The 56,823-nt window shown below is 64.0% G+C and carries 51 protein-coding genes (2 of these 51 running past the window's edge); 22 read left to right on the forward strand and 29 right to left on the reverse strand.

Going from position 1 to position 56,823, the window contains the following annotated elements; translation table 11 throughout:
• The 3 genes in view from OKA05_RS06610 to OKA05_RS06620 are tightly spaced (at most 46 nt apart) and all read right to left on the reverse strand, a layout consistent with a single transcriptional unit that may run on beyond the window.
• On the reverse strand, positions 1–571 hold the start of the coding sequence (locus OKA05_RS06610) for an FdhF/YdeP family oxidoreductase (RefSeq protein WP_264486326.1). It extends 1,661 nt beyond the left edge of the window; 571 of the gene's 2,232 nt are visible here — the first part of the coding sequence; its start codon is at positions 569–571; its stop codon lies off the left edge, out of view.
• A gap of 46 nt (positions 572–617) precedes the next feature.
• Positions 618–1,148: a HEAT repeat domain-containing protein gene (locus OKA05_RS06615; RefSeq protein WP_264486327.1), complete on the reverse strand. Its 531-nt coding sequence runs from the start codon at positions 1,146–1,148 to the stop codon at positions 618–620.
• Between the two features lie 31 nt (positions 1,149–1,179).
• A complete protein-coding gene (locus OKA05_RS06620) occupies positions 1,180–1,845 on the reverse strand; it encodes a hypothetical protein (protein WP_264486328.1) in 666 nt (221 codons plus the stop codon).
• 374 nt (positions 1,846–2,219) lie between these two features.
• On the opposite strand from OKA05_RS06620, the gene OKA05_RS06625 reads away from it, so the two are divergent.
• The 3 genes from OKA05_RS06625 to OKA05_RS06635 all read left to right on the forward strand — a co-directional run bounded on the left by OKA05_RS06625 (position 2,220) and on the right by OKA05_RS06635 (position 6,613).
• A complete protein-coding gene (locus OKA05_RS06625) occupies positions 2,220–4,283 on the forward strand; it encodes a prolyl oligopeptidase family serine peptidase (protein WP_264486329.1) in 2,064 nt (687 codons plus the stop codon).
• A gap of 109 nt (positions 4,284–4,392) precedes the next feature.
• Positions 4,393–5,646, forward strand: coding sequence for a hypothetical protein (locus OKA05_RS06630; RefSeq protein WP_264486330.1), 1,254 nt, complete (start codon positions 4,393–4,395; stop codon positions 5,644–5,646).
• A 1-nt stretch (position 5,647) separates the two neighbouring features.
• Positions 5,648–6,613 (forward strand): hypothetical protein, encoded by a 966-nt coding sequence (locus OKA05_RS06635; protein ID WP_264486331.1) that lies wholly within the window; start codon positions 5,648–5,650, stop codon positions 6,611–6,613.
• A gap of 35 nt (positions 6,614–6,648) precedes the next feature.
• Here OKA05_RS06635 and OKA05_RS06640 read toward each other — a convergent pair whose 3' ends face one another.
• Together OKA05_RS06640 and OKA05_RS06645 are read right to left on the reverse strand one after the other, a co-directional pair.
• Complete coding sequence (locus OKA05_RS06640; RefSeq protein ID WP_264486332.1) at positions 6,649–8,901, reverse strand: InlB B-repeat-containing protein; 2,253 nt, start codon at positions 8,899–8,901, stop codon at positions 6,649–6,651.
• 381 nt (positions 8,902–9,282) lie between these two features.
• Complete coding sequence (locus tag OKA05_RS06645) at positions 9,283–10,143, reverse strand: hypothetical protein (protein ID WP_264486333.1); 861 nt, start codon at positions 10,141–10,143, stop codon at positions 9,283–9,285.
• 200 nt (positions 10,144–10,343) lie between these two features.
• On the opposite strand from OKA05_RS06645, the gene OKA05_RS06650 reads away from it, so the two are divergent.
• Positions 10,344–11,441, forward strand: coding sequence for a glycoside hydrolase family 76 protein (locus OKA05_RS06650; protein WP_264486334.1), 1,098 nt, complete (start codon positions 10,344–10,346; stop codon positions 11,439–11,441).
• A gap of 6 nt (positions 11,442–11,447) precedes the next feature.
• On the opposite strand, the gene OKA05_RS06655 is transcribed toward OKA05_RS06650, so the two are convergent.
• From OKA05_RS06655 to OKA05_RS06670, 4 genes are all read right to left on the reverse strand, one after another.
• Positions 11,448–12,263, reverse strand: coding sequence for a trypsin-like serine peptidase (locus OKA05_RS06655; RefSeq protein WP_264486335.1), 816 nt, complete (start codon positions 12,261–12,263; stop codon positions 11,448–11,450).
• Positions 12,263–13,462: a hypothetical protein gene (locus OKA05_RS06660; RefSeq protein WP_264486336.1), complete on the reverse strand. Its 1,200-nt coding sequence runs from the start codon at positions 13,460–13,462 to the stop codon at positions 12,263–12,265. Before OKA05_RS06660 ends, OKA05_RS06655 begins: the two co-directional genes overlap by 1 nt.
• 160 nt (positions 13,463–13,622) lie before the next feature.
• On the reverse strand, positions 13,623–14,933 hold the full coding sequence (locus OKA05_RS06665) for a B12-binding domain-containing radical SAM protein (protein ID WP_264486337.1): 1,311 nt from the start codon (positions 14,931–14,933) through the stop codon (positions 13,623–13,625).
• On the reverse strand, positions 14,930–15,313 hold the full coding sequence (locus OKA05_RS06670; protein ID WP_264486338.1) for a hypothetical protein: 384 nt from the start codon (positions 15,311–15,313) through the stop codon (positions 14,930–14,932). The genes OKA05_RS06665 and OKA05_RS06670 overlap by 4 nt, the downstream gene beginning before the upstream one ends.
• Before the next feature lie 171 nt (positions 15,314–15,484).
• Here OKA05_RS06670 and OKA05_RS06675 point away from each other — a divergent pair, with 171 nt between their 5' ends.
• The 3 genes from OKA05_RS06675 to OKA05_RS06685 all read left to right on the forward strand — a co-directional run bounded on the left by OKA05_RS06675 (position 15,485) and on the right by OKA05_RS06685 (position 22,023).
• Entirely contained in the window at positions 15,485–18,535 is a 3,051-nt protein-coding gene (locus OKA05_RS06675) for a WGR domain-containing protein (protein WP_264486339.1), read from the forward strand.
• Positions 18,532–20,178, forward strand: a complete 1,647-nt coding sequence (locus OKA05_RS06680; RefSeq protein ID WP_264486340.1) for an SWIM zinc finger family protein — start codon at positions 18,532–18,534, stop codon at positions 20,176–20,178. Before OKA05_RS06675 ends, OKA05_RS06680 begins: the two co-directional genes overlap by 4 nt.
• 312 nt (positions 20,179–20,490) lie before the next feature.
• A complete protein-coding gene (locus tag OKA05_RS06685) occupies positions 20,491–22,023 on the forward strand; it encodes a reverse transcriptase family protein (protein WP_264486341.1) in 1,533 nt (510 codons plus the stop codon).
• A 27-nt stretch (positions 22,024–22,050) separates the two neighbouring features.
• On the opposite strand, the gene OKA05_RS06690 is transcribed toward OKA05_RS06685, so the two are convergent.
• Complete coding sequence (locus tag OKA05_RS06690; RefSeq protein WP_264486342.1) at positions 22,051–22,893, reverse strand: hypothetical protein; 843 nt, start codon at positions 22,891–22,893, stop codon at positions 22,051–22,053.
• Positions 22,894–23,172: 279 nt separating this feature from the next.
• On the opposite strand from OKA05_RS06690, the gene ileS reads away from it, so the two are divergent.
• The 3 genes from ileS to OKA05_RS06705 all read left to right on the forward strand — a co-directional run bounded on the left by ileS (position 23,173) and on the right by OKA05_RS06705 (position 27,128).
• Positions 23,173–25,920, forward strand: coding sequence for an isoleucine--tRNA ligase (ileS, locus tag OKA05_RS06695; RefSeq protein WP_264486343.1), 2,748 nt, complete (start codon positions 23,173–23,175; stop codon positions 25,918–25,920).
• A 2-nt stretch (positions 25,921–25,922) separates the two neighbouring features.
• Entirely contained in the window at positions 25,923–26,519 is a 597-nt protein-coding gene (locus tag OKA05_RS06700) for a signal peptidase II (protein WP_264486344.1), read from the forward strand.
• A gap of 75 nt (positions 26,520–26,594) precedes the next feature.
• Positions 26,595–27,128 (forward strand): hypothetical protein, encoded by a 534-nt coding sequence (locus OKA05_RS06705; protein WP_264486345.1) that lies wholly within the window; start codon positions 26,595–26,597, stop codon positions 27,126–27,128.
• On the opposite strand, the gene OKA05_RS06710 is transcribed toward OKA05_RS06705, so the two are convergent.
• From OKA05_RS06710 to leuA, 5 genes are all read right to left on the reverse strand, one after another.
• Positions 27,076–27,867 (reverse strand): TerC family protein, encoded by a 792-nt coding sequence (locus tag OKA05_RS06710; RefSeq protein WP_264486346.1) that lies wholly within the window; start codon positions 27,865–27,867, stop codon positions 27,076–27,078. The two genes, OKA05_RS06705 and OKA05_RS06710, sit on opposite strands and share 53 nt — an antisense overlap.
• Positions 27,868–27,902: 35 nt before the next feature.
• Positions 27,903–28,778: an alpha/beta fold hydrolase gene (locus OKA05_RS06715; RefSeq protein WP_264486347.1), complete on the reverse strand. Its 876-nt coding sequence runs from the start codon at positions 28,776–28,778 to the stop codon at positions 27,903–27,905.
• A gap of 266 nt (positions 28,779–29,044) precedes the next feature.
• Entirely contained in the window at positions 29,045–29,752 is a 708-nt protein-coding gene (locus OKA05_RS06720) for a type II secretion system protein (RefSeq protein ID WP_264486348.1), read from the reverse strand.
• A gap of 145 nt (positions 29,753–29,897) precedes the next feature.
• Positions 29,898–30,683, reverse strand: a complete 786-nt coding sequence (gene rph / locus OKA05_RS06725) for a ribonuclease PH (protein WP_264486349.1) — start codon at positions 30,681–30,683, stop codon at positions 29,898–29,900.
• Positions 30,684–30,763: 80 nt separating this feature from the next.
• Positions 30,764–32,449 carry a 2-isopropylmalate synthase gene (gene leuA, locus OKA05_RS06730; protein ID WP_264486350.1) on the reverse strand — a complete coding sequence of 562 codons (1,686 nt, stop codon included), beginning with the start codon at positions 32,447–32,449 and terminating at the stop codon, positions 30,764–30,766.
• 244 nt (positions 32,450–32,693) lie between these two features.
• Between leuA and OKA05_RS06735 the strand changes: the two genes are divergently transcribed.
• On the forward strand, positions 32,694–33,461 hold the full coding sequence (locus OKA05_RS06735) for a TPM domain-containing protein (protein WP_264486351.1): 768 nt from the start codon (positions 32,694–32,696) through the stop codon (positions 33,459–33,461).
• On the opposite strand, the gene OKA05_RS06740 is transcribed toward OKA05_RS06735, so the two are convergent.
• Positions 33,421–33,996: a DUF2062 domain-containing protein gene (locus OKA05_RS06740; RefSeq protein WP_264486352.1), complete on the reverse strand. Its 576-nt coding sequence runs from the start codon at positions 33,994–33,996 to the stop codon at positions 33,421–33,423. The genes OKA05_RS06735 and OKA05_RS06740 overlap by 41 nt on opposite strands.
• 125 nt (positions 33,997–34,121) lie before the next feature.
• On the opposite strand from OKA05_RS06740, the gene OKA05_RS06745 reads away from it, so the two are divergent.
• From OKA05_RS06745 to OKA05_RS06760, 4 genes are all read left to right on the forward strand, one after another.
• Positions 34,122–35,009: an undecaprenyl-diphosphate phosphatase gene (locus tag OKA05_RS06745; protein ID WP_264486353.1), complete on the forward strand. Its 888-nt coding sequence runs from the start codon at positions 34,122–34,124 to the stop codon at positions 35,007–35,009.
• Positions 35,010–35,084: 75 nt separating this feature from the next.
• Positions 35,085–35,978 carry a hypothetical protein gene (locus OKA05_RS06750; RefSeq protein ID WP_264486354.1) on the forward strand — a complete coding sequence of 298 codons (894 nt, stop codon included), beginning with the start codon at positions 35,085–35,087 and terminating at the stop codon, positions 35,976–35,978.
• 79 nt (positions 35,979–36,057) lie between these two features.
• Positions 36,058–36,711, forward strand: coding sequence for a murein hydrolase activator EnvC family protein (locus OKA05_RS06755; protein ID WP_264486355.1), 654 nt, complete (start codon positions 36,058–36,060; stop codon positions 36,709–36,711).
• A gap of 3 nt (positions 36,712–36,714) precedes the next feature.
• On the forward strand, positions 36,715–37,356 hold the full coding sequence (locus tag OKA05_RS06760) for a thermonuclease family protein (protein ID WP_264486356.1): 642 nt from the start codon (positions 36,715–36,717) through the stop codon (positions 37,354–37,356).
• Positions 37,357–37,443: 87 nt separating this feature from the next.
• Here OKA05_RS06760 and OKA05_RS06765 read toward each other — a convergent pair whose 3' ends face one another.
• From OKA05_RS06765 to OKA05_RS06790, 6 genes are all read right to left on the reverse strand, one after another.
• A complete protein-coding gene (locus tag OKA05_RS06765; protein WP_264486357.1) occupies positions 37,444–38,139 on the reverse strand; it encodes a hypothetical protein in 696 nt (231 codons plus the stop codon).
• Positions 38,140–38,210: 71 nt separating this feature from the next.
• Positions 38,211–38,597 (reverse strand): (deoxy)nucleoside triphosphate pyrophosphohydrolase, encoded by a 387-nt coding sequence (locus OKA05_RS06770; protein WP_264486358.1) that lies wholly within the window; start codon positions 38,595–38,597, stop codon positions 38,211–38,213.
• The gene (locus OKA05_RS06775) at positions 38,594–39,316 is read right to left on the reverse strand and encodes a metallophosphoesterase family protein (RefSeq protein ID WP_264486359.1); all 723 of its coding nucleotides are present in this window, start codon (positions 39,314–39,316) and stop codon (positions 38,594–38,596) included. Before OKA05_RS06775 ends, OKA05_RS06770 begins: the two co-directional genes overlap by 4 nt.
• A gap of 63 nt (positions 39,317–39,379) precedes the next feature.
• The gene (locus OKA05_RS06780) at positions 39,380–40,336 is read right to left on the reverse strand and encodes a hypothetical protein (RefSeq protein ID WP_264486360.1); all 957 of its coding nucleotides are present in this window, start codon (positions 40,334–40,336) and stop codon (positions 39,380–39,382) included.
• Position 40,337: 1 nt separating this feature from the next.
• Entirely contained in the window at positions 40,338–41,252 is a 915-nt protein-coding gene (locus OKA05_RS06785; protein WP_264486361.1) for an ABC transporter permease, read from the reverse strand.
• A 7-nt stretch (positions 41,253–41,259) separates the two neighbouring features.
• Positions 41,260–42,111 carry an ABC transporter ATP-binding protein gene (locus tag OKA05_RS06790; RefSeq protein ID WP_264486362.1) on the reverse strand — a complete coding sequence of 284 codons (852 nt, stop codon included), beginning with the start codon at positions 42,109–42,111 and terminating at the stop codon, positions 41,260–41,262.
• 123 nt (positions 42,112–42,234) lie between these two features.
• On the opposite strand from OKA05_RS06790, the gene OKA05_RS06795 reads away from it, so the two are divergent.
• Positions 42,235–43,059, forward strand: coding sequence for a hypothetical protein (locus OKA05_RS06795; protein WP_264486363.1), 825 nt, complete (start codon positions 42,235–42,237; stop codon positions 43,057–43,059).
• Positions 43,060–43,335: 276 nt separating this feature from the next.
• Here OKA05_RS06795 and OKA05_RS06800 read toward each other — a convergent pair whose 3' ends face one another.
• The 4 genes from OKA05_RS06800 to OKA05_RS06815 form a co-directional block, all read right to left on the reverse strand.
• Positions 43,336–44,046 carry a Bax inhibitor-1/YccA family protein gene (locus tag OKA05_RS06800; protein WP_264486364.1) on the reverse strand — a complete coding sequence of 237 codons (711 nt, stop codon included), beginning with the start codon at positions 44,044–44,046 and terminating at the stop codon, positions 43,336–43,338.
• Between the two features lie 62 nt (positions 44,047–44,108).
• Complete coding sequence (gene fdhD / locus OKA05_RS06805; protein ID WP_264486365.1) at positions 44,109–44,876, reverse strand: formate dehydrogenase accessory sulfurtransferase FdhD; 768 nt, start codon at positions 44,874–44,876, stop codon at positions 44,109–44,111.
• Between the two features lie 59 nt (positions 44,877–44,935).
• Positions 44,936–46,360, reverse strand: a complete 1,425-nt coding sequence (locus tag OKA05_RS06810; RefSeq protein ID WP_264486366.1) for a Gfo/Idh/MocA family protein — start codon at positions 46,358–46,360, stop codon at positions 44,936–44,938.
• 2 nt (positions 46,361–46,362) lie between these two features.
• Positions 46,363–47,292, reverse strand: coding sequence for a DUF6807 domain-containing protein (locus tag OKA05_RS06815; RefSeq protein WP_264486367.1), 930 nt, complete (start codon positions 47,290–47,292; stop codon positions 46,363–46,365).
• Positions 47,293–47,376: 84 nt separating this feature from the next.
• Between OKA05_RS06815 and OKA05_RS06820 the strand changes: the two genes are divergently transcribed.
• Positions 47,377–47,925 carry an RNA polymerase sigma factor gene (locus OKA05_RS06820; protein ID WP_264486368.1) on the forward strand — a complete coding sequence of 183 codons (549 nt, stop codon included), beginning with the start codon at positions 47,377–47,379 and terminating at the stop codon, positions 47,923–47,925.
• The gene (locus OKA05_RS06825) at positions 47,918–48,907 is read left to right on the forward strand and encodes a hypothetical protein (RefSeq protein ID WP_264486369.1); all 990 of its coding nucleotides are present in this window, start codon (positions 47,918–47,920) and stop codon (positions 48,905–48,907) included. Before OKA05_RS06820 ends, OKA05_RS06825 begins: the two co-directional genes overlap by 8 nt.
• Before the next feature lie 15 nt (positions 48,908–48,922).
• Here the strand turns inward: OKA05_RS06825 and OKA05_RS06830 are convergent, their stop codons facing one another.
• Both OKA05_RS06830 and OKA05_RS06835 read right to left on the reverse strand, forming a co-directional pair.
• A complete protein-coding gene (locus tag OKA05_RS06830) occupies positions 48,923–49,354 on the reverse strand; it encodes a TA system VapC family ribonuclease toxin (RefSeq protein ID WP_264486370.1) in 432 nt (143 codons plus the stop codon).
• A gap of 3 nt (positions 49,355–49,357) precedes the next feature.
• Positions 49,358–49,624 carry a hypothetical protein gene (locus OKA05_RS06835; RefSeq protein ID WP_264486371.1) on the reverse strand — a complete coding sequence of 89 codons (267 nt, stop codon included), beginning with the start codon at positions 49,622–49,624 and terminating at the stop codon, positions 49,358–49,360.
• Positions 49,625–49,787: 163 nt separating this feature from the next.
• Here OKA05_RS06835 and OKA05_RS06840 point away from each other — a divergent pair, with 163 nt between their 5' ends.
• Positions 49,788–49,991 carry a PEP-CTERM sorting domain-containing protein gene (locus OKA05_RS06840; protein ID WP_264486372.1) on the forward strand — a complete coding sequence of 68 codons (204 nt, stop codon included), beginning with the start codon at positions 49,788–49,790 and terminating at the stop codon, positions 49,989–49,991.
• A 46-nt stretch (positions 49,992–50,037) separates the two neighbouring features.
• On the opposite strand, the gene OKA05_RS06845 is transcribed toward OKA05_RS06840, so the two are convergent.
• A complete protein-coding gene (locus tag OKA05_RS06845; protein ID WP_264486373.1) occupies positions 50,038–50,955 on the reverse strand; it encodes a helix-turn-helix domain-containing protein in 918 nt (305 codons plus the stop codon).
• 188 nt (positions 50,956–51,143) lie between these two features.
• Here OKA05_RS06845 and OKA05_RS06850 point away from each other — a divergent pair, with 188 nt between their 5' ends.
• The 3 genes from OKA05_RS06850 to OKA05_RS06860 all read left to right on the forward strand — a co-directional run.
• Positions 51,144–51,698 (forward strand): sigma-70 family RNA polymerase sigma factor, encoded by a 555-nt coding sequence (locus tag OKA05_RS06850; RefSeq protein ID WP_264486374.1) that lies wholly within the window; start codon positions 51,144–51,146, stop codon positions 51,696–51,698.
• The gene (locus tag OKA05_RS06855; protein WP_264486375.1) at positions 51,695–53,224 is read left to right on the forward strand and encodes a FecR domain-containing protein; all 1,530 of its coding nucleotides are present in this window, start codon (positions 51,695–51,697) and stop codon (positions 53,222–53,224) included. Before OKA05_RS06850 ends, OKA05_RS06855 begins: the two co-directional genes overlap by 4 nt.
• A 187-nt stretch (positions 53,225–53,411) precedes the next feature.
• On the forward strand, positions 53,412–56,823 hold the 5' portion of the coding sequence (locus tag OKA05_RS06860; RefSeq protein ID WP_264486376.1) for a beta strand repeat-containing protein. The gene runs 773 nt beyond the window's last position; only the first 3,412 of its 4,185 coding nucleotides appear in the window; its start codon is at positions 53,412–53,414; its stop codon lies off the right edge, out of view.

Here is a 56,823-nt window from a genome sequence, read left to right on the forward strand (position 1 = left end):
CAAGCCCGCTCGACTCGTGGCACATGTTCGAGCAGTCGGGCAGGTTGTTGGTGCCGTAGGCGCGGACGAAGAGCTGATAGAGAAAGGCCGCCTCATTGCTGGCGCGGCCGGAGGTGTAGAAGACGGCTTCATCCGGCGAATCGAGTCCGCGCAATTCCCCCGCGATCAGCGAGAAGGCATCCTCCCACGAGACCGGCTCATAGTGCGTGGCACCTTCCCGCAAGAGCATCGGCTCGGCGAGCCGGCCTTGCAGGTCATGCCACGCATCGCCCTGTGCCATCAGCTCCGCGACCGAATGGGCCGCAAAGAACTCGCGGTCTATCGTTTTGGCCATCGCCTCCGATGCGATCGCCTTCGCCCCGTTCTCGCAGAACTCGGCATGCGAGCGATCCCGGTCCGGATCGGGCCACGCACAGCTCGGGCAGTCGAAGCCGCCGGCCTGGTTCAGGTCGAGCAACGCCTTGGTCCCTCGCACCACGCCGGCCTTGCCGAAGACGTGCCGCAGCGATGACGCCACGGCAGGAAGGCCGCCGGCCTGCTCTTTCGGGCTGGAGAAGTGCTCGTTGCTCACCCGGTCAACCTAGCGGTCGTTGTGGCTCCCGCAAGGCGAGCGCCACTCACTCGGCGCGCTTTGTCTTGTTCCGCTGTTTCGCGAGGTGCTCGGTCAGCGTCGGCAGTTTCAGGAACTCCGCGGCCTCCTCGAGTTGCTTCCTCTCCGCAGGATCGTCGGCGCGCAGGGCCGCAGCCTGCAAGCGCGGGATGGCGTCACGGCTGCTGAAGTTCATCGTCGCCTTGAGCGCGGCTTCGCGGATCTCGGCATCGGGATTCCAGAGTTCGGTGAGTATGGCATCGAGCGACGCCTTGTCGTCCATCCACGACAGGTCCATCAGGGCTTCCCTGCGCTCGTGGAGCCACTCGCGATGCTCCGTCGAGGTTCCAGCGAAGGGGGAAAGCTGCGGGGCCGGCAGGTCGGCCGGAGCAGCCGGCCGGACGGGCCGCGCTTCGGTGGTTCGGGGGGAATCAGTAAGACTGCTCCGGCCATCCGCCCGGGGGGAAGGGGATGGCCGGAAGCTGGCCCACGTCGCCAAACCGGTGGCGAGCAGAAGCAGGAGCGCTCCTGCACCAAGGGTCATTCGTGAAATGTTCATGACGAACAGGGCCAAGGGGTTCAGGGGCGAGTTATTCGTCCTCTACGGTCTCTTTCCCGTTCAACGTGACGCTTCCTTCGACCACGGCATCCGCGCCATCGACGGATCCCGTTCCGGAGAGGCCGGCATTGACGGTGCCGTGGAATGTCTGCGAGCCATCGGGCTTCGGTTTGCCCCCGGTGAAGTTCTCCTTGGCGATGCCGGAGAGTGCGATCTCGATGCCGTTCCCGACTCCCATGACTCCCCGCGCGGGGACCTTGATGTCGTCGGGGATGTTGATCAGGAAGCCGATCACGAAGTGGATCACCGACTTTTCCTCTTCCGTCTCGACGTTGAAGGTCCCTTTGAAAACCTCGATCGTGAAATCCAAGTCGGCGGAGACAAACTCGGAGATGTCGTCCAGAAACTCGCCTTTCTTATTCACGATCCAAACGTCGCCATCGACGGTGATGAAGAGCTTGGAACCTGCCGGGTAGTCTTCTTCAAAGAGATCGCCGAGGAGTTCGATGATCTGTTTGGCACCGAGGCGGACGACCTCCACCTTGCCTGTCTGGACATCGCCGTTTTCAGTGAAGGCTCCTTGGACACGGAGGGTCAGATTCAGGCCGGTGACCGTTGAGTCGACCGTGGCGTGGACCGGCATTGCCGGGAACATGGCTGCTGCAAGCAGTGTGAGGAGGGAGTGCTTGAGTTTCATGGTTTTTGCTTTTGGAGCATTTCACTTCAAACACCCCGCAATCGGCGGGTCAATTTGTGACCTGCACTTTAAATCGAGTAAGGATCGAGCGGCGTAAAAACGCAGGAAAGCGGTGCTAAAAATATGATCGACCACCAAAGTCTACAAAGACGACTTGCATTGAATATCCGGCAATATTCCCCCCTTCCTAATCATGATGAACCCACCTCGGCCGTCCGCAGCCGCTAATAGAGTCACGGCGGAGGCCCTATCCCCGGAAGGGATCTCCGTCCTCAAAACGTAGTAATTTAGGGAAAAAGGATGGCCTCTGCATCGCTTTTGGGGCAACGCCTTTCCAGTCAATGACCGCTCATATTCCCTCTCTGCTATCCCTTATGATCCCATCGATCAGCCTCGCTGCGGCGATTGACTATCCCTCGACCCGCAAGGCGGAGGTGACCGAGGAACTGCACGGGACCCAAGTGCCGGACCCCTACCGCTGGCTCGAGGATGACAATGCCGCGGAAACGAAATCGTGGGTCGCGGCGCAGAATGGGGTCACCGAATCGTTTCTCGCGACGATTCCGCAGCGCGGAGAGATCCGCAAGCGGCTGGCCGACCTGTGGAACTTCGAGCGCACCGGCGCGCCCCAAGAGTTCGGCGGCAAATGGTTCTTCACGCACAATACCGGCCTGCAGAACCAGTCGGTGCTGAAGGTCGCCGATTCGCTCGATGGCGAGGGCAAGCTGCTGCTCGATCCGAACTCGCTGTCGGACGATGGCACCGTGTCGCTCGCCAATTTCACACCGAGCGAGGACGGCAAGCTGCTCGGCTACTCGATCTCGCGCGGCGGCAGCGATTGGAATGAGATCCTCGTTCGCGACGTGGCCACCGGCAAGGACACCGGCGATCACCTCAAGTGGGTGAAGTTCAGCGGGATCTCCTGGGCCAAGGATGGCAGCGGCTTCTACTACAGCCGCTATGAGGCACCGCTGGAGGGTGCCGCGCTCACGCAGAAGAACGAGTTCCAGAATTTGTGCTTCCACAAGATCGGCACGCCGCAATCGGAAGACCCCGTGATATACGAGCGGAAGGACCAGCCGCGCTGGGGTCTCGGCGGCGGACTGACCGAGGACGGGAAATTCCTCGTGATCCATGTATCCGAGGGCACCGATCCGAAGAACCGCTTTTTCTACCGGCCCGTCGATGGCGAGAAGGTCATCGAGTTGCTGGCGGATGCCGATGCGAGCTACGACTTCATCGGCAACAAGGACGGCTTGTTCTATTTCCGCACCGATCTCGAGGCACCGCGGCACCGGATCATCGCCATCGATGTGGCGAAGCCGGAGCGCTCCGCGTGGAAAGAGATCATTCCGCAGTCGAAGGACTTGCTCCAGGAAGCCAGCATGGTCGGTGGCAAGCTGGTGGTGGAATACTTGAAGGACGCGAAGAGCGCGGTGGCCGTCTATGATTCCGACGGCAAGAAAGTGCGCGATGTCGATCTGCCGGGTATCGGCAGCGCCAGCGGCTTCGGCGGTCGCGAGAAGGACAAGCAGACCTTCTACTCCTTCACCGGCTTCACCGATCCCGGAGCGATCTATCGCTATGATCTGGAGAGTGGCACCAGCACGCTGTGGAAGCGGCCGAAGGTCGGCTTTGATGGCTCGGCCTACGAGACCAAGCAGGTCTTCGCCACCAGCAAGGATGGCACCAAGGTGCCGGTCTTCCTCGTCCACAAGAAGGGCATCGCGCTCGATGGCTCGCATCGCACGCTTCTCACCGGCTACGGCGGCTTCAATATCAGCATCACGCCCGGCTTCTCCATCGGCCGCGCGGTGTGGCTGGAGCGGGGCGGGATCCTCGCGGTGGCCAATCTGCGTGGCGGTGGCGAATACGGCAGCGACTGGCACCTCGCTGGCACGCGCCTTCAAAAGCAAAACGTCTTCGATGACTTCATCGCCGCTGCCGAGTGGCTGGTGAACGAGAAATACACCTCTTCCAAGAAGCTCGCCATCCAGGGCGGCAGCAATGGCGGCCTGCTGGTCGGCGCTTGCATGACCCAGCGGCCGGATCTCTTCGGCGCTGCGCTGCCGGCCGTCGGCGTGATGGACATGCTGCGCTTCCACAAGTTCACCATTGGCTGGGCTTGGGAAAAGGACTACGGCAGCGCCGAAAATGCCGAGGAGTTCAAGGCCCTGCTACGATACTCACCGTACCACGTGCTCAAGAACGGCACCCGCTACCCGGCGACGATGGTGACCACTGCCGATCACGACGACCGCGTGGTGCCTGCCCACAGCTTCAAGTTCGCCGCGCGCTTGCAAGAGTGCCAGGCGAAGGACGGCCCGCCGGTGCTGATCCGCATCGACACCAGCGCCGGCCACGGTGCGGGCACGGCGCTGTCGAAGATGATCGACAAGACCGCCGACGAGTGGGCGTTCCTGGAATCCGTGCTCTAGGCGCGGTCGGGACCGGGGCTGTTTTCGGTGTCACACAATCTTCGGATTTTGCGGCTTGTCATTCGATCATCTCGCCCTGAGTTTCCGACGTAACTTCCCCCTTGGGCGCATGACGATTTTCCCCCGAAATCCGCATCGAGCCGTCGTCGTGGCGGCCTCCTGCTGCTGCTTGCAGGCGATGGCCGCCCCGACCGATCCCGGTGGCTTCATTGCCCACGTCATTCCCGCGGGATCACAGCGATTGGTCGGAGTTTCGCTAGGGAGCTTTAAGAGTTTCGGCGGCACGGTGTCCGGGGTATCCGTCACCGGGCTGACCGCATCGAGCGCCCTCCCCCCAGGCTTTTTCGGTGCTTCGGACTCGGGGTTTCTCACCGTAAGGGCCGGTGCCTTTGCCGGGCTTGCGATGACAGTCACTTCCGTGTCCGGAAACGAGCTGACGCTTCAGCGCTCGCCGGTGGGGTTGATTTCCCCGGGTGACACCCTTGAGCTGTTCGTGAACCACACGATCGGTGATCTATTCGGTGCCCAGAACTCCGTCGGCCTGCTGGCGGGCACGGATGCGTCACAAGCCGATACCATCGGCCTGTGGAATGCGGAGACCCAAAGCTCCCGGGTTTTCTACTACCGGACGGGCGATGGATGGCGGGAGTCGGGCAACGAGGCGGCTGGCGATCAAAGTAGGATGCCCATGCCTTTTCCGGCGGCGTTGGTGATCAACCGCCGCGGCTCCACACCCCTGCAAGTGACCATAATGGGAGCAGTGCCGATGCCGATGACACCGCGGTATTTCGAGGTGTCTTCCGGGAGAAATCTGGTTTCGGCACCTTTTACCTGGGCAAACAAGATCGCGGATTATGGCCTCTACCTGGAGGGTTCTCCGTATTCGGTCATTGGTGCCGATGCCGCTCCGGATGCAGACACGATCCGCTTCAGCAATTTTTCGTCAGCGACCAATTCCGAGGTCATCTACTATCGCCTCGGCCAAGGTTGGCGCACGGCAGGTGCGGAGGGCGACGCGGGCAACACGCCGGTCGAACTCGGTCAGTCGATGGACTTCCAGCGGCGCGGTCCGGCAGGATTCATCAAGGCACACGGATTCCCGCTGCAAGCCGGGGCGGCTCTAGGTGCCCGGTCCGCCTCAGCTCCTGTAACAACCGTGCCGATTCAAGGCACCAAGCCCGGTGCCGGAGGCGTGCAAGTCGAGTGGACCGCGGAAGCCGGCGCCACCTATCAAGTGCAGACCCAACTCGCGGGCGATGACGCGTGGGTTGACCTTGGCGAGTCGGTGACGACCGAGGGGACGGATGGCAGCGCCTTTTGCCGTCCATCGGGACAAGGACTCCTGCGAATCGTGAAGCACTGACATGAAACCGATTCCACAATCCTTTCTCAGCCGTGCCACGGTGTTGTTGCTGGTGGCGCTATCGGCCATGGCGTGCCCGGCATCGAACGTCGTGATGTCGAATCTTTTCTCGGCCGAAGGCTCCTCCACCACGCTGACCGATTCGTCGGGGGCGCTGTTGGCATCGGGCTCACTGGTCCAATTGGGAACTTTTCCGGGACTTGGCGAGGCGGGAGTTGCGGCCTTGGCCCTCCACGGTCCGGTCACGCTCATGTCCGGGATCGACGGCTTCGGGTCTGCTTTCGGGGTCGGAGCCGGAGCGGGAAATGCCGAGGGCCGGATCGAAATCACCGCCAACGAGGCGGTCGGCATCGCCACCGGTGAACTTTACGCCGTGATCCTCAACGCGCCCACCGTCGAGGCTGCCACCGAGGTGCTGGTGCTCAAGCTGGCCGACTCGGTGCCGGCCGATGATGCCAGCAGCCTGCCCGGATACCTGGCGGTCCATTTGCGTGATGCGGAAGTGGTGTTCGGCGCGCAGGGTGCCGGTGGCTTTTCGACCCAGGCGGCCACGATTCCGACCAGCTTCGACGCTTGGATCCTCGGGCAGCTTGGGGAGGACTCGGATCCTACCCTCCGGAGTGCCGGGGCGGACGCCGATGGCGACGGATTGACCAATTTGCTGGAGTACGGACTGGGCTCGCTGGCGGGAGACAGTAGCTCCCGGCCGCGGATTGAGATCCAGGAGACGAGCGGCGAGTACCACGTGCTTTCGTTGCGCCGGATGGACGATCCAGCCCTCGTCTTCGCCTGCGAAGTCCAAGCCGATTTGTCCGAGATCGTTTGGCCGCTGCTCGAAACCCCGCTGTTAGAAGCGGCAAATCCACCGGTGCCCGCGCCGGATGGCCACCAGTGGATGCAGCAACGGCTGCCTTCCGGCAGCCGTGCTTTTGTTCGCTTGAAGGTGACAGCGGAGGAAGCGCCCTGAGCTGTCTCGCCTCGCTCCGCCGAAGGTTTTTCCGGTTACTCCACGCCGGCGCGGATGAAGGCCTTGGTATTCGCGCCCGCGGCACCCGGGGTGCGGAAGGTCTTGTAAACCCAGCCTGCGTCGGGTTCCGGGAAGTCTTCCTGGATGAAGAAAGAATCCTCGTTGTTCACTTCGGTGACTTCGAGATTGCCCCAGGTGCCGAGGTTGCTCGACGCCTCAATGGTGTAGGTCACGCCATCGACGGGGTCGGAGGTCATGCGGTTCCCGTCCGGCGAGAAGACGGCGTCCCCGCGCACGGCCACGGTCAGCGTGAGAACGTTCGGCACACCCTCGACGATCGCCATTTTTCCGAAGGACAAGCCGGTGGAGGAGCCGCTGTTAGGGTTGCCGTTGAGGGCAAATTCGAGCAAGTTCGACACGCCGTCACGATCCGGATCGGAGCCGGGAAGGGCATCGTCCCCGGCAAGGTTGTTAGGCGGCCCGGTGGCCCATCCCGCGTAGGGAGAGACCTCCGTGCCGCCGGGGTTGATGGCGAAGACGAAGCCGCCGACCTGGCCTTCGTCCGCGGAACCCACCGCGGTGCGGCCGTGCAGGCTGCCGGTCACGGTGCCACTGCCATCCGCGGTCGCCGTGCCGATCACGGTCATGTTGGCAAGGATCGGAACATCGGTCACGGTGCCGATCGTTTGCGCCTTCACGCCGGCCGCGCCACTGTCGCCAAAGACGACGAAGCCCCCTGCCGGACTTCCGTCCCACGCGGCACTGGCGTAGAGCGTCACCGTTTGCCCGGCATTGAGTCCGGTCAGGGTGAACGTGTGGTCGTTGGTCTGATTTCCGAAGGTATAGAAGCCGGAGCGGATGAGCGGTTCCCACGCACGCTCGTTGTCGTAGGCGCCGACGTTGTTGATCGAGAAGCCGTAGCCTAGGCCATTGATGTCACCGGCGCTGGCGACCGGAGTGGCGGCCACGTAGTTCGCAGAGACCGGAGTCCAACCTGGGGCGTAGCTGCCGATGTTGCGGTCGGTGAAGTCGAGATACAGCCGGGTGCGGTTGTCGAAGGTGACCGAGATCGTGTGATTGGCCGTGACGTCTTCGAACCAGTAGGTCTCCAGATCGTTCACCGGCACGCCGTCCACAAAGACCTCGGCGACCTGGTAGCCGGGAGCCGGAGTGAAAGTGTATTGCTGGCTTTCACCATGAATCACCGGAGTGGCACCGGCCGGGCTGATGGAGCCGTTCGCTCCGGCGCTGGCCGTGATCGAGTAGGTATTCAGCGCGAAGGTAGCGCTGATGGTGTGGTTGCCGGTGACGTTTGGGAAAGTGTAGTTCGTCACCGCACCGACCGAAACGCCGTCTACCAGCACGTTGGCGACGTGGTAGCCTGCGTCCGGTGTGATGGTGAAGGGGGAGTTCACGCCGTTATTCACACTCACCGCGCCGGACGGGCTGATCGATCCGTTCGTTCCGGCAGTGGTCGTGATCGTGTGGGTCACGGTGTTGAGGGCGAACGTTGCGCTGATCGTGTGGTTCGTTTCGACGTCGTCGAAGGTGTAGGTGGTCACCGCACCCACCGAGACATTGTCCACCAGCACGTCCGTCACGTGGTAGCCGCTGTTGGCGGTGATGGTGAAGGTTTTGTCATCGCCGCCCGGCACTTCCACGGCTCCGGCGGGATCGATGGTGCCGTTGGCTCCCGCGTTGGCGGTGATGGTGGGAGCGGGGAAGAAGACGAAACCACCCACCTGTCCTTCGCCTGCCAGGCCGACGCCTTGGTCGCTGTGCAGGCTGCCGGTGACGACCCCGCTGCCATCCGCGACCGCGGTGCCGATGTAGGTCAGGCTGGCGATCGTCGGATTGGTGCCGAGATTGTCGGCCTGGGCCTTCACGCCGTTCGGGGCGTTGTCGCCAAAGAGGACGTAGCCACCCTTGCCGGGTCCATTCCAGCCGGCACTGGCGTAGAGCTTCACCGATTGTCCGGGATTCAGGCCGGACAGCGAGAAGCCGTGGGTATTGTCCAGTTGCCCGAAATTGTAGAATCCCGAGCGGGTCAGCGGTTGGCCGGCTTGGCCATTGTCCCAGCAGGCCACGTGATCGAAAACGAAATCGTAGGAGGTGCCACCGACGTCGGTGAGGTTCACCATCGTGTTGTTCGTGGTGAGGCCGACCACGGGGGTCCAGCCCGACGCGATGTTGACCGCGTTGCTGGTGAAGTCGAGTTTCAGCGGAGCCGCCTGCGCGAGGCCGAGGGCGGCGAGCAGCGGGATCGCCTGCGAGGCGAGACGTTTCATCCGGCTTCGTTCCGGACGCGGGAGTGGGGGATGGTCTTGGGTTGGTAGGATGGAGTTCACGGTCAGTGGATGGGCTGGGCCTGATGCCGTCTTACGGCCATCCCGGGGTGGGTTCTTTGGGAGAAAAGCCACTCGGGAGATGGGGCGGAAACGGCGCGGACGGGTTGGGTTCCGAAGCGAACCGAGTACATCGATTCAACCTTGGGTTCCACACCAATGATCCCACCAATCTGAGAACGCGAGCAAAAAGTTGCATAAAGTTGCATAACAACCGCGACGCGCTTTCCAACCGACGATTCTTATGCCGGAACGGTTGCTGGAGCGCGGGGACCTCGACCCGCGCTCCAGCGCCTCACCCCTCATTCACCCAAAGTGACCTGCTCAGGTCGCGGGCTTGCCCCCGCCTTCCGTCTCCAGCCGGGCGGCGATCGCCTCGATCACCGCGTCCGGCGAGAACTCGCCCGCGGTGAGCCCGATCCGCCCCACGCCTGCGAAATCGCGCGGCTCGAGCGCTCCCGCATCCGCCACGGCTTTCGCCGAAAGACCCAACCGCCGGGCGGTCTCGATCAAGGCCCGCACCGAAGCCTCTCCGGCCTCGCCTGCGACAATGATCGATTCCGCCCAACGGCTGAGCGCTTCCACGGACCGCTCGCGCTCCAACATCGCGAGTGAGGTCGTATCGAGGAAAACCATGCGGCTGTCCGGGTGGCGCAGCCGCAGCGCCTCCGCCATCACGGCCGCGTGACGACGCGTCATCCGGGTCTGGCAGACGATGCCGAACTTCGGGGCAAACGGCAGCAGCGCCGCTTCCTCGGCATCCTCCACCACCGCGGCTCCCGTGGCCTCACCGGCGATGGCAAGGCTCTCCGCATCGCCGCGAAAGCCCGCCACCAGCGGCTTGCAGTGCTCCAGCGTCAGGAGATTGAGCGAGGTCTGCGCGCGCCGCACCGAGGGCAGCGTGAGGTCGAAGAGCTCGTGCCCGCTTTCCTTCCAGCGCCTGCGCGTCTCCCTGGGCAATCCGCCCAAGGGGACCACCACGGTGTGGGTCGGTGCCCGGAATTCCTGCGGATCTCCCTCCAAGGCACCCCGGCGACGGAAGACTTCGCACAGCGCCGCATCCGGCGCGAGCGCGCCCAGGATAGTCACCGGGCCGCGCTTGAGACGGGCCTCAAGCCGGGCGATTGCCTCGCGGGTCTCCACGCTGTGGCCGGCCACCATGGCGCGGCGGATCTGAAAACGCATGACGGGAGGGGTTTGGGTGCTTGCAGGCATGAACTTTGTAATGCAAAGTTTCGGGGCGAGGTGATCCCCCGGCGGGGTGAGAGCGGCGTCACTCTGTGTGGCAAAGTAAGTTTGGCAAGCCGGAAGTTTGTGACATCGCGTCCTTGGCGCGAGACCGCGCCTTGTGGGGAGGGGTTTGAAATGTCATCGGATTTCCACCCATGAGACTCGCCGCCCTGCTCCTGCTCCCGGTCATGATGCTTTCAGCGGTCGCCGCGCCATCGATCCATCTCGAGCGGGCTGCGGAGGTCACGGAGTCGATCCAGGAACACTTTTGGGATCGGAAGTCCGGCCTCTACGCTTCCAAGTCCGGCGGCAAGGAGCCGGAGATGATCTGGGGCAGCGGCGTGATGTTTTCTGCCGTCGTCGGAGCCGCGCGCCACGACAAGAAATACCGGCCGGTGATGCGGAAGTTCTTCGACGCGATGGAGGGCTACTGGGACCTGAAGGTGAAGATTCCCGGCTACGAACCGGCCCGAACCCAGGGCGGCAACGACAAGTACTACGACGACAACGCGTGGATGGTGCTCATGTTCCTAGAGGCCTACGAGCTGACCGGCGAGTCACGCTATCTCAAGCGCGCGGAAGAGACGCTGGAGTTTGTGGTCAGCGGTTGGGACGAGGAACTCGGCGGCGGCATCTGGTGGCACGAACAGCACAAGGGCGACGGCAAGAACACCTGCGTGAATGCGCCCGGCGCGCTCGGCTGCTTCCGCGTGGCACGCTTTGAAAAGGAGGCCGACGCGGCCAAGTGGAATGCCTTCGGGGAAAAGATCACCGTCTGGACGGTGAAAAACCTCCAGGCCCCGAACGGCCTCTTCTCCGACGCGATCAACGTGAAGACCAAGGAGGTCAATCGCGCCCAGCTCACCTACAATGCCGGCCTGATGCTCCGCGTCTTCCTCTCGCTGCACGCCCGCACCGGCGAGCGCTTCTACCTCGATGAAGCGCTGCGCATGGGCAAGGCGGCGAACTCCCTGCTCGATCAAGCCACCGGCGCGTATCGCGATCCCATCAAGTGGGCGCATCTGATGGTCGAGGCCGATCTCGAACTCTACCGCGCCACCGGCGACAAGGCGTATCACGAGCGCGCCGTGAAGAATGGCGCGCACCACTACGCGACGTGGAAGAAGTCACCCGCGCCCGACCTCATCACCCAGGCCTCGCTAGCCCGCGAGCTGTGGTTGCTGGCCGATCACGAAACGCCGGTCGGCGTGGAATTCTGGAAGAAGTCCGACAAGCCGAAGGCAGTACGCTAGATCGATCTAACCGCCGCCGAGCGGCACGACGGAAAGGCGATACCCGCCGCCGAGCTTGGTCATCGCGGCGTCGACTGCGGAGAAGACCGCCGGCGACGAGTAGAAGGGCCCGCTTCCCGGGCCGCCGCCCGTGTGCGTGCCGATCAGCACCAGCTCCCCGCCGACTAGCAGGAACGAGGGATGCCCCGAGTCGCCGGTGACCAGATTCTTCCTCACCAGCGATGAGACCCGGCCGGTATGCCGAAAGGACAAGCCGCTTCCCTGGATGCCCGCGATCTCGTGAATGAAGGCCCGGCGCTGTTGGTCGGTGACCACCGCGAGACATCCCGCGAGTGATCCATAGCCATTCGAGGGCGGCAGCAGGCGATACGGCTTCACTGATGAGGGCAGCGGCGAATCGAGTCTTCCCACCGCCACGTCAGCAACCCCGGCGAGCGACTCCACCGCGACCAGCGTGCGTCGCTGTGGTCGTCCGCTCCGGTCCTGGAAAACCACTGCCGAGCCCACCGGCCGCTGATAGTGTGCAGCCATCACCACATGCCATGGCGACACCGCCGTGGCCGTGCGTGTGTCGTCCCACGCAACGCCGGTGAAGTCGAGCCGCCGAGTGAAGTTCTTGCCCCACGATGAAGGACGATCGGTGGCGTAGTTCGTGAGGATGGTATTATCAGCAGCACCTTCTAACAGCGCGGCGAAGCGCTGGTCGGAGTCCGTGCGGATCGACGCCACTGAGAGAGCGGACGAAGGTGCCGCGGGCATGAGCGGGATGTCGGACGAGCAGGACGCGAGAAGAACTGTGACTAGGAGAAGATACGGTTTCATCAGCGGGTGGGTGGAGGATTCTTGAGGGGCTCGGTTTTGGTAACTCTTTCGTAGTGGCCCAGCCACCACCGCTCGTCGTAGTCCAGGCTATCCCATCGCGCACGGAGTTCTTTGGCGTATTGTCGCAAGGCATCGGCGATTTCAGGATGCTTCTTGTTCAAGTCGGCGAGGGATTCTTCGGAGAAGAAAGGGGTCGCCTTCAGCGACTCGAGAGCTATGTCGTTCCATTCCTTGCGCAGCCACGCAGGTGTTTCCGGCGAAGTGGCTTTCAGCAAGGCGAGCGCATCCCTTCCACGGGAACCCGGCGGGAACTCGTGATAGGCGGTGAAATCCGAGCGCTGCTTCGAGGAAGCGAAGGCAACGGCCTCCGCGTAGCGGCCTTTCTTGATCAGGTTTTCCAGCTTGAGCTTGTTTTGCAACGCGGGCTGGAATGGTACGCTTGCAATAGTCCACGCTGCGAATGCGAAAGCAGCGAAAGCAGCGAATGTAGTGGATGTAACGGAGGACAACGTCCTTTCGCGGCCAAGCGGACGCCCTGCGGTACCCTTCACGATCCAGCATGCGACGACGGCTGCTAGAAACACCCAGAACGAGGTCACGACGATGAAGCCCGAGGCTTCTCTCAAGAGCTGGGTGTGAGGCGGCAGGCGAACACCGCCCATGATCTGGACCAGTGACATTCCTTTCCACAAGCTCCCGATCATCGCCTCGAAAGCCGCGGGGGCGAGAATCAGCACAAAGGCGCGTGGATGGGTAACGTCCGTCAGAACCGCCACGGCTCTTGTCATGAGGAAAACCCGCCACAGCGAAACGATGGCCAGGAAAGCGATGTTCCACTTCGTGGCTGTGATCAAATCGGTGGTGGCTTCCACGGGTATCCCATAGAGCCACGCGCACGGTGCCGTCATCCAGGCGAACGTCAGGAACGAGAGGAACTGCGGCCCGATCTTGCCGGTCGCTTTCAATTTCAAGGGTACGGTGATGCAATTGAAGATGAAGAAAATCGAGACCATCGACGCCACGAAAGGCCCGATGAACCACTCCGGCTGGCGCAGCAGATCGAGGTGGTCGTAGTTCCGTGCGATGCCGGCGCTCAGCACGAGGATCGCGCCGACGATCCAGGCGTGGCGGGTCGCGGCGATTCGCTCGATCGCGCCGCGGTGGCCGATGAGGAAAAGCAGCGGGTCGAGAATGCGCATGGGAGGATGCAATGGAATGCCAAGCTCAGAGGCAAGCCTCACGCTGGGAGCGCGGGCCGCTGGCCCGCAGAATGGTCCCTTGAGTGTTCAGCCCGTTGAGGCCCGCAGATGGGATGCGCAGTCCCGTGCTTCGGCGGGCCAGCGGCCCGCGCGCCCAGCATTATCTCGCGCGGACCTTCGCCCGCAAGTGCCCGCGAAAGCGCTTGTTCCGCTGCTCCACGAACTCCGGCGCATAAAGCCTCCGGGTCAGGTCGCGGAAGCCGCTCTTCAGCTCCTCCACACTCATGTCGGTGGGTCGGAAATTGATGTCGAAGAGCGTGCAGCGCTCGGTCGCTTCTTCGGAAAGCAGCCGGCCTTCTTCCGACAGCCGTTTCCACAACGGCGTGCCGGGAAAGGGCGTGAGGTAGGTCACCTGCACATCGTAGAGGCCGCTTTCCTCGACGAAACGGAAGACGTGCTCGAAGCTCTCCGGCCCATCGCCATCGAAGCCGAGGATGAAGCAGCCATTCACCGTGATGCCATGGCGCCGGATGGTCTCGACGGCGCGCAGGTAGCGGTCGGTGCGGCGGGCCTTCCAGTTGGACTTCTTCTCCACGCCATTGAGCGAATCGAAGCGCGGGCTCTCGAAACCGATGAGCACCTGATGGCAACCGGCGTCGCGCATCATCTTGAGCAAGTCTTCGTCATCGGCGACCGAGACGTCGGTCTCGGTGAACCAGCGCAGGCCTTCCTTTTGGAGCGCGGTCATCAAGGCACGACCGTGGCGCTTGTCGGCGAAGGTATTGTCATCGGCGAACTCGACGAAGGGCCGGCCGAAGAGCTCCTTCAGCCGTCTCACTTCAGCGACCTCCTTTTCAACCGGTTTGGTGCGAAAGGTCGGTGAGAGACGCATCGAGGCCGCGCAGAATTCGCAGGCATACGGGCAGCCGCGCTGGGTCTGCACCGTGAACCTGGGATAGCGATCCGGTGACAGCAGATCGAAGCGCGGCATCGGCGCGTTCCGGAAATCGAAAGGTCCACTACGGCGTGCATCGTAGATCGGTTTCAATTCGCCGCGCTCCAAGTCACGCAGCACCTCCGGCCACACGACCTCGCCCTCGCCGATGACCAGGGCGTCGACATGTCGTGCTGCCTCCTCCGGCGCGAGCGTCGCGTGAAGCCCGCCGAGGATCACCGGGATGCCTTTCTCGCGAAACTTCGCGGCCATCGCGTAGGCCTCCTTCGAAGTCGCGCTCAAGGTGGAAAGCGCGATCGCATCGAAGCGGTCCGGCACCTCCGAGATGTCTCGTACTTCGAGATACTCCGCACCGATATGCGGCGGGGACATGCCCGCCAGGGTCAGCAACCCGAGCGACGGCAGCGCCTCGATCTCCCGCGCACGCCGTGCCACCGCGGGAAAGGACAGGCCGAGCTGGAGCAGCTCCGCATCGACGAGCCGGAGCCCGCTCATGGCGATGTAGCCGATATTCATGACCGGGCGAAGAGGATGACCGAGATCCCCGCCGCGGCGGACAGCACGGGGATGAAGAAGAGATGGCGGAAGGGCTTCCACCACGCACACAAGAAGCAATTCAGCGGCATCGCGATCAACGCCACCAGCAACGCGATCGAGCCGTTACGCGCTGCCTCAGGGGAGACACCCAATGGCTCCAGCGACAGCGCATAGAACAAATTGATCAACCCGATCCCGAAGAAGGAAATGTGCCCGAGCCGCACCATCCGCCTTTCACGGCTGCCGTAGCCACCGAGCCAGTCCTCGCGGTGAAAGAGCAGTCCCATGATCGCCCCGCTGATCACGCCGCCGAGAAATCCGGCCCAGCCGGTGAGGAGCGAGAACTTGAGGGGATCCATGCCGCCATCTGAGCAGGTCGAGTGCACCCGGGAAAATCGAAATCCGCGTGTGAATGATCGCGTCACGCGATGGTCGCGCAGGAGATTGCCCAGCTTCCGACCATTTGACTTGCCCGGTCCCGGGGCGGCTTGCTTGGTTGGAGTCGATACGTTTTCCTCTATCAACTTCCCTTGAAACTCGTCCGCCAAAGCCGCCTCCACTTCCGCGAGGGAAACTCCGACAAGGTCTATGAGGTGGACCTGTGCGAGGCCGGCGAGGGCGAGTTCCTGGTGAATTTCCGCTACGGCCGCCGCGGCGCCGCGTTGCGCGACGGGACCAAGACTCCTTTCCCTGAATCGCGGGCCAAGGCCGAGGCGATCTTCGAGGCGCTTGTGGCGGAAAAGACACAAAAGGGCTACAAGATCGCCGGTGAATCCGGGCTCCCTGCCGCATTGCCGGTAGCGGCATCTCCCGCTCTGGCGTGCGACGATCCGCGCCGGACCGCCATCCTACGGCGCTTGAAGGAAGAGGCCGGCGGCTCGCCGAAAGGCAAGGCACGCTGGAAGCTCTCGCGCGTGCTATGGCGCGCCGGGGCGTGGATGATGCGGGAGGCCGCGGATGACATCGCCACGATCGGCGCGCGGTTGCAAGGGCCGATGGACCTGTGGTGCGCAGCCTGGGCGCTCGGCCGCTGCGGCAGCCCGAAACACGCAGTGGTGCTCGATTTGATGACAAAGCGGGCCGCCGACGTTCCATGGGTGCTCGCGATGATCGCCGAGGCCAAGGTTGCCTTGCTTCCCGAGGAAGACGATTCGGCCGCGGGCTTGCCGCCTACTGTTGCCGCGGTGTTCCTGACCGGCGATCCCGCAGCTTTCCGCGCGGTGGTCGAGCAAGAGCTGCGGACCGGCCAGCACAACGGCCTGCCATCGGCGCTGATGATTCTTTCCTCCCGTCACGGCTGGGTGCGGGAGGTGATGCATGAGCTGGTGCGGCTGTTGCCGCTTGGCCGCGGGACCATGCCGTTCTTCCGCCAAGTACTAAAGGCATCGGAGTTCCGGCTGGATGCAGAGCTCTACGGTCAGTGCGTCCGTCGCTTTGACACCACGAATGCCACCGGTGCAATGCCGTGGCGATTGCCCAAGGCCGCGCCCCAACCGGCCTACACGACCGGCACGCGCAATTACCTCCGCCGCCGGCCGGTGCGGCTGCTGACCGTGGCCGGCGAGAGTGGCGAGGCCGCGCTTTTCATCCCGCTGGCGACCGGCCTCTTGCTCGCCTACGACGATCAAACGGACCAGCCGCGGGAAACCTCCACTTCCACATACGATTGGGATCGTACCACGCGCCGCTCGATCGAGCGCAAGATCTGGTATCCGCGCTACAGTTCCTGCTTTGGCTTCATCTGGCTGATGCGCGGGGCGGGCGGAAAGCTCGAGCCGACGAATAGCAAGGTCACCTGGCGATTCATCGACGGGAAGCGTGGCGACGCCACCACCCGCGAAGAACCATTCGCCCACCTGTGGGACCAGGCGCCGGATGCGGTGATGCACCTGCTTCGCCATGCCCGGACACGGGAGGTCCAGCAATTCGCACTGCGCGTTTGGCGTGCGAATCCCGCGTTTGTCGAGGAAGCGGATGCGAGCTTCGTCGCCGACCTGTTAGGCTCGTGGTTCGCTGATACCGTGGCACTCGGCCTGGAGATCGCCCGTGCGCGCTGGAATCCCGCAGCGCCAGAGCTGCCGCTGTTGCTGGCGATGCTGGATTCCTCGCTTCCTGAAGCGCGGACCCAGGGGATCGCTTGGCTGCGCGATGTCGCGACCATCGTTGTCGCCGACTCCGCCTTCCTCGCATCGACGGCGTTCCTCAAGCACGAGGACGCACGACTCGCCGTCCGCGACGTGCTGCGGGCCACGGCGATCCCCGTGGAATCGCGCCGCGATCTGGTGGCGCGCGTCGTTTCCGCCCTGCTCGCGCTCGATGACGATGAAGCCGCCATCGCCGGACCGGCGGTGGACTTCCTGCTGCTGCTTGCGCCCGCCGAGGTGCAGGCACTGCCGCCGGCGCACCTCGCAGAGCTGGCGGCGCATCCGCTGGAGGCCTGCCAATTGCTGGCGGTGCAGGTGCTGCTGAAGTCGTCTTCCCCGGCGGGCTTGCCGGAGAGCCTGTTGCTTGCGGCGGTGTCGTCGGATTTCCCCGCGGTGCGGCGGCTCGGCATGGAGCTGTTAGGAAAACTTTCCGACCATGAGCTGGCCTCGCGCACCGAGGTGCTCGCGGCCTGTGCCGTTTCGAAGCACGAAGAACTGCGCGATGGTGCTGCGCCGCTGTTAGGACGGGTCGCCACCCGCGACCGCACGTCAGCGCGCGAGCTCGTTCTGCAGTGGTATCCGCTGCTTTTCCGCGAGGAATCGTTCGAAGGACTGCATGCGTCGGTCCATGCGTTGCTCACCGAATCCTTTGCAAACGAGCTGGATGCGATTCCCGCGGACTCGTTCCGGCGGATGCTGGAGTCGCGTTACGATTACGGACAGATGCTCGGCTTCGCGCTGTTGCAGCGTGAAAGCGGGCCCTTCGAGACGGAGGATCTGGTGGCCTGGGCAGTGCATCCTCTGGTGGCGGTGCGCGAGTGGGCAATCGAGCAGTTGGAGCGTGAGCCAGACTTGCTCCGCCGCGAACCGGGGCTGGTGTTGCGCTTGTTAGAGAGTCCCTATGACGATGGCCGTGAACGCGCCTTCGACTTCTGCCGGCGCGAAATCCGCGACGGCGATTGGACCCCGGAGTCGCTGGTGGCCGTGTGTGACTCGAATCATCGGCCCGCGCGCGACTTCGGCCGCGAGCTGGTGACGCGGCTGTTTCGCGAGGAAGACGGGCCGGTGTATCTGCTGCGTTTCAGCCAGCACCCCGCGACGGAGATCCAGCTCTTCGCCACGAACTACCTGGAACGCCACGCGAGTGGCTCGGCCGAGCGGATCGCGGCACTCGATCTCTATTTTCGCACCGTGCTTTCCCGCATCGGGGTCGGCCGCGTGGCGAAGCAAAGGGTGCTCGCGTTCCTTGAGAAGGAAGCGCTGGCCGACGAAAGCATCGCCCGCTTGGTCGTCCCGCTGCTGGCCCGCCAGTCCGGCACGGTGGCGATCCAGGACAAGGCGGAGATGATCCGCATCCTCGATGCCTTGCGCCGCCACTGGCCGCAGATGGAAAGCCCGTTGAAACCCCGCCCCGTGCCTGTCCGCGAGCCGTCATGATCTTCCAGTATCAATACCGTGGCTTCTCGCGCGTCGGCTCCACGCCGCGGTCGACCGCGATGACCTTCGTGCCCGATGGAGGCCGGCCGCCGATGGCCTTCAACGGTCTGCTGCGTGACAAGCTGCCCTTCCGCGAGGCGATCTGTGCGATGCACCGCGTCGTCACCGGTGACCTGCGCTGGAAGCCGAAAGAGCGCGAGGATTACAAGGCGTGGGCCGCCACGCAGGAGGAAGTCTGGCTTGCCGAATTCATGGAGCGGGCCGGCGAGATCAAGGGCCAGGTTTCCGCCGTGCGCGAGGAACTCGATACGCTCCGCTCCCGGAAGTGGGAGGTGATGACGCCGTTCCGCGACGCGAAGCAGCGCTACTTCCAGCACATCTACAAATGGGAGCGCATCTGGTGGATCGTCCTCGATCCGGTGATTACCGTGCATCCCGATCAGGTATTCTTCGAGTGCTTCAGCCAGGACGAATCAAGCTACGCGCGGCTGTCCTGCACGCACGATGTCTTTGAGAAAGTCGGCGACTTCACCTGCGGCACCACGAATATCGACTACTCCGCGCCGTTGTACGATGAGTTTCGTAAGATCCGCGACTACAAGGAGACCGCGCTGGCGATCGACCCCGGTGGCTTCGAAGTGAAGACCGGCGACGACCCCGCGCTTCGCGAGGAGAAGATCGACGTGCCCGATTCATGGGTGCGCGGGTTCTTGCAAGTCAGCTCGGCGATGACGCTCGATGGCATCGAGGTGGATCTCGATCCGATGGACTTCCACGCGATCTGCTTTCACTTGAAGCGGAAGAAGGAAAGGCACGGCCCGCGCTCGCTGCGCTTCCGGCTGAATCCGGGCCAGCCGCCGGTCATCATCGTCGATCCCTGGGGCACCGAGATCGTTTGCCGCCGGTCCTTCCATCATGCGAAGGAGAACACCGAGATCCGGCTGTGGGGACGCCGCCGCTTGCTGGTGCTGGAGGCGATGATCCCGCTCGCGCGGCGGGTGAAGGTCCGGCTGTTAGGCTACGGCATGCCGTCTTTCTGGCAGGTTGACATGGGCGCGCTGAATTTCACTTTGGGCCTGTCCGGCTGGACGGCGAATGACTGGTCGCGCGCCGGCCAATTCGACCTGATGGCACCGCGCACCGCGGTCTCGACCGAGGCGGTCGAGATGGTGCTCGGCGCGCTGAACCGGAGCTGGTTCTCCAGCGCGTCGTCACTCGCCGCACAACTCTCGATGCCGCCGGCCGATGTGCTTGGCGCGCTAGTTGCGGGCACCCAGGCCGGGCTGGTGGTGAAGGATCCGGGCGATGATCTCTGGCGGGCTCGCGCGCTCAGCCGAGAGCCGCTGCCACTCGACCGGCTGCGCTTCTCCAACGAGCGCGAGGCGAAGGCCCGCGAGCTGTTCCAGCGTGGCTCGGTGAAGGTCGAGGTCGAGGAACGCATCGGCGAACGGCAGATCGCCGGCATCGTGGATGATGGCAAGACGCGCTATCCGGTGGAGGCGGTGATCGATGCCGACGAGCGGCTCGTCCGCGCGAAGTGCTCCTGCAATTTCTTCCAACAGAACCGCCTGCGCCTGGGGCCCTGCGAGCATGTCCTCGCGGCCCGCATGGCAAAGGCGCGCTACCACTTTTCGGCGAAATGAAGACGACACCCGATGATTTATCTTCCGGTGCCCGTCGTCCGCGCCGTAGATGTATTTCGACAGCGGCGGGGGTGTGGATCTTGCCATCCGGTCGGCGTATCGCCGTCCATGTTCACAGCCTCGCAACGCATCACCGGTCAGCTCGTGACTGTGCGGCACTTCCCTACCAGTGCGCTAGTTCCGGGTCGGCTTCCGTGAAGCGAACTAGCGCACTGGTAGGGGTGCCGCTTGAGTTGAGCAGCCCGGTCCTCCGAGTTGCACGAAGACGCCGCCCGCCGCTGTCGATTTCCTTCCGCCGCGCCTGATCTGACCATGTCCGAACGCCAGGAAATCTACGATCGCATCCGCGCCGCCGGTGGCCGGGACAAGGTCATCCTCGAGGAGATGATCCGGAAGGGCTTTTGGAAGCCCGGCACGGCCGAGACCGCGATTCCCGAAGCATTGCTCAAGCGCGAGGCGGAACTTGTATCCGACCTTCGCTCGCTCACCGCGCAGCAGCGCCGTTATCAAGACCGCGAGGCCGCCTTGAAGGAGATGCGTCGCGAGCGCTTGGCCGAGTCGCGCCGCAAGCAGAAGGAGACCGAGGAGCGCCGCGAGCAAGAGCGCCAGGCCCGCACCGCGGCATGGGAGCGCCGCAAGCAGGATGAGATCCTCCATCTGGGCGACGAGGGCTCGGCGAATCTCAACCAACTCGAGTCGCACCACGACCGGCTCGCTCGCCACGGCCTGCCCGACTTTGCCACCCACCGCATCCTCGCACAGGCAATGCTGACAAATGTCGGCGAGCTGCGCTTCCTCGCCTACGGTCGCAAGGTCGCGAAGTTCAGCCACTACCGGCGCTTCCTGATGCCGAAGAAAACCGGCGGCCATCGCCTGATCTCGGCGCCCATGCCGCGACTCAAGCAGGCGCAGCACTGGATCCTCGAGCAGATCTTGAACAAGGTGCAGGTGCATGAGGCGGCGCACGGCTTCCTTCGCGAACGCTCCATTCTCACGAATGCCTCACCGCACGTCGGGGCATCGCTGGTGATCAATCTCGACCTGCGCGACTTCTTCCCGAATATCACGTGGCCACGGGTCTTCGGGCTGTTCCATGCGCTCGGCTACTCGCGCTCCGTCGCCACCATTTTCGCCCAGCTCTGCACCGAGCCGCCGGTCGAGGAGGTCGAGCTCGATGGCCAGACGTGGCAAGTCGCCACCGGCGTCCGCCACCTGCCGCAGGGCGCGCCGACCAGCCCCGCGATCACGAACCTGCTGTGCCGCCGCTTTGACGCGCGCATGGCAGGCATCGCCCGCAAGCACGGCTTTGCTTACACCCGTTACGCTGACGACCTGACCTTCTCATCGAAATCCGGCGATCGAGATGCCGGCCGTAAGGTGCTCTGGCAAGTCCGCCGCGTGATCGAGGAAGAGGGCTTCCACCTCCACCCCGACAAGCTGCGCACGCTCGGCAAAGGCCGCCGCCATGATGTCACCGGCCTGACGGTCAACGAAAGCCTGTCTGTGCCGCGCAACGATGTCCGCAACTTCAAGGCACTGCTGCATCGCATGGAAAAGAGCGGCCCGGTGGGTTGCACGTGGCGCGGCTGCGGCGACCGCATCCTCGCCCGCGTCGGCGGCTTCGCGAACTACCTGATGATGGTCGATGCCGCGCGCCACGCGGACCTCCACAAGCGCGCGATGGCCCTGCTGAAACGCCACGGCTTCCAACCGGAGATCCGCCACCCGGCGAAGCGCCAAGGGCCTCCGCCTTTCCCAACTCCATCGGCTCCGCCAGCGCTTCCAAGCTCGGAAGCTTCGACCGGCCTGCTGGGCAAGATCCGCCGCTGGTTCGGAGGGAAGTAGGTCGGCGAAGGCTGATATCGTTCCGCCTCAAGGCACTCGTGTCCGCTCGACGAACCTCTCGCTGGAGATGGCTTCGAATCGGATCCCGGTCGCTTCTTCGATGCGCTTGGACCGTCCGCCTTCCAGCATCTCGCGGGTTTGAGCGAGAACGAGGACGTAGTCGGTCTTTAGAGTAGGCAAGAGGTGGGACCAAATTTCCCATGTCGTGGAGGTGACATGACTTTTTTTATCAGCCTTCCACGCTTCTATCCGGCTGAGCGCTTCTTCGCGGCTGCCGAAAGAACCGGCGGACAGGTAGATGTCCTCCCTCTGCAGATGTGCGCTGACCTGATCTGAAAGATCCTCGCCTAGACCCAGAATGCGCGTCTCAGAGCCGCCCTCTTCCATTTCCATTTCCAACGACAGGAAGAGGCTTCGCCTCTGTTCGAAAGCCCCGCTCACCTTCCACTCGCCGTCTTTTGATGAGGAGCCGAAAAGCGCGGCAATCCGCTCACCCGACGCCATGAGAACCCTGCCATCGAGTGAAATGCCGGACGGGGGATGGCTCCGGAGATGAGCGAGTTGTTTGGCATCCCACGCCACCGACTCGGAAACCGGGTAGCGCAGCAGCGCCTCGGCGAGACTCAAGCTGTCGTCGCGAGTGACCACTCGTGTGGTTACCGGTGGAGGTGTCTTCGGATCATTGTGGGTAGCGTCCACGACCGTTTCAGTCTCGGAAAGGAGAGTCGATTTCTCTGGGGTGGACTGATCGGTGAAGCGCTCGATGAAGTAGACCTTGGTCGTCGTTTGATAGTAACTGGCGTGGTTGTCGCGTTCGGTGCGCAAGACGGCATAGGCCGTATCATCCGCACCCAGCAGCCGCTCCGTCACCCTCACATGGCGGTCCGGAGAGGCGTTTGCGAGGCCCCCCAGGATCGTGAACAAGGCGACACTGACCCATCCGAATTTGCCCGGGGCTTTCATGGTGTTGGATACAATCTGCCATACGATTCGCCGTCGCTTGGTTTGTCAGAGGCCCGCGAAGTCTCGAAAATCACTCGCCCGACAGCCCGTTTTTGGCGGTGCGTCCGCTGTTTTCCGCTGATTTTCAATCTCCTGCGCCGGTAGTTGACCCCTCGGGGGGGCGTTGCTAGCTTCCGCGCCCGCAAAATGAGTTCCGAATCGCAATACAAAGACACGCTGCTGCTGCCGCAAACGACGTTCCCGATGCGCGGGGACCTCGTGGACAACGAGCCGAAGCGGCTGGCGATTTGGGAGAAACAGGGCCTTTACCAGAAGATCCTCGGCCGCCGCCGTGCTCAAAATGCGCCGACCTTCATCCTCCATGACGGCCCGCCCTTCGCGAATGGCGACGTGCACATGGGCACCGCGCTCAACAAGGTGCTCAAGGACCTCGTCGTGAAGTCGAAGACGATGGCCGGTTTCACCGCGCCCTTCGTTCCCGGCTGGGACTGTCACGGCCTGCCGATCGAGTTCAAGGTGGTCAAGCAGGCCACCGGACTGGAGCCCGCCGAGATCCGCCGCCGCTGCACCGAGTTCGCGGAAAAGTTCATCGATATCCAGCGCGGCTCGTTCCGCCGCCTCGGCGTGTTCGGCGATTGGGAGAATCCCTACCTGACCATGGCCCCCGGCTATGAGGCGGAGATCCTGCGCGTCTTCGCCAAGCTGGTCGAAAGCGGCTCGGTCTATCAGAGCAAGAAGCCGGTCCAGTGGTCCTACGGCGCGCAGACCGCGCTGGCCGAGGCCGAGGTCGAGTACCAGGACAAGGAAAGCACCGCGATCTTCGTGAAGTTCCCGATGACCCCGGAGTCATCGTCGAAGCTCGGCATCGGCAACGCGGCGATGGCGATCTGGACGACCACGCCGTGGACGCTGCCCGCCAACCTCGGCGTGGCGGTGCACCCGGATTTCACCTACGAGGTCTGCCAATTCGAAGGCAACGGCCGCCAGGAAATCCTGATCGTAGTGAAGGAACTCGTGGCCGAGCTTGAGACGAAGTCCGGCATGCGTCGTACTTCCACGCTCAAGAGCCTGAAGGGCCGCGAGCTCGAACACCTCGAAGCGCGCCACCCGTTCCTCGACCGCACTTCCAAGATCATCCTCGGCCAGTTCGTCACCACCGACACTGGCACCGGCGCGGTCCACATCGCTCCGGGCCATGGTGCGGATGACTACGTGGCCGGCCAGCAGTACGGACTCGGCATCCTTTCGCCGGTCGATGACGAGGGCAACTTCACCGCTGAGGTCGGCTTGCCCCAGTTGGTCGGCAAGCATGTCTTCAAGTCGAACGAACCGATCATCGAGCTGTTGGAAAGCAAGGGCGTGTTGCTCGCGAAGGAAGTCTATCGCCACAGCTACCCGCATTGCTGGCGTTCGAAGACCCCGATCATCTTCCGCGCGGTGGAGCAGTTCTTCATCTCGCTGGAAACCCTGCGCGGAAAGGCGCTCGACGCGATCGACAAGGTCGAGTGGCTGCCGGCGAAGAACCGGAACCGCATCTACGGCACCGTGGAAGCGCGGCCGGACTGGTGCATCTCGCGCCAGCGCACCTGGGGCGTGCCGCTGCCCGTGTTCTTCGATGCCGACGGCAAGGCCATCCTTTCCGCTGAGGTCGCCTGCAAGGTTGCCGATCTCGTCGAAACGCAGGGCACTAACATCTGGTTCGAGCTTTCCGATGAAGAGCTCGCGCAGAAGCTCGGCCTGCCCGCCGGCGTGAAGAAGTGCCGCGACACGCTCGACGTGTGGATCGACTCCGGCTGCTCGCATGTCGCCGTGCTCGAGAAGCATCCCGAACTTCACGCGCCTGCCGATCTCTACCTCGAAGCGACCGACCAGCACCGCGGCTGGTTCCAGAGCTCGCTCATGATGAGCATCGCCTGGCGTGGCACCGCGCCCTACAAGTCCGTGCTCACCCACGGCTTCGTGGTGGACAAGGACAAGAAGAAGATCTCGAAGTCGGACGCGGCCAAAGCCGGCAAGCCGACCGACGCCGCCCACTTCTATAACAAGTACGGCTCCGACATCCTCCGCCTGTGGGTCTCCTCCGTCGATTGGCAGAGTGAGGTTCCCTTCAGCGAGGATCTCTTCAAGCAGGTTGCCGAGCCCTATCGCCGCCTCCGCAATACGCTGCGCATCCTCCTTGGCAATCTCGACGGCTTCGATGCGGGGATGGATCGCGTCGCGCCGAGCCACCTGCCGCTGCTAGACCAGTGGATTCTCGAGCGACTTCATGCCGTGGTCGCCGAGTGCCGGAAGGCCTACGAGCAGTATGAATTCCGCAAGGTCTTCAATGCGGTGAACCAGTTCTGCTCCACCGACCTGTCCGCGATCTACATCGATGCGACCAAGGACCGGATGTACTGCGACGCAAAGAACTCGGTCCGCCGCCGCGCGAGCCAGACCGCGATGTATGACGTCTTCAATGCGCTGGCCAAGCTGCTCGCGCCGATCCTCGCCTTCACCGCCGACGAGGCGTGGGAGCATGCGACCTTTACCGAGGGCAGCGTTCACGAGCAGGACTTCCCCGAGCCGGATCCGGCCTTCGCTTCCGGTGCGGCGACGGCGAAGGTGAACCGCCTGCTGGAGATCCGCCGGACGATGCAGACCGCGATCGAGGAGCAGATCCAGGCCAAAACCTTCATGAAGAACAACGAGGCTGCGGTGACGCTGGTCGTCCCGGAAAAGGAGCCGGTGTACGACCTGCTGCGAGACCGCCAGTTCGCCACCGAGTTCTTCATCATCGCCGATCTCGACGTGTCCGCCGGCAAGAAGCTCTCGGCCAAGGCCGCGAAGACGAGCCACAAGATGTGCCCGCGCTGCCGCCGCTACGAGCCGCTCGGCAAGTCCGGTCTTTGCGCGCGCTGCGAGTCCGTGGTGCAGGCCGTTTCCCACGCGTGAGCATGGAAGCTTCACCTGTTAGCAAGGAGTGGCAGCTCAAGTGGATCCTTTTGGGTCTGACCCTGCCGCTCTACATCCTCGACCAGTGGTCGAAGTTCTGGGTCGTCGCGAACTTCCCCGAGCCTGACCCGGGGAAGTTCTCCGCGGGTGTGGAGAGGCCGGTGATCGAAGGCTTCTTCAACCTCGTCCGCGTGCACAACCAGGGCGTGGCCTTCGGCTTTGGCAACGGCAGCGACTGGGCTCCGGTGGTTTTCCTTGCGGTGCCCATCATCGCACTCGTGCTGATCACGCTGGGGCTGAAGAATAACTTCTTCTTCGGCAATTGGGGCAAGGTCGCTGTCGGCCTGCTGCTGTGCGGGATCTTCGGCAATCTCACCGACCGCCTGATCCAAGGGTCGCGTCTTTCCTACATGGAAGGTGCGCCGCTGTGGGATCGTCTGAAGGCCGGCTACGTGGTCGACTTCCTCGACTTCACCATTCCGCTGGTGAACTACCGCTGGCCCTCCTTCAACGTCGCCGACTCCTGCATCTGCGTCGCCGCGGCGCTGCTTTTCTTCAGCGGCCTGAAGGCGGACCTGCAGAAGAAGGAGCCGTCCTGACGCGCTCACACGGGCTTCACCGGCTTTTCACCGTTGCGGGTTCGACGTGGGCGGGGGTTCGCTCACACTGCGGGCATGTCTGCCTTGAAGCAAATCCGCCTCGCGATCGGGCTCGTGATTGCCGGCCTCGTGTTCAGCGGGGTCACGGCGTTTCCCTTGCTTCACGAACTGCGGCTCTTGTCCTTCGTCATGACCGGCGAGGCGCGGGCGAATCCCGACCTCCACGAGGGCCTCCTGCACTGGATTCTCACGGTGCGCGAAGGCTTGGAAGTCACCCATGAACGCTATCCGTTCCTCGCCTATGGCACGGACTGGCTCGCCTTCGGTCACCTCGTGATCGCGCTGTTTTTCATCCTGCCGTGGCGGGAGCCAGCTCGCTACCAAGGCGTGCTGCGCGTCGGGGTGGTGGCCTCGTTCGCGGTGATCCCGCTGGCCCTGATCTGCGGGCCGATCCGCGGCATTCCGTTCGGCTGGCGCATGATCGACTGCTCATTCGGGCTGCTCTGCCTGCCGCCCCTGCTGTTTGCCCTGCGGAAGATCCGGGAGCTCCAATCTATCACTCCGTGGGAGTGGGGTGCTTCAGACGGTGAACCACCACGGGCACAATGAAGATAAGGATCGTGACCGCCGAAGTGCCCAAATCGAAATACTTGCTGGCCAGGAAATCGTGCACCGGATTTCCCTCCGGGAGGAAGTGTCGCGGGACGCTAAGAAGCAGCTTGATACCGAGGATGCCGATGACGAGGTAGGCGCACTTTTCCAAGAAAGGAAACTTGTGCATCAGCTTCACGAACCCCTGTGCAGCGAAGCGCATGGCGAGGATGCCGATGAAGACGCCAATGCAGACCAGGACGATGTCAGACGGCGGCGGGAAGAGTTGCTTGTTCTTCGTGAATGCGACGGCGGCGAAAACATTGTCCAGGGAGAATGCCAGATCCATGATTTCCACGGCCACGACGGTGGCCCAGAAAGGACCGAGGCGCCCCATGGTGTGGCGATGGAGCCAGTTGCCTTCCTTTTCCACATGCTCGGCGGCTTCGCCTTCCGCGCTTTCGTTGCGAGCGAAGTGTTTCCACGCGAGGAACAACAGGTAGAGACCGCCGATTGGTTCCAGCCACCAGATGCTCATGAGCCACGCCACGAGGGCGAGGCAGATGCCCCGGAAAACGTAGGCACCGATGATACCATACTTCAGCGCCTTCCCGCGCTGCTCCTCCGGCAGCCTCATCACCATGGTGGCGAGCACCGCGGCATTGTCCACGGAGAGGATGCCCTCGATAAGGATCAGCGAGAGAATCACCGTGATACCGGCGGCAGGATCAGTGCCGAGAATGTAGGTCCAGTCCATGCGAGCGGGTAGGCTCCCTTCTCCATGCCGTGCGCTCAAGCCTGATCTCGCAACCAATCGAGCACCTGCGCGCGATAGCGCAGAGGCAGAGAGTAGTGACCTTCGCCTTCCTCCCAATGGCCCTCGGCCCCGGGGACCCGGGCCGCGAGCCGCTTCGCGACCTCGCACGGCAGGTTCTTGTCCGCCAGCCCGTGCCAGAAGGCGACCGGCACCCGGATGTCCTCCGGTGAGAAATCCCAAGGTTCGAGGTAGAGTTCGCCATCGGCCAAGGTATGCGCCGGGCCCTTGCGCACGCCTTCCAGATAGCTGCGGGTGACGCTTTCCCAGCAGCCGGCGTCCAGGATGGCCTCGCGGTCGGACGGCGGGATGCTGCGCAGCATCCACGTCATGGGAGCCCGTTCCGCTCCGCGGGCGATCATCCAGCGGCTCGTCGAGACCACGACGGGCATCGCCACGTTGCGGAGCTTCCGCAGTCGCGCCATGCCGCGGTAGGCCCAGTGCATGCCGGCACGGTCCTCCGCACCGCCAAAGGGCGGCGCACCGCAGAGCACTGCTGCGGCGATCACACGGTCTGGCAGCGCCGCGGCAGTGGCCAGCGTGTAGGGCCCGCCCCCGGAAATGCCATAGAGCTTGAAGCGCCCGATTCCCAGCGCATCGGCCAAGCCGGCGACATCGCCCGGCCAGCTCGCGAAACCGCGGCCGGGCAGCGGATCGGACAAGCCGACCCCCGGCCGGTCCGGCGCGATCAGCCGCAGCCCTCGCTCCGCGGCCAGTTCATGCAGCAGCTTTCCCTGATAGCGGCTGCTCGGCCAGCCGTGGAAAAAGAACACCGGCTCCCCGGCAGGATCGCCGTAGTCCGCGTAGCCCAGTGCCCGGCCGTCGGGCAGGCGCATCTGTTCGTCCTCCTTCATCGCGGGCACAGGGTACTGGAAAGGTCCGGCCGCGCCCACCGAAGTTTGCTCCGGAATCATCGCGGGGATCCGCTGGGAGCGCGGGCCGCTGGCCCGCCGAGTGGTCCTTCGGGATCACTATCGATCCGGGCCTTGAATCAGATGAGAGCCAGTTCGCGTGCTTCGGCGGGCCAGCGGCCCGCGTTGCCAGCGCCCCGGCAACGAAAAACCGGGAAGCCCCGAAAGGCTTCCCGGCGTGGGAATCAGGTAATGTCAGTCAGCCCTGCTCAGTTGCCCTTCGGCTGCGGAGCGCGCATGACGGGGTTGATATCGGTGCCCCATGGGGTGTTCTCCCCGGTGGTTTCGAGGAAACGACCGCCTTGGATGCTGATCTTCTTGTTGTCGGTACGGATCGTCTCGGCCTTGGCGCTGCCGTCAATGCGGAGCACGACTGCCTTGTCGCCGTAAGGTTCTGGATCGAATTCCCAGTTAGGCTGGGCCTTCAGCGACGGGGTGGCGAGGACCGGACGGCCCGGCTCACCCGAGGAGCTTTGACCGTCGGTCTGGCTCGCCATAATGTAGCTGAAGCCGACTTCGCCAGCGTCCAGTGCCTTGCCGGGGGTGACGATGTCATCACCCTTCTTCGGACTGAAGCCGGTCTTGCACCAGAAGATCTTCTCCGACCGGTTGCCGGCCGCGATCAGTTGGCGGAAGTAGTCGTTCGCGAAGGTGCCGCCGAAGCTGAGGGCCGTGCCGGTTGCATCCTTCACATCTTCCTGGGTATCGTTGTCCGGGAAGCTGCCGTAGTCGTTATCGAAGTCGATCAGCGCGAGGTTGATCTGCTTGATGTTGTTGATCGCTTCCGTCCGGTCGGCAGCCTTGCGCTGCTTCAGGATGACGGGAGCCGAAAGGCCCGCGAGGGCCGCGATGATGACGATCACCACGAGGAGCTCCACCAGGGTGAAGCCGCCGTGCTGACGGATATTGGTTTTCATGTTCTTACTTTGGTTTTGTCTATGCCGGGACCCGTTAAAGGCCCCGTGTTTTTTTATATGAACCCCCTAGCGGCGAACCGCTTGAGGATCGAACAAAACTAGTTCAGCCCGAGGGCGCTGCAAGGACAAAGAAAGGCCGCGCGGCTCACCGCCCGAAGGCCGCCGCGAGCGAGGCCAGCGCGTCGCCGCTCGGCCGGTCGGCCTCGAGGATCGCCTTCTTTTGCAGCGCCACCAGTTCGGCGGACCCCTTGGTCGCCAGCTCCAGCATCGAGGTCATCTCGGCGCCGGAGAAAACCGCCTCCTCGCCGCTGCCCTGAACCTCCACGAACTCGCCGCTCTCGGTCATCACCACATTGAAATCCACCGAGGCCTCCTTGTCCTCGATGTAATCCAGATCGAGAACCGGCTGGCCATTCACAACGCCAGCGGAAATGCCGGACACCAGCTTCGTCAGCGGGAAAGTCTTCAGTTTGCCTGCCGACATCAGCTTGTTCAGGGCGATCGCCAGCGCCACGCAGCCACCGGTGATTGAGGCTGTGCGGGTTCCGCCGTCGGCCTGCAGCACGTCGCAGTCGATCCAGACCGTGCGCTGGCCGAGTTTCGAGAGATCCGTCACCGCCCGCAGCGCCCGGCCGATCAGCCGCTGGATTTCCGAGGACCGGCCGTCGAGCTTGCCGCGCGAGATATCGCGGTCCTTCCGTTCCAGCGTGGAATACGGGAGCATGCTGTATTCCGCGGTCAGCCACCCCCCCTCCACCCGTTGCATTTTCATCCACCGCGGCACATCCTCATCGATGGTCGCCGCGCAGATCACCCGGGTATTGCCGAAGGAGACCAGCACCGAACCCGCCGCATGCGGGGCCACGTGGGGGATGAAGGAAATCGGGCGCAGTTGATCCGGCTGGCGGCCGTCGTGGCGGGCAGAAGACATGGTGCAGAGTCAAGGGAAGCCTCGCACCCATGGCAAGAGGCGATGGACCTCATCGCCCGCCACGACATTGGATCAGGCCGCTAGGCCCGCAGCAGATTCCACCCGGTCACCAGCGCCTTCAGGCCGGCCATTTCGATGGACGGGTCGATGCCGCAGCCCCAGAGGATGCGGCCGTCATCGTGCTGGACCTGGACATAGGCGGCGGCGTTGGCGTCCGACCCGCCGCGGACGGCGTGCGAACGGTAGTCGGTCACCTTGAAGTCCTTCATGCCGGCACCTTGCATCGCTTGGACGAAGGCGTTGATCGGGCCGTTGCCGAGGCCGTGGATCTTCCGCTCCTCGCCGTACAGCTCGATGGTGGCGGAGCAGGCCACCTGGCCGCGCTCGGTGGTGTGGTGGACCAATTCGTAATCCTTCACGGAAAGCGGCAACTCGACATTGGCGAAAAGCCGGTAAAAGGCATCGCGGATCTCGTCCGCGGTCAGCTCACGGCCCAGTTCATCGGCCAGGTCGTAGATGCGCTTGCCGACCTGCGGGTGCATCGTCTTCGGCAGGTCGAGGCCGTGTTCGCGGTCGAGGATGTAGGCGATGCCGCCCTTTCCGGACTGCGAGTTGATGCGGATGATTGCTTCGTAGGAACGGCCGATGTCCTGCGGGTCGATGGTCAAGTACGGCACACCCCACGCGAGCTCGGGGTCGCCTTGGGTCTCCTTCTCCCGGCGGTCGAGGCCCTTCTTGATGGCGTCCTGGTGGGAGCCGGAAAAGGCAGTGAACACCAGCTCGCCCGCATACGGGTGGCGCTCACCCACCGTCATGCGGGTGACCTTTTCATAGACTTGGCGCAGCGAGGTCAGATCGGAGAAATCCAGCCCTGTCGGGATCCCGTGGCTGTTCATGTTCAGCGCCACGTTTACGATATCCAGATTACCGGTGCGTTCGCCGTTGCCGAAAAGCGTGCCCTCCACGCGGTCCGCGCCGGCCATCAGGCCCAGCTCGGTGGCGGCAGTGCCGGTGCCGCGGTCGTTGTGGGTGTGCAGCGAGACGAGCAGCGATTCGCGGCTTTTTAAATGGCGGCACATCCACTCGATCATGTCGGCGTGGATGTTCGGCGTGGCCCACTGGACGGTGTCCGGCAGGTTCACGATCATCTTTCTCTCCGGCGTCGGCTGCCAGACGTCGATCACGCCGTTGCAGCACTCGAGGGCGAAATCCAACTCGGTATCCGAGAAGGACTCCGGCGAGTATTGCAGGATCACCTCGGTGTTCGGGATGGTCGGGACCAGCTCCTTTACCAGCTTGGCCCCCTCGATCGCGATGTCGCGGATCTGCTCGCGGGTGGCATCGCTGAAGGTCACGCGGCGTTGCAGCGGCGAGGTGGAGTTGTAGATGTGGACGATCGCCTTCTTCGCTCCGGCGATGGCTTCGAAGGAGCGGCGGATCAGGTGTTCACGCGTCTGCACCAGGATCTGGATGGTCACGTCCTCCGGGATGCGGTTCTCCTCGATCAAGCGGCGGCAGAAATTGAACTCCGTGTCCGCGGCCGAGGGGAAGCCGATCTCGATCTGCTTGAAGCCGACGCGGCAGAGCACGTCGAAGAACTCGAGCTTTTCCTCCACCGACATCGGCTGCGGGAGGGCTTGGTTGCCATCGCGGAGGTCCACCGAGCACCAGATCGGCGCGGTGGTGATGGTCTGGTCCGGCCATGTGCGGTCCGGCAGTTGGACCGGCGGGAAGGGCCGGTATTTCGAGATCGAGGCGGTTTTCACGGAAAAAAAGAGAGATTGAGTCGGAAAGGAAAAGGGGCGCCGCAGGAAAATTGCAGCTGCCAGGTGACGGCGGTAGGGAAAGAAAATGCTCAGCGGGTGGCCAGCCCTAGAAGGAGCGGCCGCAGCTCAAGAAGCCCGCGGAGATTCGTCGTCACGGCCCGGACGCTGGCGCGGGAGGGGGGGGCTGTCGAGGGGAAAGACGGCAGGGCTTGCCAGCCACGGCCGGTCAGCGATGATGCGCGGCGTGAGGGGACTGTGCGTTGCGCTGCTTTGGATCGTTGCGGGGTGGCTGAATGCCCAGGAGTTGGATGACTTCACCGCGCCGCCGCCGCCCGCCGATCGGGTGCTCGATGAAGCCCGGATCTTCGCGCGCAGTCCGGACCGGCACCAGGCGATCGCCGGGGCCTTGGCGGCGTTGGAGGAAAAGCACGGCTTCCCCTTCTACTACGTCCTCTACAGCTCGCTCTACGGCCGCAACCTCTCCGACCGTGCGCATGCCCTGCAACATGCCTGGCTCGGCGATGCGCCGGGCATCGTGCTGGTGCTGGAGACCGACAGCCGGAACTTCCGCGTCGGCCAGGCGGCTTCCAAGAAGGACGAAATTCGCACTGGGACCATGCTGCCGGTGGCCGGACCGAAGGAACTCGCTCCGTCCGATCTGGCGATGATCGTTCGCGGCATGGAGGAAAGCCTGCGACAGGCTGCCAATGGCGAGGAGTTCGCCGAACGGCTGGCCACCGGGATGACGGCCGGCATTTCAACGCTGCTGGACGAACGCGCGGCAGCCCCCGAGGGCTCGACCCGCAGCCGCCTGATCCTGCTCGCCGTCGGCTTCGGCGCGGCGGCCGGATTGATCTCGCTGCTGGTGGTGGCCGGCCTGAAACGCGCAGAGGCGAAAGCGCTGGAGCGTTTCGTCTTTCCCAAGGCGACCGTCGGTACCCGTCTCGGCGCGCCCTTCGGCGGGGGAAAGGTCAGTTCCCGGAGCTTCCAGAACCGCGAGGCGGGACGATGACGACGGCGTCGCGGTGGCGGCGGGGCAGCCTCGGCAGGTGATGCGGCATGATCGCCGAAAACAGGTGGACGGCCGGGAAGGTGAGAAGCGCCGCGATCAGGCCGGACAGGAGCACACCGAGCAGGAAGGTGGCGGCATTCACCACGCCGACGCCCGGGATCTCGAAAGTCCCGGCAAACTCAGGCGGCGATAGATGCAGGAGGCCTTGTACCTGATTGCCCAGCCAAAGCTGGGCCGCCCAGATCGGCAAATTGGTCAGCGGATTGGAAATCCACGTGATCGCCACGGCGAAGGGGATGTTCGCCTTCACCCGCATCGCCGCGATCGCTGCGAACAGCGACTGCGGGATCAGCGGGATCAGTCCGAAGAACAAGCCGATCGCGATGCCGACCGCCACCGTGTCGCGGCACGGCTTCCACAGCCGGCGCTCGAACAGGGGCTGGGTCAGCTTTCTCCACCACCCGCGATGTCGCAGCTTCGGATGGCGCAAGGCCCGATAGGCGCGCCTGACCATCCAGAGATACTTTCGCTTCATGCGGTGGTGGTTTTGGGTCCGGAGGTTACGCCGGGCGCTCGGAACTTCTCTCCGTATGGACCATCAAGCAACCGCAAATCCCTTGCCGCCGCCGATCTTGCCCGGCAAGGTCGCGCCACTCCCTCATGAATTGGTGGCAAGCGCTCATCCTCGGCATCATCGAGGGCCTCACCGAATACCTCCCCGTCAGCTCGACCGGTCACCTCATCGTCGCCCAGCGGATGATGATGGGGAACCTGACCGGCCAAGAGAAAGCGGCGGCGGATTGTTTCGCGATCTGCATCCAGGGCGGCGCGATCGCCGCGGTGCTGGGGCTCTATTTCCCGCGGGTCCGCCAGATGGCGATGGGCATGCTGGGCCGTGACAAGGAAGGCCTCAAGCTGGTCTTCGCCGTGCTCGCCGGCTTCCTGCCAGCTGCCATCATCGGCTATCTCGCCAACGACTGGATCGAGGAAAAGCTCTTCCACTTCAAGTGGGTCGCCATCGCGTGGTTCGTGGGCGGCGTTGCCATCCTCGGGGTGGACCGCTGGATGAAAAAGGGCGGGGGCAGCAAGGGCGTGGAGCTCGCTGAAATCACGATCAAGATGGCGCTGCTCATTGGATTCGCCCAGTGCCTCGCCATGTGGCCGGGCACCTCGCGCAGCCTGATGACCATCCTCGGCGGCATCCTCGTCGGCCTGCGCCTGAGTGCCGCGGTCGAATTTTCCTTCCTGCTCGGCTTGATCACGCTCGGGGCCGCCACCGCCAAGAAGGCCGTCTGGCCGGTCCATGACATCGCGGAGAAATACGACCACAAGCTCGGCGGCGCGCTGCTGATGTGGGACAGCTACGGCCCGGTCCCGCTGCTGATCGGCGTGATAGCGGCCACCATCTCCGCCGCATTCGCAGTGAAATGGATGGTCTCCTACCTGAACCGAAAGGGCTTGGGCGTCTTCGGCTGGTACCGGATCGCCATCGCGATCGTCGCCGCGGTGATGATCGCCACCAATGCGCTCGGCCTGGGCGCGGGCTGAAGCGCAGCAGGAAACGATGGATGCTCGGGCGGGCCTCGACAAAGAGACCTCCCGCAGGCATAGGATCGCCGCTGGATGAACAAATACGTCGCATCCGGGTTGCTCGTTCTCGCGTTTGCGGCGATGCCGGGGATGCGGCCGACTCGCGGTTCCGTCGCGGCAGCAGCAATCGCGCCGACCCTTCCCACCAAGGTCCGGGACCGGAGCGCAGCATCCTCGGGACCGGTCGAGGGCTTCGTGCTCGACCTCGAGTTCAGGAAAGATGAGGTCGAGTGGCCCGCTCTGCTCAAGGAGCGCTACCTCGGGAGCGTGGACTGGAGAGTCGGTGTGCTGGAAGAAAAGCTCGTCCTGTCGCCGGACCAACAAGCCCAGGTGGCGGCTTGGAGAGCACAAATCGCGCAGCAGCTCGACGCGGCCAAGACGAGCGCGGAGGCCAGTCACTTCGCCACGCCAAGGGAAGTCGAAGCGTTCCTCCGCCCCTTGCTGGATGAGGATCAAACCGCCGCTCTGGCGGTTCTGAAGAAAGACGAGCACTCGCAATGCGTCGCCTCCATCACGTCTTCTCAGTTCTCCCGCTTGGCGCAAGTAGCCGGTCTGGGAACCGAACGGCAGGCGGAGGTCGCCACGGCCCTTGCCGGCGATGCGGAGGCCGTCGCGGCGTTCAGGCTGGACGATCCTCGCCCGTTGGAGCTTTTCATTTCGAACTTTGACAAGGATCCGCAGGCATTGGGGATCGAGCACTTGAGCTGGGAATGGCTGGGAGAAGACGGATTGACCCTCATAGTGGATCACCCGCTCAAGCGGCAGTTCATCAGGGATGTCCAAGCACGCATCGACTCCCGGGTGGCATCGCTGGAATCGGTGCTCACCCCTGCACAACGTGAAACCTATCGGGAGTATCTGCGGAAAAACTGGTCAGGTAATCCTTGGCATCAACTCCTCTTCCCGCCGCTGGACCCGGGGCGCTGACTCCGGCCGCCGCCCGGTCAAGCCCCGAATTTCTCTTGCCCGGGACCGCTCGCGGGCGTGCATTGGTGGGGTGAGCGGAGTGTCGCGGAAACCCATCCTCATCCTGCTGGCCCTGCTTTTGGCCCTGCTGGCGCCTGCCGCCTATGGCCAGCAGCGCACCGCGCGGGTGCCGCTGGCGGATGGCTTCGATTTCCCCGTCGGCAAGCCGGATGCCACCAGCTACTACAAGGCCCGCGGCCTGCGGCTGCGCCCGCCGGTCCACTTCGGCGAGGATTGGAATGGCGCAGGCGGCGGCGACACCGACATGGGTGCTCCCGTTTACAGCATCGGCGATGGCGTGGTGACCTGGGCCTACGATGTCCACCAAGGCTGGGGGAATGTCGTCATCATCCGCTACGCCTACCGCGACCCGGCTTCCGGCCAGGTTCGGTTCATCGATGCCCTCTACGGCCACCTCCGCGAGATGCTGGTGAAGGTCGGCCAGATCGTGAAACGCGGCCAGCAGGTCGGCACCATCGGCAACAACCGCGGGATGTATGCCGCCCACCTCCATTTCGAGATCCGCCACAACCTCTCCATCGGGATGCATCGCGAGAGCGTGGCCCGGGACATGACGAACTGGGCCGACCCGACCGAGTTCATCAAGAAGTACCGCCGCCTGAACCGCGACTGGGGCAAGGCCGCCATGCCGCTCGGCACCTATCAGGAGTACCAGGGTTTCAAGGGCCTCTGAGCCATGGCACGGCGCGGACCGACCAAGCCCTGGCAGCTCGTGCTGCTGCTGATCATTGCCGTGGTCGTCTGGGCGCTGGATCAGCAGCGGAAAACGCCCGCCGCGGGGAAATCCCCCAGTCAGAAAGCTCCGACCGCCGGCTACGAGGTCATTTCCGGCTGCCGCTGGCAGGATCATAAGAGCAATGACGGCGACAGCTTCCACGTCCGCCTGCCGGATGGCCGGGTCGAGCAGTTCCGCCTCTACTACGTGGATGCGCCGGAAAGCCAGTTCCGCAGCTACGGCGGGGGCCGCACCAACCGCGAACGGATCCACGAGCAGGCGCAGGAGATGGGCTTGAGCGACGAGCAGGCGGTCGAGATCGGCCAGCGGGCCAAGTCCCGCGCCCACGACCTGCTGGCCGGCAAGCCCTTTACCCTCCACACCCGCTGGGACGACCCCTTCGGCGACCGCCGCTACCACGCCTTCGTCGCCCCCGAGGGCGGGCCTTTCCTGGAGGAAACGCTGGTCCGCGAGGGCCTCGTCCGCATCCGCACCAAGCCTGCCGACCTGCCCGACGGCACCCCGGTCAAGGAGCGGCTGCGGCAGCTGCGGGACCTGGAGAAAGAGGCCAAGCAGGCCAAGCGCGGTGCGTGGGGCTGGTGAGCGCGGGTGCCGGTGTGTCGCTCCGTCGGCGGCGGAAGTAAGCCATCGTCAGGATCGGCGGACGATACCGCCGGTCCCGTCGCAGGATCAGCGGTTCAACTTGCGGTCGAGCGCGCTCTTGAGCTGGAGCGCGAAATTCGCCGCCGCCTCGTCGAACAACGCGTCGACTTTCTTCGGTTGCGCGGCCAGCTCTCCCACGGCGATCGAGTTCGTGGACCTTCCGATGACCGGCTGTTCGAACAGGGTCTTGCCGCTGGCATCCGTGAGCTTCACTTGAACGCTCAGGCTGGCACCGAGATGAGTTTCGTCGTTCGTCCGGTGGAAGCGCATGAGTCCATAGGTTACCAGCTCGCCGCTGAAGCGGTTGGGCGAGCTATCCTTCAGCCGGGGGCCGAAGAACTCATCGCCGCGAAGCATCTTCTCGGCGCTCGCGCGGAGCTTCTTGTCCAGTGACTTCGGCAGGCTGGCATTCAGCTTTTCGAGCTGCTGGCCGTACTGCTTTTCGAACTCGCTCTTTTGGTGGGCGGTTACGCCGGCATCGATCGCCGTGCCGATTAGCGCGGGGATGATGCCGCCGCCGGTGGCCATCGGCACCGAGCTGGAAGCACCCGGCGAGTCGATGCCCGAGACGGGCTTCATGGCACCGGCTTTCACCACCGGCTGGGACAAGGACACCGTGGAAAGCTGGGATTTCTGCGCCTCGCTCCAACTACTCTGGGCGCAGCTTGAAAATGCCAAGGCAACCACCGGGGCTGCGAGGAAACGTAAACAGGTGGAATTCATACGGGCGGGAACATCCGCAGCCCTGCGGAGCGAGACAAGCCACGCGTTGGCGTAATCTTTTCCTCCTGCGGTCACTCAATTTCCCGCCATTCGGCCAGGATCGGCACGTCGGCCTCCGCCCAGTCGAGGTCGCGGAGTTCGTCTTTTCCGCACCAGCGGATCTCGGAGTGTTCGTGGGGGTGGGGGGTGCCGGAGCGGATGTGGCACAAGAACGGGTGCAGGCGGATCGGGCCGCGGCCGTAGTCCCAGACTACCGGGGTGAGGGCGACACCGGTTTCCACGCGGATTCCCAATTCTTCCTCCAGCTCGCGGACGAGCGCGTCGGACGGGTTCTCACCGGGCTCTACCTTGCCGCCGGGGAATTCCCATTTGCCGCCGAGGTGCTTGCCCTCGGGACGTTTGCAGGCCAGCAGACGGCCGGCGTCGTCGAGGATCAGGCCGGCGACGACGTCGATCATCGGCCGTCGGCGAGGCGCTCGGCCAGCATCGAGGGCAGGCCGGCATCGAGGATCTTCCGCTGGGTGGTGGCGATGTCGTACTCGACGCGGCGGAAGACGACCAGCTTGTGGTCGAGGTCGTAGATGGCGTAGCAGGCCCGCCAATCGCCGTCGCGCGGCTGGCCGACGGAGCCGGCGTTGATGAAATATTTTGAGCCATCCTCGATCACCACCGAGTCGGCCGGCACTTCGGCGACCTTGTCGGTCTTCACGTATACCCGCGGGACGTGGGTGTGGCCGTGGAAGCAGACCTGCGTGAACTGGTACGAGAAGTTCGACATCGCGTCGAAGCGGTTCGTCACGTAGTTCCAATGGGCCGGCTGGTCGAGGGTGCTGTGGACGACCGTGAAATCCTCGACCTGGCGGACCATCCGCAGGCGACGCAGCCAGGTGCGCTGCTCATCGGTAAGCTGTTCGCGGGTCCACTCGAGCGCGGCGGCGGCCACCGGGTTCATGGAATCCAGCGAATGGGTGCCGGAGGCGTCCTCATCGTGGTTTCCCTTCACTACCGGGCAGTCCATGGCGCGGACCTTTTCCAAGCAGGCGGCGGGGTCCGCATTGTAGCCGACGACGTCGCCGAGGCAGACGTAGTCGGTGCACCCCTGCTCGGCGGCATCGGCCAGCGCGGCCTCGAGGGCTTCGAGGTTGGCATGAATGTCACCGAAGAGAGCGATTCGCATGGGAAACGGGCGGCGGGAGAGGCTTTAGGGGAGGGGTCCCGCGGCTGTCGAGTCAAACCCGGTTCAACGGTCAAGTGCGAGCCGATCGCGGGCTTCTTCCTTCTGACGGATGAAACTGCGGCGGTCTTCCGGGGAAATGCCACGCTGCTGCTCCAGCAAGCGCAATGCCGTTTCCACGCCACGCTCGGGCATCCGGTCCAGCAGGTTGTTCACATGGTACTCGCCGAGGTTCCGGAGCGCCTTTTCTTCGTTGCCGAAGACGTCGCGGACTAGGGCGAGCGGGTCATCCGGCTCATGGACCTGGTATTCCAAGGTGTAGCACAGGCACAGCAGGGTGGGGACGCGGTTTTCCGGGGTCGCCAGCAGGCTCCGGACGGCCGCCAACATCTCGGCGGGATCCCCTCCGGCGCGGGCTTCGGCGAAAAACCGCTGGCGGTGAATGTGCGGCGGGGCCTTGCCGGTCGCCACGGCCTTGCGGAAGGCCTCGACGGCCGCCTTGTCGTCCGGATCGCGGCGAGCGTCGGAGAGCAATTGCCCGTAAAGCGAGGGGAGTTGCCAGTCGCCGGGGTTGTTGGCGATGCCGCGCTCGTAGAAATGCCGGCCCTTGGCGATCCAGCGCCGCGCTTCGGCCTTGGCGCGGACCGGCGGCAAGCCGGAGTCCATGCGATACCACGAGGCGGCGTTGTAGGCCATGTGCCAGGCCCCCATGTCCCAGTAGTACGGGCCGTGGGGCGCGAGCTGGACGGTGGTTTCCATCGATCTTTCGACCTCACCCCAAGCGCACTCGTGGAAATGCTCGGTCGCCTCCAGGTGGGCGAAGGTGGCCACCAGCGTCCGCAGGCCGGCCAAGGCGATGGCGGAGCTGTTTTGGCCGATCTTTTCCCGCAGGCCGATCTCCAGCGGAGGGGAAAGCAGGCCCTGCTTCTGGAAGTCCTTCGTCAAAGCCTCCTCCATCGGCAGGCGCAGCACGCCCGCAACAAGCAGGACGGCAACGGCAAGCAAGGGACGGCGGGATTTCATTTCAGAACTCCTTTTTCGAGAAGATCAGCCACGAGACGAACAGGTGCAGGACCAGATAGAAGAGGGTCACGCCGCACAAATTCGCCAGTGCGCCGGGCTGAATGACTTTCCCCTCGATGATCTTGTCGACGATGTTGAAGAGCTGGAAGTCCGGGAAAATCGTCGCCACCGCTAAGCCGGTAAGGCGCTCCAGCATGCTCACGCCTTCGGGCTCGAGGTACATCTCCCGGGCATCCGCCTGGAAATTGCCGATGAAGTAGACGATGAAGCCGGTGATGGTCGTGAACAGCGTGCTGGTCGAGACGATCGACAGCATCAGCGCGGTGGACGAAATCACCACCGCCCGCAGGAAGACCGCCAGCACCGCGCCCTGCAAATCCCAGGTCGGACCTTGCTTGAGCGTCTCCTGCTTGAGGGCCGCGATCTGGTCCGCCGGCCAGCCGGCCTTCAGCGCGGAGGCCGATTGGGCCTCGACCACGAGGTGGGAGCGCACCGCCAGCACCCCGGTCATCAGCAGGTCCATCACCAGCAGCGAGACGAAGATCAGCAGCAGCACCCCGCCGAGCTTGCCGACGAGGTAGTCCAGCCGCGGCACCGGCTTGGCGAGGATCGTGTAGAGCGTCCGGTCCTCCACGTCCTTCGGCAGCAGCAGCGCCGTCGCGACGATGCCGAGCACCACCGAGAACAAGGTCATCGTCCCCAGCGACCAACTCCGGATGGAGCGTAGCACCTCCACGCCTTCGAGGTTCGGGCGGTCGATGCCTTGGATATTGAAAAGGTTGCTCGCCAGCAGGATCAGCGCGAACACGCCGAGGAAATAGAACACCTTCATCCGCACCAACTGCGTGAAGGTATGCATCATGATCACGCCGATGCGGCGGGGATTCAGCGGACGGTTGGGCGCAGGGCGGGGCATCGGGTCGTCAGTCGCGGCGGTTCACGGTTTCCTCCAAAAAGAGCCGCTCGAGCGTGGTCTTCGGCCGGCCGGTGCGCAGCAGTTCGGCATGGCCATCGGCCTGGATCTGGGCGGTCAGCTTTTCCAACAGCTCCGGCGAGGCATCGCGCAGCACGATCTCGGTCTGGTCGCCGATCGCCAGCAGGTCGTCGATGCGGCCCTCCTTGACCATCTTCCCGCGGAAGATGATGCCCACCCGGTCGCATACCTCCTGCACCTGCTCTAACAAATGCGAGCAGAGGAACACGGTGATCCCGCGCGTTTTCAAATCGAGGATCAGGTCGCGGATCTCGCGCGAGCCCACCGGATCGACGCCCGCGGTCGGCTCGTCGAGGATGACCAGCCGCGGCTCCTGGACCAGAGCCTGGGCCAGGCCGATGCGCTGGAGCATGCCCTTCGAGTAGCCGCCGAGCCGCCGGTCGCCGGCACCCTCGAGGTCCACCAGATGCAGCAGCTCTTTCACCCGGGCCTCCAGTGTCGCGCCGCGCAGGCCGCAGAGCTTGCCGTAGAAGCGCAGCGTCTCCGCACCGCTGAGGTGCTTGTAGAAATAGGGATTCTCCGGCAGGAAGCCGACATCCTGGCGCGAATCGACCTGCATCGAGTCGTTGCCGAAAATCCGGCAGACGCCCGAGTCCGGCTGCACCAGTCCAAGGAGCGCCTTCATGGTGGTGGACTTGCCGGAGCCATTCGGCCCGATCAGCCCGTAGACCTCGCCGGGGGCGATGGTTAGAGACACGCGGTCGACCGCACGCAGCGGTTCCTTGCGGCCCACCGGGCGGAAGTCCTTTACCAGATCCAGGATCTCAACGGCGTTATCCATCGGCGCACGGAAGATGCTAGAGAGAGAGCGCCGACGGCAACGTGTTTCGCCCTGCAATGTGGCCGGGCTGACTCAAGCGAGTTCTTGTCAAAGGCCGCCGCTGGTGCAGGCTGGCGTTTGCCCATGAAACGAGCACTTCCATACCTTGGCGCAGCGCTGCTCGCGCTGTTCACCTCCTCCTGCCTGGAGCACACGTCCACCATCAAGCTGAACAAGGACGGCAGCGGCACCATCACCGAGGAGACCCTCTTCAGCGCTGAAGCCAGTGCGAAGATGGCCGAAATGCCCGCTGGCGGCGAAAATCCGGCCGGCAAGTTCTCCGACGAGAAGAAGGCCGCCGAGACCGCCGCCAAGATGGGCGAGGGCGTCACCGTCGAGAAGACCGAGAACGTCAAGAAGGACGGCCGGATCGGCGGGCGCGTGGTTTACAAGTTCAAGGACATCAACAAGGTGAAGTTCAACTTCGGTGACGCGATGTCGGATGCCGGCAAGGACATGGGCCCTCCGGGCGACGCCCCTGACGCGGGCGAAGCCGACAAGCCCAAGAGCAAGCCGATCACCTTCACCTACAAGGATGGCGTGCTGACGCTGGTGAATCCCGAAGCCAAGGCGGATGCCAAGAAGGCTGACGGTGAAAAGGGCGCCGCTCCCGACAAAGAGACCGACCCGCAGGCGATGGCGATGATGCAGCAGATGTTCAAGGACATGCGCATGTCCCTCCACCTCGAGATCGTGGACGGCATCGCCGAAACCAACGCCAGCCACGTGGAAGGCAATGTCGTGACGCTGATCGACCTGCCCTTCGGCAAGCTGATCGCCGATCCGGAGAACATGAAGAAGCTGGAGGCGATGAAGGACGCCAGCCCCGCCGATGCCGCCGCCGCGTTCAAGGACATCCCCGGTCTCAAGATCGAAACCAAGGAAGAAATCACCGTGAAGGTGAAGTGAGATAGCTCCTGAAGCACTGGATTTCCCGCTCTATCAGGCAGGCCTCGGTGACGGGGCCTGCCTTTTTCGCGTCCGGAGAATTCCGGCGGCTGCGATCCAAGTTGTATGTAGTCCCGGCTTCAGCCGGACACGCTGGAAATGCAGGCCCTCATCCTCGTTCGGTCCGGCTAAAGCCGGGACTACCTACGCTTGGATGCGGGCCGCTCCAGAAGGGCAAAAAGAAAAGGCCGGACGCCATGCGGGCGTCCGGCCTTGAAGAAACGAAACGGCGATCAATCAATCGCGGCTCATGAACATCCGCAGCACATACCAGAACATGGTGGCGATGCTGGCGAAGAGCGAGAGCGCGGCTGCGACGTGCTGGCCGGGCGCGTAATGATACATGATCGCGCTGGTGTTGTAGAGGATGCTACCGGCCATCAGCACCACCATGGCGCCAGCGAACCATACCCCGAGCGAGAAGCCCATGAAGATGGACGCGACGATCAGACCGAGTGCGATGAAGCAGCCAATCTTGATCATCCCGCCGAGGAAGGTGAAATCCTTCTTGGTGGTGAAGGCAATCGCAGTGAGGCCAAGCACCAGGAAGCCGGTGACGACCGCAGCTTGGCCGATGATGGCGACTCCATCCGGCCGGATCAGCGCGAGCGCGATCAGCGGCAGGAAAATCACGGCTTCCGCGAAGGTGTAGAGCACGAGGCCGGTGTACTGCATGCCCTTCGAGGCACCATTGGAGGCCCACTTGTTGGCCAACCAAGAGACCACCATGAACGCGCCGAGCACAAACAGCCATGAATACTTGCTGGTGCCGAGCATGGCCAAGGCTGCGTTTCCGAATCCGGCTTGGATCAGCAGAAACTCCAACAGGGCGAATGCTCCGATGGCTCCCGCCACGTGGGTATACGTCTTCCGCACGAACTCGGTGCGAGTTTCCAGCGGCGCCTCCGCCACCGGTCCGACGGCATAGGGATTGAAGGAGGAATTCATAAGTCGGAGGATGTATGATCGCGGTCCCCTTCCGAGGCAAGGCGTTTTCCGTGGCGAGGGACTCACCCGGCGAGTCTGCCGGCGAAGACGCGGAACCTAGGCGGGCGTAGGAAAGCGACCAGTGTTTGGTTCGATTCCACCGCGAATTCCACCGCCAGTGAAGAGGGCGCCGAGAGAGCGGCGACCAAGGGCAGGCCCCCCGCGAGCGCCTTTTGCATGATCTCGAAAGACACGCGTCCGGAGACCAATAGGAAACTTTGAGATAAATTCCACCCGGCTTGCAGGGCGTGGCCCAGCACCTTGTCCACCGCGTTGTGGCGGCCGATGTCCTCCCGGATGACCTGCGGCGTGCCATCCGCCGCGAAGATCCCCGCCCCGTGCAAGCCGCCGGTGCGGGAGAAGACCGATTGGGCGGCTTCGAGTTTCGCCGGTGCGGAAAGCAGGACTTCGGCGGAAAACTCGGTCCTCTCCGGCAAGGGCGGGCGCTGCGAGGTCACCGCCTCGATGGTCGCTTTCCCACAGAGTCCGCAGGAAGAGGCGCTGAAGACGTGGCGGGTCAGCCTCTTGAGATCCACCTCCGCGCCTTCCTCGAGGAAGACGAGCGCGTGATTGTCGCGCGAGTCGGTGTCGATCCTGCGCACATCATCCCGCGAGCGGATGACGCCCTCCGTGAGCAGGAAGCCGAGTGCGAGTTCCGCATCGTGACCGGGCGTGCGCATCGTGACCGCGACCGGATGGCCATCGATGACGATTTGCAGCGGCTCCTCGATCACCACTTGGTCGGGAACCTGTGCGCCGTCCGCGTCGGTGGCCATCACGTGCTTGTCCATGCCAGCGTTGCCTAGGCTCGCGAGCAGGGTTCGGAAAGCCCCGATTGCTTGTGAGAAAATCAGGCCGGTAGCTCGAATCCCTTGCGGTAGCTGCCTTTCAGCAAGGCGTTCGCCTTGTCGGCGTGATCGCCGGTGAATTTCTCACCGCTCATGGCCAGCGGCGCGCCGAGGCGGATCTTCTGCTTGTCGGGGTCCACGCCATTCGCCGCGAGATGGGTGCCCATGCGCTCGACGGCGTCGGCTGCGGCTTCGTTCGTGAAAGCGGCCTTCACTTCGGACGTGGATGCCGGCGTGCCGAGATCCCACGAGATGTTCCCGATGTGAGCCAGCGCCGAGGAAAGGTGGCCGGATTCGGCGGAGAGGCGCGCCTCTTGTTTGCCGGAGCGGATGGCGTCCACCCACGTCTGGAAGTGCGAGCGTCCGCCTTTGAACGACTTCACCTGCTTGCCCTGCGCGTCGAAGATCTCGCATTTCCCGTCGTGGCCGCCGGCGAGCCAGCCGCCTTCGTATTCGATCAGGTTACCGACGGACTGGCCCTTGTAGTCGTCCATGCCGGACTTGTAATCGACGCCCTTCTTCGGGAGGCCGCGGACTTCGAAGACGATCGGCACGGGATCGTAGCCGAGGAAGACCACCTGGGTGTTCGCCACATCGCCGTCGTCATCGTGGGCGAAACGGCCGCCGCAGGAAATGACTGTCGGGGGGAGTTCCTTCGGGTCGCCGAGGGCCCAGCGGCAGACATCGAGCTGGTGCGGGCCTTGGTTGCCGAGGTCGCCATTGCCGTAGGTGGACTGCCAGTGCCAGTCGTAGTGGAACTTCCCGCGCTTGAGCGGGTCGGTCGCTCGCGGGCCGCACCAGAGGTCGTAATCGACTTCGGCGGGCGGCTTGCGAGGGCCGTCCACCTTGCCGATGGACGGGCGGGGCTTGTAGCAGAAGCCCCGGGCCAGCTTGAGCTTGCCGAGATTCCCTTCGTTCAGCCATGCGAAGGCCTCGGCCCACGAGGTCTCCGAGCGGCGCTGGAAACCGTGCTGGATGACCTTGCCGTACTTCGCCTGCGCATCGGCGAGTGCCCGGCCTTCCCAGACGTTGTGGGAAACCGGCTTCTCCACATAGACGTGCTTGCCGTTGGCCGCTGCGGTCACGGCGATCAACGCGTGGGTGTGGTTCGGCGTTGCGATGACCACCGCGTCGATGTCCTTCGCCTCGCAGACCTTACGATAGTCGTCGTAGGTGGCGACCTTGATGCCCTGCTTCTCGAGCTTGTCCTTCGCGGCGGCCAGCACCTTCGAGTCACAGTCGCACAGCGCGACGAGGCGCACGCCCTTGGTCTTCGCGGCGGAGTCGATGTGAGCCTTGCCGCGGCCATTGAAGCCGATCACGGCGACACGCAGGTCGTCATTCGCGCCTTGGGCGCGGGCCAGCGGGGAAAGCAGCGACCACGTGCCGGCCAAGGTCGAGGTGCTCAGGAAGAGGCGGCGTTTCATGGTCATGGGCTTTTGGAAAAGTCGGTCCAGCGGTCGGCGAGCTTGGCGGATTCCAGGCTGCCGTGATGCAGGATCACGCCATAACGGAACGTCATCGACTCGCCTTTCTTGAGAACGTGATCGCCGAGGTGCTTGTCCTTCTTGCCCTCGAAGTCGTGGATGCCGAAGGGATTCGCGGCGAGCAGGCCATAGTCGCGGGCGTGCCACCAGGTGGGGAAGCGGAGGTTGGACGGGTGATCGAAGATCGCCACCACGGCCGGCTCGTCCTTTTCATCGGGACCCGCGAAGGCGACCCACTTCGAGCGCTTGCCCCAGGTATCGCCGTCCTTGCGGCCTTCGGAGTCGGCGATGTGGCCCTTGGCCTGCGGGCCTTTCAGGCGCAGCGTGCGATCCACGCGGATGGCGAAGAAGCCTTCCTTGGTGTCGCCGAAAGTCGCGTCGCCATCGGCCGCGGTGAGCTTCGAGGCGAAGCCGATCATCGTGGTCTTGTCGTCGATCTTCTTGAAGGAATAGGTGCGCTCCTCGGTGAGCTGGGTCTTGCCATCGGCGGTCCAGGCGAGATCCACGGTGAAGGAGTCCTTTCCCGTCCGGGTCTTCTGGACCTCGATCTTCGGATCCTTGCCGAACTTCCACGCCCAGAAGTCCTGGCCGTTCACCTCGCCGTGGCTCATCCAGAAGCCGCGGTGGTGGGGGTGGTCGCGTTCTTCCTCCTTGAAGCTGTCTTCCATCGGCCAATGGCGGGTCAGCACAGCACCGGAAGCCGAGCGCAGCGGTGCCATGTAGGGGACCTTGGAGTCGGTGAGAAAGCCGGTGTAAGGCTTGCCATCGAGCTCGACGTGAATCGCCGGAGGCTCGGTCGTGATCTTGAATGTGAATCCTTCCTCCGCGAACGCGGCGGTGGTCAAAAGGAGGGGAAAAAGCAGGCGCTTCATCCCGGCACGCTGGACAAGAACCGGTGCATGGGCGATGGAAAATTGCGGAATAACTCTATCGAGTAGGTCTCCCAAGAAAGCTTGATGTCGGAATTCGAACAACTCGTCGATGCTCATTACGAAGCGCTCTACCGCTTCGCGATGTCGCTGTCGAAGAATGCCGACACGGCGGCCGATCTGGTCCAGCAGACCTTCTGCATCTGGGCGCAGAAAGGCCACCAGCTCAAGGAACGCGACAAGGCCAAGACCTGGCTTTTCACCACACTCCACCGCGAGTTCCTGGCCCTGGCGCGAAAAGCAAAGCGCTACAGCGACGAGGAACTGACCGAAGCGGTCGCGGGCCGGATCTGCTCGGAAGAAAACGACACCGAGCGCACAATGGACGGCCAGCGCGCGCTGGAATTGCTGGGCGACCTCGATGAAACCTTCCGGGCGCCGCTCGCACTTTTTTATCTGCAACAACACAGCTACAAGGAAATCGCCGAGATCCTCGACGTGCCGATCGGCACCGTGATGTCGCGCATTTCCCGGGCAAAGGAAATGCTCCGCCGTCGCATGACCGCGGAGCCGTCCAGCGCACCGAAGAACATCCTGCAACTGCAACCGGAGGCCTTGAAATCAAGCCATGGATAAGGAGGAAGCACGCTTCATCCTCCGCTGCTTCCGTCCTGACGGAGCGGACGCGGAGAATCCCGACTTTGCCGACGCACTGGCGTGGGCCGCGAAGGATCGCGAGCTCGGCGAGTGGCTCGCCCGCGAGCGCTCCCGTGACGCCGACTTCGCCTGTGCGCTGAACTCGGTGGGCATTCCGCCCGTGCTGCGCGAGGAGATCCTGGTAAGCCTTGCCATGGAGCGCGGCGATGCGGCGATCTATCCCGACTCCTTCGATGTTTCGGTGATCGGGGCGATGGCGGGCATTCGGCCGCCGATCTATTTGCGCGGGGAGATCCTTTCCGCCATGGAGCGCACCGCGGCTGAGCCGAAGGCACGCCGCTGGTGGCACTACGGACTCCCTGCGGCGGCTGCGGCGGGCATTGCGCTCGCCTTCCTCGCCACCCGGCCGGGTGGGTCGGATGGGTCGGATGCCAAGGACATCGTTGGCAACCCGCCAGTGGACGAAACCTTGCGGCCCGAGAATCCGGATCGTTCGGATGGAGGACTGGTTCCGGTCGTTGCTTCCTTGCCGATCAGCCAGGTCGAGGAAGAGTTCATCAAGATCTTCGAGACGCCGGGCTACAAACTCGATCTCGACAACCCCGATCACCACGCGCTGTTCGACCACCTCAAGGCGTCCAAGCTGCCGTGCCCGAATCGCTGCCTGCCAGAGGGTCTCAAGAAGATCCCCGGCCTCGGCTGTCGCGAACTGGAGATCGAGGGGAAAAAGGGCGCGTTGGTCTGCTTCAAGCAGGAGAACGACGAGGTCCATCTGATGGTCTTCAAGCGCTGCGACGTGAAGTGCAAGCTGCCCAAGGCCGGCCAACCTGCCTTCGGCAAACACGGCAAGTGGTCGGTCGCCCGCTGGAGCGACGAGGATTGGGTCTTCGTCCTGATGGGCGAGAAGAACGCCGAGCGTAAGCAGAACGTCGACCGCAAGCGTTTGGAAGACATGTTCTAAGCTGAGGCCTGTCCCTCAGACCGGGATCACCTCGACTGCCTGGGAGCCGCGGGCCACCAGTTTCGCGGGAATGTTTGCGTCCAAGGTGGCGAAGCGGATCCCGTATTTCAGCGCCAGGGCGACCAGGTAAACATCGGTGAGGCGCTGCGGCGTCAGTCCGGCCAACGAGGTCAGCGAGGGGTCGTCAAACGACAGGTCGCAGGGCAGGAAATGGTAGCCGCGCCGGGCACGGTAGGCCTTCAGATCGAGCAGGGCTTTTTCCGGCGAACCCGGTCCATGGGGATACGAAGGATGGCCGTAGATGCGGAGAAAGCCGTTCTCCGTCAGCACGCAGGTGGCAAGCCCCATGCCGGGATGGGCCGCCAGCCAGCTCCGGGCCGCCGCGTGATGCTCGTGACGCGGATCGGCCAGGGCGATCAGCACGGGGATATCGGCCAGGCGGATCATGGCTCAAATGCGTTCCTGTTCCCGGAGCTGGTTCAAAAGGGCCTCCGTCACCACGGTCGGATCCCCCGGGACGCAGCGGAGCCGGGGCAGGCCGAGGTCATCGATATCGAAGTGCGGTTCCCCGGCCCGTCTTTTGGGGGTTCCGGCGTTGGGATCGAGGCCCTTTTCCAAGACTGCCACCACCACCTCGTCCAAGGTCACTCCCTGTTGGTTGGCGAGGGCCGTGGCCTTGCAATGCAGGGATTCCGGGAGATCGATCGAGGTTTTCACCCCACTGGATACGGGAGGACACCGGCCCGTCAGATCACTCCATTTTGCCGAAATGGTCACGGGGTGCAACGAATTGCAGCTTGTTCTGCCTTTTGCCGGATGGTATGCCACGCGGCGCTCTGGAGGGATTTCCTTCCCGGCCCCCCAACACCTCCCCGGTGCCATGAAATCAGCCGTCTCTCGTACAGCCTTGGCTTTCGCCAATGCGCTTCTCTTGTCCGTCGCTCACGCCGGGCCGGGCACGGCCGTCGGGGAGCCGCTGCCCGAGGTCAAGGTGACCGCCGTGCCGGAACCTTCGCCCTTGCTGATGCTTGCCGGCGGACTCGCCGTGCTGTTCCTGCTGATGCGAAAGGGCGGACCGCGCTAAGCGCCGCTAGTTCTCTCCGGGATTCCGCTTCACCGCCGGCAGTGCCTCAGACGTCGTGACCCGCGGCATCGCGGTAGGCCTGCGGACTGGTGCCGAGGTAGCGACGAAAGACGGTCGCAAAGTATTGTGAGCTGGAATACCCGAACTCATGGGCCACTTCCGTGATCGACAAGGCCGGTTGCTCGCGCAGGCGCCGGGCTGCCCGCTCGACGCGGAGGCGCTGCCGGTAGTCCTTGGGGCTGCTGCCAGCGATTCGCTTGAAGTGCTCGTGAAAGGAGGTCGGCGAGAGGCCGGCCATGGCTGCCATTTCGAGCGCGGTCGGCATTTCGTCGTCGGAATGTCCGTCCAGCCAAGCCAGGACCCGCCGGATCCGCAGGTCATTCGCCTGGTCTTCCCCCGCGGATTCGGGTTGCACCGCGATCGCCGCTTCCATGGTGAGGGCCGCGATCCGGTTGCGGACCATCTCGCGGGCCACCGCTTCATCCCGTCGCTCCCACCAGGTGAAGGCGGACTCGATCAGGCGCGGCGCGTCGTCCGGCATCCGCAGCTGTGCCGGGGTGTTGCCGGCGGTTAGCAACTCGAATACCGCATGAGCGCCATCGCGGCTCATGCCGAGAGCCGGCTCATCGGGGAACGGTTTCACGCGCAGGATCAGCCACGCCAGATTGCCCTTTTGCTCCGGCCAAGCGCCGGTGCTATAGCGGCAGCCGGGCGGGATGCGTAGCATTTGGCCGCCGCGCAAGCCGATCTCCTCGCCATCGATGACGTAGCGTTGCTGTCCGGATAAAAGGAATACCAGCACCATCCATTGCTCGTGGCATTGCTCCGCGAGGGGTGCGGAAGCACGATGATAGTGCAGGTGGCCGAGGGTCAGCGCATGCTTCATGCCGATCGAGCGCAGGTTGAGAATGCGCCGCTCCGCGGTGCTGACGGTATCGATCCATTCGGGTTCCTGGTGGCTCATGGTGACGGGAGGCAGGCCTTCTAGTCCGTCGCATCCTCTCACGCCACGCAAGGGGCGGACGTTTCATTTTTTAAGGCGGAGGAAATCGAACGCCGGCCCGCCGCGGAAGCGAGGGATTCAAATTCCGATGATTTCGTGTCTGGTTTCCGACGCAGGCGGTATTTGTTGCCATCCTGTCCTTTGCTGCCTTGTCCTGTCCTGCTCCAGAGCTGTTTTCGACTCCGCCCGGTGATGATGCCGCCTGGATCGCGGGGGAAATCGCGGCCCTGAGACCCGGGCTGCTGGGCTATGTGGCCTCCTTGCTGCCGCAGGCCCGGGGCGAGGCCGAGGATGTGGTGCAGGCGACGTGCGTGGTCCTGTGGGAAAAGCGCGAGGGCTTCCAGCAAGGTACCGATTTCAAAGCCTGGGCTTTCCGCACCGCTTACTTCCAAGCCATGGCGGTGCGCCGTGACCTGAGCCGCAGCAAGGTGGCCGTGTTCTCCGATGAAACGCTGCAACGCCTCGCCGCACCGGCGGAGGAAGCGGCATCGGGGATCGATACGCGGGTCACGGCGCTGCGCCTCTGTGTGTCGGACCTGCCATCGGCCGACCAACGCCTGCTCGCGCTGAAATACCTCCGCCGCGAGTCGCTGGCAGATCACGCTCGCGAGCTGGGGATGCCGTCCGGCCGCCTGCAGAAGACGCTGTCCCGCCTGCGGTTGGCCCTGAAGCACTGCATTGAAAAACGCCTCAAGTATTCGTGATTCCACCCGCGCCCAACGCCGAACTCCGCAAGCTCATCGACCGCATGCTCGATGAGGAGCCGCTCTCTCGCACCGAACTCGCTCGGCTGGAAGAGCTGTTGGATGATGAAGCGGGCCTCCAATACTATCTTTCGGTCGTCCAGCAGGATGCGGTGATGGGAACGGTCTTGGCAGACTTGGGCATGGACGACGAAGTGCCGCCTGCCAACGTACGGCCGATCCGCTCCCGGCTTCGCTCCTACTGGCATCCCGCGGCTGCTGCCGCGCTTTTTGTCGCGGGCTTTTTCGCTTCGGAGTGGTGGAACCACGGTTCCTCCGGAGACGGGACGAGAACTACGGGAAACGTCGTAATTCCCGGCCAGACGCCGGCGCGCGTCACCGGCATGATGGGCGTGCGGTGGAAAAACGGGGCACCACCCGATTTGATCGGCAAGTCGGGAAGTGCCGGCGGACTGGCGATCGAATCCGGACTGGTGGAGATCACCTACGGCACGGGCGTGCGCGTCACACTGGAAGGCCCGGCCGAATTTGACGTGACCGGCACGGAGTCCGGGCGTCTCGCCGGCGGGAAGCTCGTCACCTCAGTGCCGAAGGGCGCGGAGGGATTCCGCATCGATTACCAGGACGGCACGGTGGTGGATCTGGGCACCGAATTCGCGATGGACGTCAAACCGGGACGCACGTCCGAGGTTGGCGTCTTCAATGGCAAGATCGAGCTACATCGCGAGGGCGAGAAGCCGTTGCCGCTCTACGAAAATCACGCGGTGTTTCAGGAGAAGGCCAATACCGAATCCCCACTCCAGTCGATCCCCTTGGACCGCACGAAGTATGTCCGCCAACTCCCTTCGCGCGAGTTCGCGTGGGAGCTGGATTCCTTCGAGCCGAAGAGCGTGGAATTCGACGTCTCCCATCTGCTGTGGAAGCCATCGGCCTATCGCGCGGTGTTCAAGTGGATGAATGGAGCGGATGGAATCCAAGTGCGGGATGTGGAGCTGCGCCTCGACGGCCAGCGGGTCGCGGGCAGGAGCCAGACCGGCAGCTCAGGTGCCCTGGTGGAGTTGGTGAAAGGAAACATCTTCAAGCTCGATGTGGCCAACGACCAGTTCCGCTCCGGTCGCTGGACGATCCATGCGACGGTCGAGCCCTTGCCCCGAAGTGCCGAGCTTGCCGCGACCTATGCACCGGTCCGCAGCCTGGGCATTCTCCAGTTCGAGGAAGGCTTGGCCACGACCGCGACCCCCGCGGATTTCACCGGCCAGTGGTCGTATCGATTCCTCGGCGATGACTTCATCCGCGAGATCCATCCCGATGGAACCATCACGCTCTTCAAGAACGGTTCGGTTCTAACAACTTCATTCGTCGGCAGCCGCTGGACGGTGGTCGATGGCGTGCTGCGCGTCACCGTGCCGGATCAGAATGCCGTGGAAGACCACGTGCTGCGGGATCACGACACGCTCATCTTCATCAACCGCCACTACGAGAATGCCATCCGGGTCGCGCCCGGGCTTTCTCCGGACAGTCGCTGAGAGGCGCTGTTCACGTTTCATTTCTTAAGACGGAGGAAATCGAACGCCCGCGGCGACGCGGGAAGCTATAGGATTGCCGGTTGCCTGCGCAGTCGCATCGCCGCCGCGCCCCTCATTCGTCCGCCAAGTCTCTTCCGATCTCCCCACAAGTCCCGATGTCACTCCTTTGACCCATCTACCCCGACCCATGAAACAACCCACCACCACGACCCTCCATCGCCTCGCGCTGTGCGCCGGCCTCGCCCTTGCTCCACAGGCTCACGCAGCGCCGGTGATCAAGTCGGCCACCGGCACTGATCTCGCCACTGGCGCTAGCTGGGGCGGCACGGCGCCCACCGGCACCGACACGGCTACCTGGAATGCCTCGTCACTCGGCGATGGCCTGACGCTGAACTCGAGTGCGGCATGGAATGGACTCGCAGTCACGGGTGCGACGGCTCCGGTATCGATCAGCGGCGCCGGCATGCTGTCGCTCGGTTCGGGCGGCCTCGACCTTTCCACCTCACCGGTGAATCTTACGATCGGTCACCCGGTGGAGCTTGCGGCGGCGCAAACCTGGAAGGTTGCAAGTGGCAGGACGATCACCTCCTCTGGTGTCATCTCGGGCAGCGGGGCCCTGACGATCGGCAGCACCGGGCAGTTGGTCACCACCACCACGTTCCTCACGAATACCGCGCAGACGCTTTTCCCTAACACCTCGCTGGCGGGCGTGACGAGCGCTGGCGGCAAGATCGGCGGCGGATGGGTCGGCGCGGGTACCCCGGTCAATGCCAGCGGCTACCTGCTCACCAACAACGGCACCACGGCGAGCTTCTGGCTGCAGGCAGTGGATGGTGGCTTCACAAAGGGCGTCCGGGTCGAGCTTGCCCAGTCCGGCGCCGATATCACCGCACGATCCACGGCCGCCAAGAATGTCAGCGGCTCTAACCTCGGCTTCAACTTCGACACCGGCGGCGCGACCAGCCCGCTCGCCACGGTGCAGACCGGAGACGGCTATGGCGCACACACCACCACGCTTCAGGTCGGAGCCGACACCACGGGCACGCTGGTATTCTCGGGGCTCAATACCTACACCGGCGCGACGTCGGTCACCCGCGGCATCTTGCGAGCCGGCATCTCGTCGGTGGCTGGCAGCGGGGGAGCCTTCGGCAATGAATCGGCAGTGAGCCTCGCAAACGCGGCAAGCACTGGACTTGATCTGAATGGCTTCGACACCCTCGTCGGCTCGCTCACCGGCGGCGGCACCGTCGGCGGCGGTATCACGCTGGGCGCGGCGACGCTCACCACTGGCGGCGACAATAGCAGCCCGGCGGCGTATGCCGGTGTCATCGGCGGCACCGGTGGCGTGGTGAAAACCGGCAGCGGCACGCAGATCCTGAGCGGTGCGAATACCTACAGCGGCGGCACGATCGTGAGTGGCAGCGGCACGCTGACAGGGTCGGCGGGGGTGGCTTTCACGGGCACGCAGGGGGGAGCTTTCGGAACGGGGGCGATCACCGTGAACAGCGGTGCGACGCTCCGGGCCACCACGCCATTCGTGATTGGCGGCGGACAGAACACGACCCGCGTTCTCAATCTCAACGGAGGCACGGCGAACCTCCAAGGCGGCGGCACGGGCGGCGAGTATCTCAAGACCATCAATCTGACCGGTGGGTCGATGAGCATCGACAGCGGCACCGTCTATTTCCGCGCTCCGACCGGAGGCACGGCGCTCCATTCCTTCGCGGCTCCGGTGGCCTCGACGATCGCGACGGGCATCGACCTGACGCTCGGTCATCTCACGGTGGACGCCGCGGCTGGCACGGTGCCGGACGGCCACGACCTGGTAATCAGTGGCAACATCAGCCAGAACACCGGCGCCGGCTCGGGGGCCAAGACTCTGACGAAAACCGGCACTGGCACGCTGGTATTGGCTGGCTCTAACAACAGCTACACCGGTGTCACCACCGTCAGCGCGGGGACGCTCGTGGTGAATGGCACGCTTGCCACAGCGGCCGGATCGGTGGAGGTCGGAGCGACGGGTACGCTCGATGGCGCCGGCACGATCAACCGGCCAGTCAATCTTGCGGCAGGATCGGTGATCACGCCCGCCGGCGCCACCATCGGCACGCTCACGGTCGGCGGCACGGTCACCCTGCAGGGGACGACGGTTCTCCAGATCCACAAAGACAGCGGCAGCGGGCTTACCCAGGACTTGCTGGATGCTGACGCCGTGAACTTCGGCGGCACGCTGGAAGTGACGGCGACCGGGGATGCCCTGGCGCTCGGCGATTCTTTTCTGCTTTTCGACGCGGCCACCTATGGCGGCGGGTTCACATCGTTCAGTCTGCCGGCCCTGGCGGGGGGCTTGAGCTGGGATTTCGGCGGGCTCGCGTCCTCCGGCATCCTGACAGTGGTCAACTATGTGAGCACGCCGGCGTTCTCGCCATCGGGCGGGGGCTTTGCAGGGACGCCATCGGTGACCATCACCTCGGAGTCGGGCGCGACAATTCACTACACGGTGAATGGCAGCACGCCGACCGCCGCTTCGCCGGTTTATGCGGGGCCGATCATGCTGCCGGCGAATACCGCGACCTTCACGCTGAAGGCCTTCGCGAAGAAAGCGGGCAAGGCGGACAGCCCGGTGACGACTGGCGTGTATCACACCATCGACACGCCGACATGGATCACGAATGGCGATGCCTACTGGGGCAGTCAACCGGGTGACGAAGCCAACTGGCAGAACATGGTCATCGCCGGTGGCAGCGGTGCCTCCGCGAATTTCAGCTCCCTGGCACTGACGCAGTCCACCACGGTCACGCTGGATGGCTCGCGGGTCATCGGTCACCTGGCGTTCGGCGATGCCTCGCCGTCACCGACCTCCGATTGGTCGCTGATCCCGCAGAGCGGCTCGATGCTAACGCTGGCGACCGATACCGGCACGCCTTCGATCACGGTCAACAACCAGACCACTACGATCAGTGCGCCGGTGGCGGGCACCCAGGGCTTCACGAAGTCCGGTGCCGGCACGCTCAAGCTGGCCGGCTCGCAATCCTACACCGGTGACACCGTGGTGAATGCGGGAAGCCTGCTGCTCGACAGCTCTGCGGTTGCCAGCAACACCCCGCAAATCGCGAGCGAAAAGATCGTCAACAACTCGGCAGTCACCTTCCTCCGTGCAGCGACCGGCTTCACCCACATCAACCCGTCCTTGTCAGGAGCGGGGGACTACTTCGTGGATGGTCCTGGTGGCGGTGGTGTCTATGACAACCGGGTGGCCTTCCGGGGCACCGCGTCCGACAACACCGGCACGATCCACCTGATCAATGGCGGCCGTCTGTGGGTTGATGCCGCGGGTGCGAATGCGATCGGTGACTCGGCCATCGTGGACGTCGGAGCCACGGCGAGCTTCCACATTTACCGCGGCGTCACCGAAACGATCGGGGGTCTGCAAGGCAGCGGCGAAGTGTGGGGGCGTGATTCGCTCACTACCCCCGTTGCCACCCTGGTGGTCGGCGGCGGTGACAAGACCGCCAGCTTCAGCGGCGTGTTGAAGCAAGACGTCACACCTCTCGCGATCACCAAGATCGGCACGGGCACCCAGACGTTTGCCGGAACGA

This window comes from Luteolibacter arcticus, assembly GCF_025950235.1.
GTDB classification, from domain to species: domain Bacteria; phylum Verrucomicrobiota; class Verrucomicrobiia; order Verrucomicrobiales; family Akkermansiaceae; genus Haloferula; species Haloferula arctica.

Bases quoted from the DNA above. Each gene is read 5' to 3' on its own strand.
- OKA05_RS06615 (WP_264486327.1), bottom strand. From the start codon at position 1,148: ATGAACATTTCACGAATGACCCTTGGTGCAGGAGCGCTCCTGCTTCTG.
- OKA05_RS06620 (WP_264486328.1), bottom strand. From the start codon at position 1,845: ATGAAACTCAAGCACTCCCTCCTCACACTGCTTGCAGCAGCCATGTTC.
- OKA05_RS06625 (WP_264486329.1), top strand. From the start codon at position 2,220: ATGATCCCATCGATCAGCCTCGCTGCGGCGATTGACTATCCCTCGACC.
- OKA05_RS06630 (WP_264486330.1), top strand. From the start codon at position 4,393: ATGACGATTTTCCCCCGAAATCCGCATCGAGCCGTCGTCGTGGCGGCC.
- OKA05_RS06635 (WP_264486331.1), top strand. From the start codon at position 5,648: ATGAAACCGATTCCACAATCCTTTCTCAGCCGTGCCACGGTGTTGTTG.
- OKA05_RS06640 (WP_264486332.1), bottom strand. From the start codon at position 8,901: ATGAAACGTCTCGCCTCGCAGGCGATCCCGCTGCTCGCCGCCCTCGGC.
- OKA05_RS06645 (WP_264486333.1), bottom strand. From the start codon at position 10,143: ATGCGTTTTCAGATCCGCCGCGCCATGGTGGCCGGCCACAGCGTGGAG.
- OKA05_RS06650 (WP_264486334.1), top strand. From the start codon at position 10,344: ATGAGACTCGCCGCCCTGCTCCTGCTCCCGGTCATGATGCTTTCAGCG.
- OKA05_RS06655 (WP_264486335.1), bottom strand. From the start codon at position 12,263: ATGAAACCGTATCTTCTCCTAGTCACAGTTCTTCTCGCGTCCTGCTCG.
- OKA05_RS06660 (WP_264486336.1), bottom strand. From the start codon at position 13,462: ATGCGCATTCTCGACCCGCTGCTTTTCCTCATCGGCCACCGCGGCGCG.
- OKA05_RS06665 (WP_264486337.1), bottom strand. From the start codon at position 14,933: ATGAATATCGGCTACATCGCCATGAGCGGGCTCCGGCTCGTCGATGCG.
- OKA05_RS06670 (WP_264486338.1), bottom strand. From the start codon at position 15,313: ATGGATCCCCTCAAGTTCTCGCTCCTCACCGGCTGGGCCGGATTTCTC.
- OKA05_RS06680 (WP_264486340.1), top strand. From the start codon at position 18,532: ATGATCTTCCAGTATCAATACCGTGGCTTCTCGCGCGTCGGCTCCACG.
- OKA05_RS06685 (WP_264486341.1), top strand. From the start codon at position 20,491: ATGTCCGAACGCCAGGAAATCTACGATCGCATCCGCGCCGCCGGTGGC.
- ileS (WP_264486343.1), top strand. From the start codon at position 23,173: ATGAGTTCCGAATCGCAATACAAAGACACGCTGCTGCTGCCGCAAACG.
- OKA05_RS06700 (WP_264486344.1), top strand. From the start codon at position 25,923: ATGGAAGCTTCACCTGTTAGCAAGGAGTGGCAGCTCAAGTGGATCCTT.
- OKA05_RS06705 (WP_264486345.1), top strand. From the start codon at position 26,595: ATGTCTGCCTTGAAGCAAATCCGCCTCGCGATCGGGCTCGTGATTGCC.
- OKA05_RS06710 (WP_264486346.1), bottom strand. From the start codon at position 27,867: ATGGACTGGACCTACATTCTCGGCACTGATCCTGCCGCCGGTATCACG.
- OKA05_RS06715 (WP_264486347.1), bottom strand. From the start codon at position 28,778: ATGAAGGAGGACGAACAGATGCGCCTGCCCGACGGCCGGGCACTGGGC.
- OKA05_RS06720 (WP_264486348.1), bottom strand. From the start codon at position 29,752: ATGAAAACCAATATCCGTCAGCACGGCGGCTTCACCCTGGTGGAGCTC.
- rph (WP_264486349.1), bottom strand. From the start codon at position 30,683: ATGTCTTCTGCCCGCCACGACGGCCGCCAGCCGGATCAACTGCGCCCG.
- OKA05_RS06740 (WP_264486352.1), bottom strand. From the start codon at position 33,996: ATGAAGCGAAAGTATCTCTGGATGGTCAGGCGCGCCTATCGGGCCTTG.
- OKA05_RS06745 (WP_264486353.1), top strand. From the start codon at position 34,122: ATGAATTGGTGGCAAGCGCTCATCCTCGGCATCATCGAGGGCCTCACC.
- OKA05_RS06750 (WP_264486354.1), top strand. From the start codon at position 35,085: ATGAACAAATACGTCGCATCCGGGTTGCTCGTTCTCGCGTTTGCGGCG.
- OKA05_RS06760 (WP_264486356.1), top strand. From the start codon at position 36,715: ATGGCACGGCGCGGACCGACCAAGCCCTGGCAGCTCGTGCTGCTGCTG.
- OKA05_RS06765 (WP_264486357.1), bottom strand. From the start codon at position 38,139: ATGAATTCCACCTGTTTACGTTTCCTCGCAGCCCCGGTGGTTGCCTTG.
- OKA05_RS06770 (WP_264486358.1), bottom strand. From the start codon at position 38,597: ATGATCGACGTCGTCGCCGGCCTGATCCTCGACGACGCCGGCCGTCTG.
- OKA05_RS06775 (WP_264486359.1), bottom strand. From the start codon at position 39,316: ATGCGAATCGCTCTCTTCGGTGACATTCATGCCAACCTCGAAGCCCTC.
- OKA05_RS06780 (WP_264486360.1), bottom strand. From the start codon at position 40,336: ATGAAATCCCGCCGTCCCTTGCTTGCCGTTGCCGTCCTGCTTGTTGCG.
- OKA05_RS06785 (WP_264486361.1), bottom strand. From the start codon at position 41,252: ATGCCCCGCCCTGCGCCCAACCGTCCGCTGAATCCCCGCCGCATCGGC.
- OKA05_RS06790 (WP_264486362.1), bottom strand. From the start codon at position 42,111: ATGGATAACGCCGTTGAGATCCTGGATCTGGTAAAGGACTTCCGCCCG.
- OKA05_RS06795 (WP_264486363.1), top strand. From the start codon at position 42,235: ATGAAACGAGCACTTCCATACCTTGGCGCAGCGCTGCTCGCGCTGTTC.
- OKA05_RS06800 (WP_264486364.1), bottom strand. From the start codon at position 44,046: ATGAATTCCTCCTTCAATCCCTATGCCGTCGGACCGGTGGCGGAGGCG.
- fdhD (WP_264486365.1), bottom strand. From the start codon at position 44,876: ATGGACAAGCACGTGATGGCCACCGACGCGGACGGCGCACAGGTTCCC.
- OKA05_RS06810 (WP_264486366.1), bottom strand. From the start codon at position 46,360: ATGAAACGCCGCCTCTTCCTGAGCACCTCGACCTTGGCCGGCACGTGG.
- OKA05_RS06815 (WP_264486367.1), bottom strand. From the start codon at position 47,292: ATGAAGCGCCTGCTTTTTCCCCTCCTTTTGACCACCGCCGCGTTCGCG.
- OKA05_RS06820 (WP_264486368.1), top strand. From the start codon at position 47,377: ATGTCGGAATTCGAACAACTCGTCGATGCTCATTACGAAGCGCTCTAC.
- OKA05_RS06825 (WP_264486369.1), top strand. From the start codon at position 47,918: ATGGATAAGGAGGAAGCACGCTTCATCCTCCGCTGCTTCCGTCCTGAC.
- OKA05_RS06830 (WP_264486370.1), bottom strand. From the start codon at position 49,354: ATGATCCGCCTGGCCGATATCCCCGTGCTGATCGCCCTGGCCGATCCG.
- OKA05_RS06840 (WP_264486372.1), top strand. From the start codon at position 49,788: ATGAAATCAGCCGTCTCTCGTACAGCCTTGGCTTTCGCCAATGCGCTT.
- OKA05_RS06845 (WP_264486373.1), bottom strand. From the start codon at position 50,955: ATGAGCCACCAGGAACCCGAATGGATCGATACCGTCAGCACCGCGGAG.